53 protein-coding genes and 2 tRNA genes (2 of these 55 only partly in view) are annotated in these 56,897 nt (G+C 61.0%); 27 read left to right on the top strand and 28 right to left on the bottom strand.

The window, feature by feature from the left end; translation table 11 throughout:
* The 3 genes from pstC to phoR all read right to left on the bottom strand — a co-directional run.
* Positions 1-1,201, bottom strand: partial view of a phosphate ABC transporter permease subunit PstC gene (pstC, locus tag AC1DNK_RS02005; protein WP_477939075.1) — the 5' portion only. It extends 281 nt beyond the left edge of the window; only the first 1,201 of its 1,482 coding nucleotides appear in the window; its start codon is at positions 1,199-1,201; its stop codon lies beyond the left edge, outside the window.
* A gap of 160 nt (positions 1,202-1,361) precedes the next feature.
* Positions 1,362-2,396, bottom strand: coding sequence for a substrate-binding domain-containing protein (locus tag AC1DNK_RS02000; protein ID WP_112385348.1), 1,035 nt, complete (start codon positions 2,394-2,396; stop codon positions 1,362-1,364).
* Between the two features lie 198 nt (positions 2,397-2,594).
* Positions 2,595-3,815 (bottom strand): phosphate regulon sensor histidine kinase PhoR, encoded by a 1,221-nt coding sequence (phoR, locus tag AC1DNK_RS01995; protein WP_477939857.1) that lies wholly within the window; start codon positions 3,813-3,815, stop codon positions 2,595-2,597.
* A 236-nt stretch (positions 3,816-4,051) separates the two neighbouring features.
* Here phoR and ppk2 point away from each other — a divergent pair, with 236 nt between their 5' ends.
* A complete protein-coding gene (ppk2, locus tag AC1DNK_RS01990; protein WP_112514029.1) occupies positions 4,052-4,933 on the top strand; it encodes a polyphosphate kinase 2 in 882 nt (293 codons plus the stop codon).
* A gap of 9 nt (positions 4,934-4,942) precedes the next feature.
* The gene (locus AC1DNK_RS01985; protein WP_477939074.1) at positions 4,943-5,368 is read left to right on the top strand and encodes a hypothetical protein; all 426 of its coding nucleotides are present in this window, start codon (positions 4,943-4,945) and stop codon (positions 5,366-5,368) included.
* Positions 5,369-5,378: 10 nt separating this feature from the next.
* On the opposite strand, the gene AC1DNK_RS01980 is transcribed toward AC1DNK_RS01985, so the two are convergent.
* The gene (locus AC1DNK_RS01980; RefSeq protein WP_477939073.1) at positions 5,379-6,590 is read right to left on the bottom strand and encodes a regulator; all 1,212 of its coding nucleotides are present in this window, start codon (positions 6,588-6,590) and stop codon (positions 5,379-5,381) included.
* Positions 6,591-6,844: 254 nt separating this feature from the next.
* On the opposite strand from AC1DNK_RS01980, the gene AC1DNK_RS01975 reads away from it, so the two are divergent.
* The 4 genes from AC1DNK_RS01975 to AC1DNK_RS01960 all read left to right on the top strand — a co-directional run bounded on the left by AC1DNK_RS01975 (position 6,845) and on the right by AC1DNK_RS01960 (position 10,703).
* Complete coding sequence (locus AC1DNK_RS01975; RefSeq protein WP_477939071.1) at positions 6,845-7,804, top strand: NAD(P)H-dependent flavin oxidoreductase; 960 nt, start codon at positions 6,845-6,847, stop codon at positions 7,802-7,804.
* Between the two features lie 120 nt (positions 7,805-7,924).
* A tRNA-Thr gene (locus AC1DNK_RS01970) sits at positions 7,925-8,000 on the top strand.
* A 145-nt stretch (positions 8,001-8,145) separates the two neighbouring features.
* Positions 8,146-9,012 (top strand): hypothetical protein, encoded by an 867-nt coding sequence (locus AC1DNK_RS01965; protein WP_477939070.1) that lies wholly within the window; start codon positions 8,146-8,148, stop codon positions 9,010-9,012.
* Positions 9,013-9,212: 200 nt separating this feature from the next.
* Positions 9,213-10,703: an MDR family MFS transporter gene (locus tag AC1DNK_RS01960; protein WP_477939069.1), complete on the top strand. Its 1,491-nt coding sequence runs from the start codon at positions 9,213-9,215 to the stop codon at positions 10,701-10,703.
* A gap of 3 nt (positions 10,704-10,706) precedes the next feature.
* Here AC1DNK_RS01960 and AC1DNK_RS01955 read toward each other — a convergent pair whose 3' ends face one another.
* Complete coding sequence (locus AC1DNK_RS01955; RefSeq protein ID WP_477939068.1) at positions 10,707-11,603, bottom strand: GntR family transcriptional regulator; 897 nt, start codon at positions 11,601-11,603, stop codon at positions 10,707-10,709.
* Between the two features lie 231 nt (positions 11,604-11,834).
* On the opposite strand from AC1DNK_RS01955, the gene AC1DNK_RS01950 reads away from it, so the two are divergent.
* The 7 genes from AC1DNK_RS01950 (at position 11,835) to AC1DNK_RS01920 (ending at position 19,803) form a co-directional block, all read left to right on the top strand.
* Positions 11,835-13,337: a UxaA family hydrolase gene (locus AC1DNK_RS01950; RefSeq protein WP_477939067.1), complete on the top strand. Its 1,503-nt coding sequence runs from the start codon at positions 11,835-11,837 to the stop codon at positions 13,335-13,337.
* Positions 13,338-13,370: 33 nt separating this feature from the next.
* Complete coding sequence (locus tag AC1DNK_RS01945; RefSeq protein WP_477939855.1) at positions 13,371-14,390, top strand: aldo/keto reductase; 1,020 nt, start codon at positions 13,371-13,373, stop codon at positions 14,388-14,390.
* A gap of 9 nt (positions 14,391-14,399) precedes the next feature.
* Positions 14,400-14,849, top strand: coding sequence for an RbsD/FucU family protein (locus tag AC1DNK_RS01940; RefSeq protein WP_477939066.1), 450 nt, complete (start codon positions 14,400-14,402; stop codon positions 14,847-14,849).
* 210 nt (positions 14,850-15,059) lie between these two features.
* Entirely contained in the window at positions 15,060-16,046 is a 987-nt protein-coding gene (locus tag AC1DNK_RS01935; RefSeq protein WP_112385335.1) for an ABC transporter substrate-binding protein, read from the top strand.
* A gap of 122 nt (positions 16,047-16,168) precedes the next feature.
* A complete protein-coding gene (locus AC1DNK_RS01930; RefSeq protein ID WP_477939065.1) occupies positions 16,169-17,722 on the top strand; it encodes a sugar ABC transporter ATP-binding protein in 1,554 nt (517 codons plus the stop codon).
* Between the two features lie 28 nt (positions 17,723-17,750).
* On the top strand, positions 17,751-18,725 hold the full coding sequence (locus AC1DNK_RS01925; protein WP_112385333.1) for an ABC transporter permease: 975 nt from the start codon (positions 17,751-17,753) through the stop codon (positions 18,723-18,725).
* A gap of 58 nt (positions 18,726-18,783) precedes the next feature.
* Positions 18,784-19,803 (top strand): zinc-binding alcohol dehydrogenase family protein, encoded by a 1,020-nt coding sequence (locus AC1DNK_RS01920; RefSeq protein ID WP_477939063.1) that lies wholly within the window; start codon positions 18,784-18,786, stop codon positions 19,801-19,803.
* Here the strand turns inward: AC1DNK_RS01920 and AC1DNK_RS01915 are convergent, their stop codons facing one another.
* Positions 19,804-20,526: a copper homeostasis protein CutC gene (locus AC1DNK_RS01915; RefSeq protein WP_477939062.1), complete on the bottom strand. Its 723-nt coding sequence runs from the start codon at positions 20,524-20,526 to the stop codon at positions 19,804-19,806.
* Positions 20,527-20,558: 32 nt separating this feature from the next.
* Positions 20,559-21,770 (bottom strand): LysR family transcriptional regulator, encoded by a 1,212-nt coding sequence (locus AC1DNK_RS01910; protein ID WP_477939061.1) that lies wholly within the window; start codon positions 21,768-21,770, stop codon positions 20,559-20,561.
* Positions 21,771-22,187: 417 nt separating this feature from the next.
* Between AC1DNK_RS01910 and osmF the strand changes: the two genes are divergently transcribed.
* The 6 genes from osmF to AC1DNK_RS01880 are packed head-to-tail and all read left to right on the top strand — an operon-like array spanning position 22,188 to position 28,901.
* The gene (osmF, locus tag AC1DNK_RS01905; RefSeq protein ID WP_112385329.1) at positions 22,188-23,096 is read left to right on the top strand and encodes a glycine betaine ABC transporter substrate-binding protein OsmF; all 909 of its coding nucleotides are present in this window, start codon (positions 22,188-22,190) and stop codon (positions 23,094-23,096) included.
* A 58-nt stretch (positions 23,097-23,154) separates the two neighbouring features.
* The gene (locus AC1DNK_RS01900; RefSeq protein ID WP_112538482.1) at positions 23,155-24,321 is read left to right on the top strand and encodes an ABC transporter permease; all 1,167 of its coding nucleotides are present in this window, start codon (positions 23,155-23,157) and stop codon (positions 24,319-24,321) included.
* Positions 24,318-25,262 (top strand): ABC transporter ATP-binding protein, encoded by a 945-nt coding sequence (locus AC1DNK_RS01895; protein WP_477939060.1) that lies wholly within the window; start codon positions 24,318-24,320, stop codon positions 25,260-25,262. The genes AC1DNK_RS01900 and AC1DNK_RS01895 overlap by 4 nt, the downstream gene beginning before the upstream one ends.
* Entirely contained in the window at positions 25,259-26,008 is a 750-nt protein-coding gene (locus tag AC1DNK_RS01890) for an ABC transporter permease (protein ID WP_477939058.1), read from the top strand. Before AC1DNK_RS01895 ends, AC1DNK_RS01890 begins: the two co-directional genes overlap by 4 nt.
* A gap of 46 nt (positions 26,009-26,054) precedes the next feature.
* On the top strand, positions 26,055-26,450 hold the full coding sequence (locus AC1DNK_RS01885) for a VOC family protein (RefSeq protein ID WP_477939057.1): 396 nt from the start codon (positions 26,055-26,057) through the stop codon (positions 26,448-26,450).
* Between the two features lie 9 nt (positions 26,451-26,459).
* Positions 26,460-28,901: a glycoside hydrolase family 2 protein gene (locus tag AC1DNK_RS01880; protein ID WP_477939056.1), complete on the top strand. Its 2,442-nt coding sequence runs from the start codon at positions 26,460-26,462 to the stop codon at positions 28,899-28,901.
* Between the two features lie 56 nt (positions 28,902-28,957).
* Here AC1DNK_RS01880 and AC1DNK_RS01875 read toward each other — a convergent pair whose 3' ends face one another.
* The gene (locus tag AC1DNK_RS01875) at positions 28,958-29,350 is read right to left on the bottom strand and encodes a PRC-barrel domain-containing protein (protein ID WP_112385323.1); all 393 of its coding nucleotides are present in this window, start codon (positions 29,348-29,350) and stop codon (positions 28,958-28,960) included.
* A gap of 2 nt (positions 29,351-29,352) precedes the next feature.
* On the bottom strand, positions 29,353-29,595 hold the full coding sequence (locus tag AC1DNK_RS01870) for a hypothetical protein (protein ID WP_477939055.1): 243 nt from the start codon (positions 29,593-29,595) through the stop codon (positions 29,353-29,355).
* On the opposite strand from AC1DNK_RS01870, the gene AC1DNK_RS01865 reads away from it, so the two are divergent.
* The 3 genes from AC1DNK_RS01865 (at position 29,585) to AC1DNK_RS01855 (ending at position 34,137) form a co-directional block, all read left to right on the top strand.
* The gene (locus tag AC1DNK_RS01865) at positions 29,585-31,285 is read left to right on the top strand and encodes a long-chain-fatty-acid--CoA ligase (protein WP_477939054.1); all 1,701 of its coding nucleotides are present in this window, start codon (positions 29,585-29,587) and stop codon (positions 31,283-31,285) included. The two genes, AC1DNK_RS01870 and AC1DNK_RS01865, sit on opposite strands and share 11 nt — an antisense overlap.
* 311 nt (positions 31,286-31,596) lie before the next feature.
* Positions 31,597-33,222 (top strand): glucose-6-phosphate isomerase, encoded by a 1,626-nt coding sequence (gene pgi / locus AC1DNK_RS01860; RefSeq protein ID WP_477939053.1) that lies wholly within the window; start codon positions 31,597-31,599, stop codon positions 33,220-33,222.
* A 111-nt stretch (positions 33,223-33,333) separates the two neighbouring features.
* Positions 33,334-34,137 carry an alpha/beta fold hydrolase gene (locus tag AC1DNK_RS01855; RefSeq protein ID WP_477939052.1) on the top strand — a complete coding sequence of 268 codons (804 nt, stop codon included), beginning with the start codon at positions 33,334-33,336 and terminating at the stop codon, positions 34,135-34,137.
* Positions 34,138-34,139: 2 nt separating this feature from the next.
* On the opposite strand, the gene AC1DNK_RS01850 is transcribed toward AC1DNK_RS01855, so the two are convergent.
* Positions 34,140-35,066 carry a carbohydrate kinase family protein gene (locus AC1DNK_RS01850; protein ID WP_477939051.1) on the bottom strand — a complete coding sequence of 309 codons (927 nt, stop codon included), beginning with the start codon at positions 35,064-35,066 and terminating at the stop codon, positions 34,140-34,142.
* Positions 35,067-35,127: 61 nt separating this feature from the next.
* A complete protein-coding gene (locus tag AC1DNK_RS01845) occupies positions 35,128-35,823 on the bottom strand; it encodes an orotate phosphoribosyltransferase (RefSeq protein WP_477939049.1) in 696 nt (231 codons plus the stop codon).
* A gap of 330 nt (positions 35,824-36,153) precedes the next feature.
* On the opposite strand from AC1DNK_RS01845, the gene AC1DNK_RS01840 reads away from it, so the two are divergent.
* Positions 36,154-37,056: a GGDEF domain-containing protein gene (locus AC1DNK_RS01840; RefSeq protein ID WP_477939047.1), complete on the top strand. Its 903-nt coding sequence runs from the start codon at positions 36,154-36,156 to the stop codon at positions 37,054-37,056.
* An 11-nt stretch (positions 37,057-37,067) separates the two neighbouring features.
* Here the strand turns inward: AC1DNK_RS01840 and AC1DNK_RS01835 are convergent, their stop codons facing one another.
* Positions 37,068-37,730, bottom strand: a complete 663-nt coding sequence (locus tag AC1DNK_RS01835) for a TetR/AcrR family transcriptional regulator (protein WP_477939045.1) — start codon at positions 37,728-37,730, stop codon at positions 37,068-37,070.
* 93 nt (positions 37,731-37,823) lie between these two features.
* Between AC1DNK_RS01835 and AC1DNK_RS01830 the strand changes: the two genes are divergently transcribed.
* Positions 37,824-38,306: an anthrone oxygenase family protein gene (locus AC1DNK_RS01830; RefSeq protein WP_477939043.1), complete on the top strand. Its 483-nt coding sequence runs from the start codon at positions 37,824-37,826 to the stop codon at positions 38,304-38,306.
* A 40-nt stretch (positions 38,307-38,346) separates the two neighbouring features.
* Here the strand turns inward: AC1DNK_RS01830 and AC1DNK_RS01825 are convergent, their stop codons facing one another.
* From AC1DNK_RS01825 to AC1DNK_RS01790, 8 genes are all read right to left on the bottom strand, one after another.
* Positions 38,347-38,883 (bottom strand): glyoxalase superfamily protein, encoded by a 537-nt coding sequence (locus AC1DNK_RS01825; protein ID WP_477939041.1) that lies wholly within the window; start codon positions 38,881-38,883, stop codon positions 38,347-38,349.
* 186 nt (positions 38,884-39,069) lie between these two features.
* Positions 39,070-40,251 (bottom strand): GGDEF domain-containing protein, encoded by a 1,182-nt coding sequence (locus AC1DNK_RS01820; protein ID WP_477939039.1) that lies wholly within the window; start codon positions 40,249-40,251, stop codon positions 39,070-39,072.
* 189 nt (positions 40,252-40,440) lie between these two features.
* Positions 40,441-41,481 (bottom strand): dihydroorotase, encoded by a 1,041-nt coding sequence (gene pyrC / locus AC1DNK_RS01815; RefSeq protein WP_477939037.1) that lies wholly within the window; start codon positions 41,479-41,481, stop codon positions 40,441-40,443.
* An 80-nt stretch (positions 41,482-41,561) separates the two neighbouring features.
* Positions 41,562-42,704, bottom strand: a complete 1,143-nt coding sequence (locus AC1DNK_RS01810) for an MFS transporter (RefSeq protein ID WP_477939035.1) — start codon at positions 42,702-42,704, stop codon at positions 41,562-41,564.
* A 211-nt stretch (positions 42,705-42,915) separates the two neighbouring features.
* Positions 42,916-43,545 carry a nucleoside triphosphate hydrolase gene (locus tag AC1DNK_RS01805; RefSeq protein ID WP_477939033.1) on the bottom strand — a complete coding sequence of 210 codons (630 nt, stop codon included), beginning with the start codon at positions 43,543-43,545 and terminating at the stop codon, positions 42,916-42,918.
* Positions 43,542-44,324 carry an ATP-binding cassette domain-containing protein gene (locus AC1DNK_RS01800; protein WP_112385310.1) on the bottom strand — a complete coding sequence of 261 codons (783 nt, stop codon included), beginning with the start codon at positions 44,322-44,324 and terminating at the stop codon, positions 43,542-43,544. The genes AC1DNK_RS01805 and AC1DNK_RS01800 overlap by 4 nt, the downstream gene beginning before the upstream one ends.
* The gene (locus AC1DNK_RS01795; protein ID WP_112385309.1) at positions 44,324-45,403 is read right to left on the bottom strand and encodes an ABC transporter permease; all 1,080 of its coding nucleotides are present in this window, start codon (positions 45,401-45,403) and stop codon (positions 44,324-44,326) included. Before AC1DNK_RS01795 ends, AC1DNK_RS01800 begins: the two co-directional genes overlap by 1 nt.
* A 157-nt stretch (positions 45,404-45,560) precedes the next feature.
* Positions 45,561-46,580, bottom strand: coding sequence for a sugar ABC transporter substrate-binding protein (locus AC1DNK_RS01790; RefSeq protein ID WP_112385308.1), 1,020 nt, complete (start codon positions 46,578-46,580; stop codon positions 45,561-45,563).
* Positions 46,581-46,819: 239 nt separating this feature from the next.
* Here AC1DNK_RS01790 and AC1DNK_RS01785 point away from each other — a divergent pair, with 239 nt between their 5' ends.
* Together AC1DNK_RS01785 and AC1DNK_RS01780 are read left to right on the top strand one after the other, a co-directional pair.
* A complete protein-coding gene (locus AC1DNK_RS01785) occupies positions 46,820-48,067 on the top strand; it encodes an ROK family transcriptional regulator (RefSeq protein ID WP_477939032.1) in 1,248 nt (415 codons plus the stop codon).
* Entirely contained in the window at positions 48,051-48,527 is a 477-nt protein-coding gene (locus tag AC1DNK_RS01780; RefSeq protein ID WP_477939030.1) for an RbsD/FucU family protein, read from the top strand. The genes AC1DNK_RS01785 and AC1DNK_RS01780 overlap by 17 nt, the downstream gene beginning before the upstream one ends.
* 2 nt (positions 48,528-48,529) lie before the next feature.
* On the opposite strand, the gene AC1DNK_RS01775 is transcribed toward AC1DNK_RS01780, so the two are convergent.
* From AC1DNK_RS01775 to AC1DNK_RS01765, 3 genes are all read right to left on the bottom strand, one after another.
* The gene (locus AC1DNK_RS01775; protein ID WP_477939028.1) at positions 48,530-49,567 is read right to left on the bottom strand and encodes a proline racemase family protein; all 1,038 of its coding nucleotides are present in this window, start codon (positions 49,565-49,567) and stop codon (positions 48,530-48,532) included.
* Positions 49,568-49,612: 45 nt separating this feature from the next.
* Positions 49,613-50,863 (bottom strand): NAD(P)/FAD-dependent oxidoreductase, encoded by a 1,251-nt coding sequence (locus tag AC1DNK_RS01770; RefSeq protein ID WP_477939026.1) that lies wholly within the window; start codon positions 50,861-50,863, stop codon positions 49,613-49,615.
* An 85-nt stretch (positions 50,864-50,948) separates the two neighbouring features.
* Positions 50,949-52,202 carry an alpha/beta hydrolase gene (locus tag AC1DNK_RS01765; protein ID WP_477939853.1) on the bottom strand — a complete coding sequence of 418 codons (1,254 nt, stop codon included), beginning with the start codon at positions 52,200-52,202 and terminating at the stop codon, positions 50,949-50,951.
* 177 nt (positions 52,203-52,379) lie between these two features.
* Here AC1DNK_RS01765 and AC1DNK_RS01760 point away from each other — a divergent pair, with 177 nt between their 5' ends.
* A complete protein-coding gene (locus AC1DNK_RS01760; RefSeq protein WP_112514347.1) occupies positions 52,380-52,763 on the top strand; it encodes a hypothetical protein in 384 nt (127 codons plus the stop codon).
* A 338-nt stretch (positions 52,764-53,101) separates the two neighbouring features.
* On the opposite strand, the gene AC1DNK_RS01755 is transcribed toward AC1DNK_RS01760, so the two are convergent.
* The 5 genes from AC1DNK_RS01755 to AC1DNK_RS01735 all read right to left on the bottom strand — a co-directional run.
* Complete coding sequence (locus AC1DNK_RS01755) at positions 53,102-53,983, bottom strand: aldo/keto reductase (protein WP_477939024.1); 882 nt, start codon at positions 53,981-53,983, stop codon at positions 53,102-53,104.
* A gap of 255 nt (positions 53,984-54,238) precedes the next feature.
* Positions 54,239-54,553 (bottom strand): hypothetical protein, encoded by a 315-nt coding sequence (locus AC1DNK_RS01750; RefSeq protein ID WP_112514067.1) that lies wholly within the window; start codon positions 54,551-54,553, stop codon positions 54,239-54,241.
* Positions 54,554-54,660: 107 nt separating this feature from the next.
* Positions 54,661-54,737, bottom strand: a tRNA-Arg gene (locus tag AC1DNK_RS01745).
* 120 nt (positions 54,738-54,857) lie between these two features.
* Positions 54,858-56,360, bottom strand: coding sequence for a sensor histidine kinase (locus tag AC1DNK_RS01740; protein ID WP_112385301.1), 1,503 nt, complete (start codon positions 56,358-56,360; stop codon positions 54,858-54,860).
* A gap of 156 nt (positions 56,361-56,516) precedes the next feature.
* A protein-coding gene (locus AC1DNK_RS01735; RefSeq protein ID WP_477939021.1) for a methyl-accepting chemotaxis protein crosses the window boundary here: on the bottom strand, positions 56,517-56,897 show its 3' end. Its footprint extends 1,617 nt past the window's final position; the window shows 381 of its 1,998 coding nt (coding positions 1,618-1,998); the start codon falls outside the window, past its right edge; its stop codon occupies positions 56,517-56,519.

Here is a 56,897-nt window from a genome sequence, read left to right as displayed (position 1 = left end):
CCGGAAGAGCGGCGGGAAGCACGACCTTCTTGATGGTTTCGGAGCGCGTTGCGCCGAGGCCAAGCGAACCGTCACGCAGCGCACGCGGCACGGCGGTGATGATATCGTCGGACAGCGAGGACACGTAAGGGATCAGCATGATGCCCATGACGATACCGGCGGTCAGAACGCTCTGTGCCTGGATGAAGTTCGTGTAGTCGCCGGTCAGGAGACCGCTGACCTGCGAGGAGAGATCGCGCAGGAACGGGCCGACGGTGACGAGCGCGAAGAAGCCGTAGACGATGGTCGGGATACCGGCCAGAACTTCGAGCAGCGGCTTGGCAAGCGAACGAATTTTCGGCGAAGCGTATTCGGCCATGTAGATGGCGGCGAAGAGGCCGACCGGTACGGCGACCAGCATGGCGACGGCGCCGATATAGAGCGTGCCGAGCAACAGCGGGATCAGGCCGAACTGACCGAAGGACGAGCTGCCGGCACCCGCGAAGCGCGGATCCCAGACGGTGCCTAAGAAGAAGTCCGCGGCGGGAACGCTGGCGAAGAAGCGAATGGCTTCCGACAGCATCGACAGAACGATGCCGATGGTCGTCAGAATGGCGATCGACGAAGACAGCAACAGGCCCCAGAGCATGACGCGCTCGACGCGGTTGCGGGCCCTGAAGCGTGGCTTGACGCCGCGCAGGGCGTAAAGCGCGCCGCCGACAGCAAGTACGAGGACGATCGCGCTCATGATCAGACGGCTGGAAGCGCTTTCGGCATTCAGCAGCTTGGCGGCATCGAGCATGTAGGGCTGCGGCTCACCGGCGAGCGGAACGCCCTTCTCGTTGAGCTTGGCCTGAACTGCCTTGGTGTCGGAACCGACTGCCGTGACTTCTTCGGATGTGAGCAGGTTCAGGCCACGACCGACGGTCGCGACCATGCTGTAGCTCAGATCCTGCTCGGCAGTGGTCTTCGCCTTCACATCGTCAGGAAAGGATTTGCGGACGGTGGATTCGATGATGCCTGGGCTGGCAGCAAGCCAGACACAGAGAACGATCAGGGCCGGAAGGATGGCCCAGATGGCGGCATAAGCGCCGTAATAACCCGGCCGCGAATGCAGCACGGAAGACTTGCCCCCGGCAAGTGCCGTGGCCCGGCTGCGGGCGGCCACATAGGCCAGCGCGCCAAGCACCACGAGACACAAGAGTATAATGGATGTGCTCATTCTTTACGCCCCCAGGCGCTCGGCCCCAAAAGCACAGGCTGCGATATCGCCGCCGGCTTCCCAATCATGGAGAAACTCGAAACCTTGCGCCTGACCGGGCAAGGGTACCTCAGTCGAAAACCGGCGCGGCACCCCCCAAGGCACCGCGCCGGCTCATTGGTTACATCGTCTTTTCGGCTTCTACGGCCTTGCGGATCTCTTCGCGCTCGGCGTCCGGAGCAGCAACGAGGCCGTATTCGACGAGCGGGCTGTCAGGGCCGATCATCTGGTCGGATACGAAGAAGTTGACGTATTCCTTCAGGCCCGGAACGGCGCCGAGATGTGCCTTCTTGACGTAGAAGAACAGCGGGCGGGAAACCGGGTAGGTGCCGTCAGCGATGGTCTCGGTCGACGGAACGATACCGCTCATCGAAGCAACCTTGAGCTTGTCAGCGTTGTTTTCGTAGAAGGAGAGGCCGAAGACGCCAACGCCGGTCTTGTTGGCAGCGATGCGTGCCAGCGTTTCCGGATAGTCGCCGTCGATATCGACTGCAGCGCCGTCCTTACGGACTGCGACGCAAGCCTTCTGCTGAGCGGCCTTGTCGGTGATTTCCTTGGCGATGACGTCGAGTGCGCCCGAAGCCTTGCAGCCGGCGGCCAGAACGTTCAGTTCGAAGACTTCGCGGGTGCCGTGCTTTTCGCCCGGGATGTAGGCAGCGATATCAACAGCCGGGAGCTTCGGATTGACTTCCGACCACTTCTTGTAAGGGTTGGCAACGAGCTTGCCGTCAACGACGACCTGCGCAGCGAGAGCCTTGTAGAGGTCCTCAGGAACGTAGGCGACGTCGGGGTTGGACGAGTCGGTTGCGAAGACGATACCGTCGTAGCCGATCTTCACTTCCTGGATGTCGGTGACGCCAGCGGTCTTGCAGGCTTCCAGTTCGTTCTTGTTGATCGGACGCGAAGCGTTTGCAACGTCGATGGTGTCTTCGCCAACGCCCTTGCAGAATTCCTTGAGGCCAGCGCCCGTGCCGCCGGATTCAACGACCGGCGTCTTGAAGTTGGTGAAGGTTTCGCCGAAGGATTCAGCGACGATCTTTGCGTAAGGCAGAACGGTGGACGAGCCGGCAACCTGGATCTGGTCGCGAGCGGCTGCAGCGCCTGCAAAAGCAACGGTTGCGGCAAGAGCGGCAACGGTAAGTTTAAGCGTGTTCATCAAAAAATCTCCCGGCATTGGGCTTTGTGTGGGCAGGCCCCCCAGGGCCCTCGCATTGCCTTTTTTCATCGGCAGCCACTCTTTAGCCCCTGATGCACAGAGCTTTTATGTCACTTTGGTGAAACATTTGTGACAGGTTAAATTATTGAAATGAAATAATAAAAATTTTGGATGTTATGGATGTGTTGCGGCTTTATGTCAAAATCGCACCGTAAAGGCCGTTCCCTTGCCAACCTCGGACTTGACGATCAGCCGTGCACGATGGCGCGTGAGGATGTGCTTGACGATGGCAAGCCCCAGGCCGGTGCCCTTTTTCGACCGGCTGTCCTCGATGCTGACGCGGTAAAAGCGCTCCGTCAGACGCGGAACATGCTCGGCCGGGATGCCCGGCCCCTTGTCGGCGACGGTGACTTCGACCGGCTGCCCAGCCCCGTTCTTGACCGTCACGTCGACGGCCTTGCCTTCCTGGCCATATTTGCAGGCGTTTTCGATTAGATTCTCGAACACCTGCACCAGTTCGTCGCGATCGCCGAGCACCTCGGCCCGACCTTCCGGCAGATGAAGGTTGATCTCGACGCCGACATCCTTCGCCAAAGGGGCGAGCGAATCCCGGACATGACCGAGCAACGGAACGAGATCGACCTTTTCATCCGGCGCGATATGCGACTTCAGCTCGAGGCGCGATAGAGACAGCAGATCATCGACCAGCCGGCTCATGCGCGTCGTCTGATCGAACATGATGCCGAGGAAGCGCTCCTGCGCCTTTGCGTCGTTCTTCGCCGGGCCCTGAATGGTCTCGATGAAGCCGCGCAGGGAGGCGAGCGGCGTGCGCAGCTCATGGCTGGCATTGGCCACGAAATCCGAGCGCATGCGGTCGATACGACGCACCTCGGAAATATCGCGGAAGGACAGGATGAAGAAATGCTCGGCATTTTCGCCACCGCCAAGATCGATCGGCGCGCTGCGGACGATATAGACCCGCTCGGAGGGAAGCCTCTCGGAATGCTCAATCTGGTTCGGTGCGTTTGTGACGATGGTTTCGCGCACCATGTCGAGAATGCCGGGCGAACGGAGACGAGCTGAAATATGGGCGCCGATGATCATCTCGCCGAAGGCCTTCTCGGCCGCCCGGTTCTGGAAGAGCACCGAGGCATCGCCCGAGAGCACCATGACGGGAATATCAAGTCCGGCAAGCGTTGCCGAAACCTCCGGCAGACGGCTTTTCGGCGCTTCCGGTTCAGGAACGGGCAGTTCGGCGAGCTTTGCCTGCACGGCTGGCTCGGCATTCATGATGACGACAAGCAGCATGAGGGCAACAAGGGCCAGGACGCCCCATTTGTTCATGCCTGCCGCCAGCGCCACCATTCCGATGACGAGTGCGGCCAGAAGCACTGGCCGTTCCTGCCTGATGCGGGCCATCAGCCCCGATGTCCACGGCGTTTCCTCTTCCACGTGCCCCTCGCCCGCATCGGGTCCTGTTTATCGCTTCAAACTTTGCCTGATAGCGCTGATTCATGACAGAAGTTTTCGGCTGCGGCCACCAGCCACGAAACAAGCCGTGGAAACACACAGCTTTTTCTGAATTCCCCGAGAGATTTGATTTTTCACACGAAATATGATCGCCTGCTCAAAAGCCGACGTTGCTGGAGGAAATCATGGGCGAGGATGTCGAAAGCCGCGCAGTCGAACTGGAGATCAGGGGCAAGAAGCGTGTCTTCGATGTTGACGATCCGGTCCTGCCCGATTGGATCAGCGACAACGCGCTCGAATCCGGCGACTTTCCCTACAAGAAGAAGCTGAAGGAAGAAGACTATCTCGAAGACCTCGAGAAGCTGCAAATCGAACTGGTCAAGGTGCAGTTCTGGCTGCAGGCAACCGGCAAGCGGGTGATGGCGCTCTTCGAGGGCCGGGATGCCGCCGGCAAGGGCGGCGCGATTTCCGCTTCGTCTGCCCGCATGAACCCACGCCTCGCCCGCGTCGTCGCGCTGGCGAAGCCGACCGAACGCGAAGCCGGACAATGGTATTTCCAGCGCTATATCAGCCAGTTCCCCACCGCCGGCGAATTCGTGCTCTTCGACCGCTCCTGGTATAACCGCGCCGGTGTCGAACCGGTCATGGGTTTCTGCACACCAAAGCAATACGAGGATTTCCTGGAGCAGGCGCCGCAACTTGAGAAGGTAATTGCCCACGAAGGCATTCATTTCTTTAAGTTCTATCTTGATATCGGCCGCGAGATGCAGCTGAAGCGCTTTCACGACCGCCGACACGACCCGCTCAAGGTTTGGAAGCTATCGTCCATGGATATCGCAGCACTGACGAAATGGGGCGACTACAGCGACAAGCGCGACCGGATGCTGAAAGCGACGCATACCGAATTCGCGCCCTGGACCGTCATCCGCGCCAACGACAAGCGGAGAGCACGGATCAACCTGCTTCGCCACATGCTGAAGACGATGGACTACGACGGCAAGGACAAAAGCGCGCTCGGTGAACTCGACGAGAAGATCATCGGCTCGGGTCCCGGCTTTCTGAAATAGGATGGGTTAATGCGGCCTGCAGCGGCGATCGGCGGATTTTTGACAGTATTTGGGCTCGCCGCACAGGCACATGCCTGCGTGCTGCTGCAGGACGTCGATTACAGCGTGCTCTATCGCTCAGATACGATCGTCAGGGCGAAAGTTGTCGGCTACCAGAGCCGTCCGGAGCAGAAGGACGCGCTCTTCCGTCTTGAGATCGAGCAGGTGCTCACCGGCAAGAGCGTCGAGCCTCATATCATCGAGGCGCGCTGGGAGCGGAAATACAAACCGGCGCCGCAGATCTGGGACGGCTATACCAACGTGATCGTTGGCCTGCGGCTTTCCGGCGGGGCACCGGCGCAGATCGTTCGTGAAAGCTGCGGCTTCGACGGTATCGTCGAGGATACGCCGCGGGACCTCTCGATCCTGCTCAGCCAGGCACCCGCCGGCAGCTGATCGAGCCCGCTTATTGCCCGGGCAGGATACGCACCGCGTAGAGATTGATCCCGCGGGCCCTGCCATCGACATCGCTGTTGATCAGCAGCTTGCCATCCGAACTCGGCGCCAGAGAGCGGTCGAATCTGACCTGCAGCAGCGCATCCGACTTTTCCCGCGTGACGCTGAAACGGTGACGGGCGCAGTTCCCAAGCGTCTGGAAATCGCACTCGACGGTGATCTGCGTCGGCTCGTCGGTGGTCGATTGCAAGGTGATGGCGATGGTCGACGACTTTCCGGCGAGCTGCTGCAGCACGGCGGCAGGCACGGTGATGCCGATATTGCCATCGGCGCCGTTGCTCTGCGAAATCAGCCGGACGGCAGCCGCGTCGTTCTCCGTCACGTTTTCCGTATGCGCCTGCGCACCATTGGCGATCTTGTTGGCATCGGATGGCTTGAAGACCTCGATCCATTCGGCCGAGAAGCTGTTCTGCGGGTCGATGGTTACAGGCTCGTCGGTGTGGCTGCCGGAATTATCTGCCGTCTCGTTCTGGCTGCCGTCGAAATCCTCAGGCTGGGTGCTGGCGGGCGGATTGGCAACGCTGCTGTCGCGCTCCGCGGCCGTCAGCAGCAGGCCTGACTTATGCGCCCACCAAGCCCCCATCCCGATAAAGGCGATCAGCACGCACCAGACCAGAAGCCTGGAGAAAAACTTGCGCGGCTTTCGGCGCTTGGCCGCCCCTTCCGGGCGGAAATCCATATTGCCGGGAGCCGCAGCCTTGGCCGCCGGACGCGGTTCGGCGGCAAAGGCTTCCTCCGCAGCGGGTGCAGCACCCAAGTGATCGGCAGCACCAGCATGCACGCCGTCGAGGCTCGCATCGTCATAGGCGCTGCGCGGCTCTTCGGCATGGCGCGTCTCGCCTGCCAATTCCGGCGCGGCCGCCTCGGGCGACGGGGCTTCATGATAATAGGGTTCGGGCACTTCGACAACAGGCGGCACCGGCACCTCCGGCGGCCCCTGGCGCGGATGCATGCGCTCACGCTCCTCGGCCTCGATCATGTGGATCGTGGCTTCCAGCCGGTGACGGTGATGGGCGATGGCCTCGCGATCCGTGACGTCCTGCTTGCGCAGCCCTGCCTCCAGCGCCTGGCGCGCGGACTGATAGATTCTGGCGCGGATCTCCGGATTGTCGCGATCGGAATTGCCAAGCGCCGTTCTGATGGCCGTTTCTAATCCGCTCACGTGCGATCCTTCACTCTTGAAACCGGCATTCCGCTCAAATCTTTACAAATGCCTAACAAAATCCGGTAGCGGCAACAGCGCCAAACCGCAAGCCTCCGGCACGCTGCCCGGCCGATCGGCAGGGGAAAACGCCGCCTTTCAGAATATCCGAAAATCGCAAAATCGGTAGCCTGCCCAGTTGGGTGGCCTTTTCGGCGCAATGGAACTCTGTTATCAAATTGACGCTTCCGTAAACGTCAATTGATGGTGACCTCATGGCCCTGCCCGAAATCCTGACGAAGAACCTGCGACTGCCGGTGGTGGCCTCGCCGCTGTTCATCATCTCGCATCCGGCCCTGACACTGGCGCAATGCAAGGCAGGCGTCATCGGCGCGTTTCCGGCGCTCAACGCCCGGCCGGAAAGCCAGCTCGACGAATGGCTGGCGATGATCACCGAGGATCTTGCCGCCCACAATGCCGCCAATCCGGACCGGCCGGCCGCGCCGTTTGCGGTCAACCAGATCGTCCATATGTCGAACAAGCGGCTGGAGCACGACCTGATGCTCTGCGTGAAATACAAGGTACCCGTCGTCATTTCCTCGCTCGGCGCCGTGCCGGAGGTGAATGCCGCCGTGCATTCCTATGGCGGCATCGTGCTGCATGACGTGATCAACAACCGCCACGCCAACTCGGCGATCCGCAAGGGCGCCGACGGGCTGATTGCGGTCGCTGCCGGCGCCGGCGGCCATGCGGGCACGCTTTCGCCCTTCGCCCTCATCCAGGAAATCCGTGAATGGTTCGACGGGCCGCTGCTGCTGGCCGGTGCCATCGCCAATGGCGGAGCGATCCTCGCGGCCCAGGCGATGGGCGCCGACATGGCTTATATCGGCACCCCCTTCATCGCCACCGAGGAGGCCCGGGCGACGGAGGCCTACAAGCAGGCAATCGTCGACGGGGCGGCCAACGATATCGTCTATTCGAACTATTTCACCGGCGTGCATGGCAATTATCTGAAGCCATCGGTGAAATCCGCAGGCCTCGACCCCGACAACCTGCCCGTCGCCGATCCCTCGAAGATGGATTTCGAACAGGCGGTGGGCGGCGCCAAGGCCTGGAAGGATATCTGGGGCAGCGGCCAGGGCATCGGCGCCATCAAGGCTGTCGAGCCGGTTGCCAAGCTCGTCGATCGCCTCGACAGCGAATACCGTGCCGCCCGCGCCCGCCTCAGCCTCTAGGACGATTTCCACAGCGCCGGTCTTTTTTGCCAAAGCCGCCAGACGGCGCTTGAAATCTTCAAACAATGGCTGTATCAGCGCCATGCAAATCGCGGGCCGCCTGGTTCGGCCGCACGGATTGCCGCTTTAGCTCAGGTGGTAGAGCACATCATTCGTAATGATGGGGTCGCAGGTTCGAGTCCTGCAAGCGGCACCATTTGCTTTTCCCAACCGTTTCGATACCGCTAAAAACACAGCCTATGGCTTTGTTAAGCTTTTTCATAGTTACGCAATGATTGAAATACATGGTTAACCCTTGATTGATATCCTTTCCTCCAGTTGTGATTTGGGGGATAGTTTCCATGAAAGGTTTGGCTGCCGCGGTTTTGGCGTCGGCGTTTTCGGTCGTTGGTGTTCACGGGGCGATGGCTGCCGATCTGGCGCCTAACGATCTGATGATCCCGAAGTTTCTGCTCGACGAACCGGAAAAAGTACCGGCAACGGCGGGCCGGTTTACCGGATATATCGAAGGGGGCTTCGAGACAGGCACATCGCGCGACACCGAGCTCGACAGCCGCTCGTGGCGGTTGCGCGGATCGATGAATGCGAGTTCCGACACCGGGCTCAACCTGCAGGCGGATGCCGATTATGCGCATTCATATCTCCAGGAATACGGCTGGAACGACAATATCGGCGGCACGCTACATGTCTATTACCGGCCTGACGGCAACTATGCGTTCGGCGTCTTCGGCCAGACCGGACGGTTTGAATCGCGCTTCCTGCCGGATACGACCGCGCGTGATTATCTGGGCGGCCTGGAAGCCGCATGGCTCGGCACCGACATGACCATCTATGGTCAGGCTGGCCTCGGCACGACCGATATCGGCGGCTTCGACTATGATCACTATGCCGGCCGTGCCGGGATGCGCTATTTCTTCACCGACAATATCCGCGCCGATTTCGAAGCTGCATTCGACCGCTACCAGGATGACGTCGAGACGGCCGATATCTGGAAGATCTCTGCGATCGGCAACTACCGGCCAGATGGCACGCCGGTCTCCTTCTATGCGGGCTACCGCTTCGAGCATGCCAAGCTCACTGTCGACGACTTCGGCAGCGACAGCGACATCTCCAACAACTTCCTCGTCGGCATGCGCTATCACTTCGGCTCGACCAGTCTTAAGGACGAAGAGAGCAACGGCCCGATCTGGCGCGGAGCGTCGTTCTAGGCAGTAACGGGATTGACCATGGCCGCCGCAGCGAAACCATCGCTGCGGCGGTTTTGCGTTGTGTAACCGGAAGGATAATTGGCTTTACAGAGCCCGCAGCAAGGGCCTAAAAACCAAAGCAGCACTTCGCGCCGGCGCTTGCCCCTTTCTGCCGAGCCGCCTTCGATGACGGCATAGCGAAGCATCCTGAAAGGTAAGTCATGTCTGATACGGCCCAGCGCTCGAACCGCGTTCTCGTTGTCGCGACCATCATGTTTGCCACCTTCATGGTGGCGATCGAAGCCACGATCGTGGCGACCGCAATGCCGCGCATCGTCGGCCAGCTTGGCGGTTTCAGCTATTACAGCTGGGTATTTTCGGCCTTCCTGCTGGCGCAATCGACGACCACCGTCATCTACGGCAAGCTCTCCGACATCTTTGGCCGCAAGCCGGTGCTGATCGGCGGCATCGTTGTGTTCCTGATCGGCTCGCTGCTTTGCGGCTTTGCCTGGTCGATGACCTCGCTGATCGTGTTCCGCCTGCTGCAAGGGCTTGGCGCGGGCGCCATCCAGCCGGTAACGATGACGATCATCGGCGACCTCTTCAAGCTTGAGGAACGCGGCCGTGTCCAAGGCATCATGGCAACGGTGTGGGCAACTTCGGCGGTGGTCGGGCCTCTCGCCGGCGGCGTGATCGTCGACAATATCTCCTGGGCGTGGATCTTCTGGATCAATCTGCCGATCGGCGTCTTCTCGATCATCGCCTTCTCGCTGTTCCTGAAGGAAACCGTGGCGCACAAGGAGGCCAGCATCGACTATCTCGGCGCGATCCTGTTTTCGATTGCCATCATCGCCGTGCTGGTGATCCTGACCGAGACGGATGCCAGCGCCTGGATCCTGCTCTCGCTCGCCGCCGTCTTCGTCATTTCGGGCGCCCTGTTCTTCTGGCAGGAGAAACGCGCGCCCGAGCCGATCATCTCGATCGCGCTGTGGAGCCGGCGTCTCGTCGCGACGAGCAATATCTGCATGCTGCTTGCCGGGATGGCGCTGATCGGGCTTTCCACCATTCTCCCTGTCTATATTCAGGGCGTGCTTGGCCGCTCGCCGATCGTGGCCGGTTTCACGCTGACCATGCTGGTTGTCGGGTGGCCGCTGTCGGTGATGATGTCGAGCAAGCTGTTCAAGGCCTTCGGCATTCGCAACACACTGCGCTTCGGCAGCCTACTGTTTCCGTTCGGTGCGCTTTTCCTGCTGTTCCTGACGCCGGACAGCTCACCGATCGTTGCCGGTGCCGGCTCGTTCTTCATGGGCTTCGGCATGGGCCTCATCAACCTCACCAGCATTGCGCTGGTTCAGGACAGCGTCGAATGGTCGATGCGCGGCAGCGCCACGGCCTCGATCATCTTCGCCCGCAGCCTCGGCAACACGCTGGGCGCCACCGTGCTCGGGGCGATCCTCAATGCCGGTATCAATCATTATGCCAGCGGCGATACCGCCGAGAACCTGCACAACGTGCTGAACCAGCCGACCGGGCTGACCGAGCTCGCAGGCGATCCCGTTGTGCGTGGCATCTTCGATGCGTCGCTGCACTGGAGCTTCTGGGGCATTGTCGTGGTGGCGGTGATGACGCTGGTTTCGACCTGGCTCATCCCGGTCGGCGATCATCGCCGCAAGACGACGACGGTTTCCGCCAGCGAGGCAGCATCGCACTAAGGATCAGACTTCCGCCGGATTCTGCGGCAGCGATTGCAGCAGGGTCTGGCGGGCCGAGCGCAGGTGCAGGCGGGCCGAGAAATCAATCTGCGCCTGATCGCCGGATTCTAGCGCGGCGATGTAATCGAGATGTTCGTGAATGGCGCGCTCGTTGCGCTGGCGGGCGGCCGCCTTGTTCCACTGGTAGTGATAGTGGAAGACGATGGCGATGGCATCGTAGAAATCGGCGATGAAACGGTTCTTCGAAGCGCGGTGGATCAGGAGGTGGAAGCGCTCGTCGAGTGCCGAGAACTCCTTATAGCGGCGATCCATGTCGGCGAGCACATCGAGATGGTCCTGCTTGATGACGGCCAGATGCTGCCAGGCGGCATGATCCTTCGGAAGACGGCCGAAATCGGCAGCCGAGTGCAGCTCGAACATCTCGCGCACATCGGCGAGCTCCAGCGCGAATTCGCGGGTGAAGCCCTTCAATATCCAATGGCTGTTCGGACGCTTCTCGATCAGCCCGAAACGGGAGAAGCGGATCAGGAATTCCCGAACGCTTGTCGTCCCGGTACCGATCTCGCGGGCGAGCTCCAGCTCGTTGATCTGCATGCCGGGTGCGGCGTCATCCGAGAGAATACGCTGCATGAAGCTGCGCTCGATGATGTCGTGCAGCGAGTCCGTTTCCTCGGAGGGGAAGAGATCCGTGGCGGTCGGCGCCCTGAGCACGATCTTCTGACGCTTGTTCCAGCGAATGATCCCCTCGTCGCTCAGGCGTGTCAGGATCGCCCGCGCGGTGCTGCGGCTGATGCCCAGCTGGGCGGCAATTTCGGGTTCCGACGGCAGCGCGGCATCCGGACGCAGTGCGGCCGCATACCTGTTGTACGCTTCCTTGAAGACGGTATTCTGTCTTGCCATGCCACCCCGCTCCTTCCCGTGCGCCGAGACCCCGCACGCGATCGTGCGGCCAGTGCGCCGGGGGCTTATCCATTGCAATCCTTATATTATTCTGGATTGCTTGCGGCTGTTTGCCTCCCTCGTCCACAGGAACAATATTCCCGTTGACTTCAAAATGTTTATTGTAGATAAAAAACAAAATCAATGCGCATTTCGCCAATGCAGCGAGCGTTTTCCTCAGGGAGAAGACAATTGGACAAACTTCCTTGGCTCATCCTTTCGGCCGGAGATAATGTCGCCGTCGCCACGTCGGCCATCGAGCCCGGAGCCATTGTTGCCGGCGTTGCCGCACGGCAGAAAATCGACCCGGGCCACAAGGTCGCGATCGCCGACATCCCGCTCGGCACGCCCGTTGTCAAGTATGGCCAGGCGATCGGGCGCACCACCTCAGAGGTGAAGGCGGGCGACCACGTCCACAGCCACAATCTGCATTTCGAAAACGACCGCCTGGCGGCGACCGCCAATTCCGCGCCGGAAGCGGCGACAGCGGAAGACAAGGCCCGCACCTTCATGGGCTACAAGCGCGCCGACGGCCGCTCGGCGACCCGCAACTATATCGGCATCATCGCCAGCGTGAACTGTTCCACCACCGTCTGCCGCGCCATTGCAGACGAGGCAAACCGGACGATCCTGCCGCATTATGAAGGCATCGACGGCTTCGTGCCGATCGTTCACGACCAGGGCTGCGGCATGAGTTCGACCGGCGACGGCATGGCCGTTTTGCACCGCACGCTTGCCGGCTATACGCGCCACGTCAATTTCGGCGGCGTACTGATGATCGGCCTCGGCTGCGAGGTCAATCAGCTGACGCTTTACGGCCAGAGCGGTGCCGGCGACACCAAACGTCATTTCAACATTCAGGATGCCGGCGGCTCGCGCCGTGCCGTCGAGCGGGCCATGGGTATGCTGCGCGAAATCGCCGCTGATGTCGGCAAGGAACGCCGCGTGGCGCTGCCGATCAGCGACATCATCATCGGCCTGCAGTGCGGCGGCTCGGACGGCTTCTCCGGGATCACCGCCAATCCGGCGCTCGGCGTCGCAGCCGATCTGCTGGCGGCAGCCGGCGGCACGTCTATTCTCTCGGAAACCTCGGAAATCTACGGTGCCGAACATCTGCTGCGCAGCCGTGCCGTCAGCGACGATGTGGCAAGGAAGCTCGACGAGAAAATCGTCTGGTGGGAAAAATATGTCGGCCTGCATGGCGCATCGCTCGACAACAATCCCTCGCCCGGCAACAAGCGCGGCGGCCTGACAACTATTCTCGAAAAGTCGCTTGGCGCCGTTGCCAAGGGCGGGCGCTCGCCTCTGACAGCCGTCTATGGCTATGCCGAGCGCGTCACGGCGCCGGGTCTCGTCTTCATGGATACGCCCGGCTACGACCCGGTTTCGGCAACCGGCCAGGTCGCTGGCGGCGCCAACATGATCGCCTTCACGACGGGACGCGGCAGCTGCTTCGGCTGTCGTCCCGCTCCATCGCTGAAGCTGTCGAGCAACTCGGCGCTCTATGCGGCGATGGAAGAGGACATGGACATCGACTGCGGCACGATCGCATCAGGTGACGCGACGATCTCGGGCAAGGGCCGCGAGATCTTCGAGCTCATCATCAACACCGCATCGGGCAAGAAGACCAAGAGCGAAGAGTTCGGCTACGGCGATAACGAATTCGTGCCGTGGCATCTTGGAGCAACGCTCTAAGATACAGACAGACAAGTCTTCAGAGGAGGAATGATGAAGACGAGGAGGATCGGCAAGACGGATCTGCAGGTGACCGAAATCAGCTTCGGTGCTGCAGCTCTCGGCGGCCTCTACCGCGCCTGCCCGCGCGAGCAGGCAATGGGCACGCTGGATGCGGCCTGGGATGCCGGTATCCGCTATTTTGACGTGGCGCCCTGGTATGGCCTCGGCCTCGCCGAGCGCACTGTCGGCGACTTCCTGCGGGCCAAGCCGGAAGCCGAGTACGTGCTGTCGACAAAGGTCGGCCGTCTGCTGCGGCCGGTGCCGACGGGCACCGTTCCCGACTACAGTTATGTCGATCCGCTCTCCTTCGATGCGGACTATGACTATTCCTATGACGGCATCATGCGCTCGGTCGATTTCAGCTATGCGCGGCTTGGCCTCAATCGCATCGACATTCTCTATGTGCACGATATCGGCGGTTATACGCATGGCGCCGCGAAGAATGCCGTCCATCTGAAGCAGTTTCTCGACAGCGGCATCAAGGCGCTGGAGCAGCTGAAATCGAGCGGTGCGATCAAGGCCTTCGGCCTTGGTGTCAACGAAGTGCCGGTTTGCCTCGACGTGATGCGCAATGCCGATATCGACGTGATCCTGATGGCCGGGCGCTATACGCTGCTCGACCGTTCCGCGGTGGCCGAGCTCATTCCGCTCTGCCAGCAGAAGGGCACGAGCCTTGTGGTCGGCGGCGTCTTCAATTCGGGGATCCTGGCGACCGGGCCAGTGCCCGGCGCACATTTCGACTATATGGCGCCGACGCCTGATGTCGTTGCCAAGGTGACCGCGATGGAAGAGATCGCCAAGCGCCACGGCGTTCCGCTTGCCGCGCCTGCGCTGCAATTCCCGCTTCGCGATTCATTCGTCTCATCGGTTCTGATCGGTACGGCCAGGGCATCCAGCCTGGAGCGCAACATGCAGCTCTTCGAGCCCCGCCTGCCCGACAGCATCTTCCCGGAATTCGAAAGCCAAACGCTCGTTGCCAAGCCATTGGGCAGCGATGCCGTTCGTATGTAGGAGCCACGCATGCTTAAGGGTATCCACTCCGTCCTCAGCCCCGACCTGCTTCTGGCGATCGCCAGAATGGGACATGGCGACGAGATCGTCATTGCCGACGCCAACTTCCCGTCCGCCAGCATGGGCCCGGAGATGATCCGCGCCGACGGCGTGAGCGCCACCGATATGGCCGAAGCGATCCTGACCCACTTCCCGCTCGACACTTTCGTGCCGGAAAGTGCATGGCGTATGGAAGTCGTCGGTGACCCGGCAGCTGTGCCCGAAGTCTGCGCCGAGTTCCAGGCGATCGTCGATCGCAAGGCGGGTGACAGCTTCCGCATCGCCACGCTGGAGCGCTTCGCCTTCTACGAACGGTCGCGCAAGGCCGCCTATATTGTCGCGACCACCGAATTCCGGCTCTACGGCAATCTGATCCTGAAGAAGGGCGTCGTTCTTCCCGAAGAGGTCTATCGCGGCTGACGACAATTTTAGAGTATCTTTGAATTGATGGAAAAACATCAGCTTAAGGAGGATTGAAGGAAGCGAAAAAGGCGAAATTGCCCCACTTGCAATTTCAAAAAGCCTCAGCTAGCTTCATCCGGCAAATGTTTTTTATCGATAAAAATCGTCCGCCGGCGTTCAGCGGTCTGGTTTTCTGGAGGAGAACGCAACTTGGGAGGAGAACCCACAATGAGCATGAAGTCCATCCTTTCCCGCCGGGCGTTTAGCGCTCTCGCAGGTGCAGCCTTTATCGCAACGGCGATGCCGATGCCGTCCTTCGCTGCCGAAGTGACGATCCCGATCATCGTCAAGGACACCACGTCCTTCTACTGGCAGATCGTTCTGGCCGGCGCCCGCAAGGCCGGTACCGATCTCGGCGTCAAGGTGCCGGAACTCGGCGCGCAGTCTGAATCCGACGTCAACGGCCAGATCAGCATTCTCGAAAACGCTGTTGCCGGCAAGCCGGCCGCTGTCGTCATCTCGCCGACCGAATTCAAGGCGCTCGGCAAGCCGATCGACGAAGCTGCCAAGTCCGTTCCGATCATCGGTATCGACTCCGGCGCTGACTCGAAGGCCTTCAAGTCGTTCCTGACAACCGACAATACCCAGGGCGGCCGCATCGCTGCCGACGGTCTTGCCGCTGCCATCAAGGGCGCCACCGGCAAGGAAGAAGGCGAAATCGCCATCATCACCAGCATTGCAGGTGCAGGTTCGCTCGAACAGCGCCGCGAAGGCTTCCTCGATCAGGTCAAGACCAAGTATCCGGGCCTGAAGGTGATCGCCGACAAGTATGCTGACGGCCAGGCAACCACCGGCCTCAACATGATGACCGACCTCATCACTGCCAACCCGAACATCGTTGGCGTTTTCGCGTCCAACCTGATCATGGCGCAGGGCGTTGGCCAGGCGATTGCTGAAAACAAGCTCGGCGACAAGGTCAAGGTCATCGGCTTCGACAGCGACGACAAGACGGTCGGCTTCCTGAAGGATGGCGCACTGGCCGGTCTCGTGGTGCAGGACCCGTATCGTATGGGCTACGACGGCATCAAGACCGCGCTCGCCGTCTCCAAGGGTGAGAAGGTCGAACAGAACGTCGACACCGGCGCCAACCTGGTCACCAAGGCCAACATGGCAGAGCCGAAGATCGACGCTCTTCTGAACCCGAAGATCAAGTAATCTTCAGTCGAGGCCGCGCGTAAGAAATTCCGCGCGGCCTTTTCTTCACCTGTGTTATCGTCCGCGTGGGAGCGCGGAACCTGGGTGGAGAAACAGGAATTCGCATATGGGAGGAGAGGTCCATGGACGGACTGGAAGAGGTCAGTCATCGCCACGATGACAGTGCCACGCTGAAAGAGGCAAGCCGTATTCCGGCAGGTTCGCCCATCCTGGAACTCAAGGGATTGCAGAAGAATTACGGCTACGTCCAGGCGCTGAAACCAGCGACGGTGACATTTCTGGCCGGTGAAATTCATGCGATCGTCGGCGAAAACGGTGCCGGAAAATCCACCCTCATCAAGCTTCTGACTGGGGTCATCACCCGCACGGCCGGTGAAATTCTCTGGTGCGGCCACCCCGTCGGCCTGTCGTCGCCGAACGAGGCGATCGCCCGCGGCATCAACGCCGTCCATCAGGAAGTGGTCCTCTGCCCACACCTGACCGTGGCCGCCAACCTTTTCCTCGGCGACGAGGTCAATCAGTTCGGCCTGATGCGCAAGAAGCAGATGGTCAACATGGCGCAGACCGTGCTCGACGATCTTGGCTTCGGGCTGCCCGCCAGTGCGCTGCTCAGTGATCTGACCATTGGCCAGCAGCAGCTTGTCGCCACCGCGCGGGCCGCAATGCGCGGCACGCAGTTCCTGATCTTCGACGAACCGACGGCCTATCTAACGCGCCAGGAATCGGCCCAGCTCTTCAAGCTGATCCGAAGGCTGCAGGGCGAAGGTGTGACGATCGTCTATATCAGCCACCGCATGGAAGAAGTGTTCGAGCTCGCAGACCGCGTTTCGGTGCTGCGCGACGGAACCCATGTTGGCACACGCCTGATCGGCGAGACCAACGAGAACGAGTTGATCGCCTTGATGATCAATCGCTCGATCGAGCAGATCTACCACAAGGAAGAAATTGCGATCGGCGAGACGATCGTCGAAGTCCGGGGCCTCTCCGGACCGGGTTTCGAGGACGTATCGCTGAGCGTCAAGGCGGGACAGATCGTCGGCCTTTACGGCCTCATCGGCGCCGGCCGCAGCGAATTCGCACTCGGGCTCTACGGCCGGGAAAAGGCCACATCAGGTGAAATTCACTGGATGGGCAAGAAGGTCGACATCAAGAACGAGCGCGCGGCCATGGATCTCGGCATCGCACTGGCGCCGGAAAGCCGCCGCGACCAGGGGCTCTGCCTCAACCTGCCGATCGGCCTCAATATCAACTTGCCTGTCTTCAAGCGGCTGAGCAGCGGGCCCGTCATCAATCATACCGTCGAGACCGCGAACGCCGACAAGCAGATCCGCGATCTCAGCATCAAGACGCCGAGCCGCCGCGTGAATGCATCCAGCATGTCTGGCGGCAACCAGCAGAAGATCGTCATCGGCAAGTGGCTGAGCCACGGCGCGCGGCTATTCATCTTCGACGAGCCGACTGTCGGTGTCGATGTCGGCACCAAGGCGGAAATCTACCGGCTCTTTGCCAAGCTATTGAAGGAAGGCGCGGGTATCATCCTGATCTCCTCCTACCTGCCTGAAGTCTATGAGCTTGCCGACCGGCTGCATGTGTTCCGCGGCGGCAAGCTTGTTGCCAGCCATGATTTCCACGCAGCGTCGCATGAAGAAGTCCTTGGCGAAGCGATCGGCGTCTGAGCAAGAAGAATAAGAGGGAGAGAGAACAGTGACTGCAACCCCCACCGAAATTGCGCCTCCGCCGCCACGCCGCAAAGTCAACATTCTGTTCGGCCTGACGCTGATCGGCTTGCTGCTCTTCCTCTGGCTGATGCTCGGAATTTTCACCGCCAGCTTCTGGACGCCCCTGAACATCAGCAACTTGCTGCGGCAGGGATCGATGACGGCAATCCTGGCTCTCGGGCAGACCTTCGTGATCATCACGGCGGGTATCGACCTGTCGGTCGGCGCCATCGTCGGCTTTGCCGGGGTCATTATCGCCTGGCTTTTGCAGGCAGGCGTCCCGGTCTGGGCGGCTATCCTGCTCACCCTGCTGTTCGGCGTGCTGATCGGCACCTTTCACGGCTTCGGCATCGTCAAGATGGGCCTGCCGCCCTTCATCATCACGCTGGCAACGCTGACATCGCTGCGTGGTATCGGCCTTTTGATCACCAATGGCTCGTCGATCAATATCGTCAACGAGGACTTTTCGAACTTTGCCCGCGCCGACTTCCTCGGCATTCCGAGCCTGTTCTGGATGGTGATCCTCGTCGCGGTGCCGAGCTTCGTGTTCCTGCATCTCAGCCGCTGGGGCCGCTATCTCTTCGCGGTCGGCTCGAATGCAGAAGCCGCGCGCCTTTCCGGCGTCAATGTCAACCGGATGATCTTCCTCGCCTATATTCTCTCGGCCACCTTCGCCGCCTTCGTCGGCGTGCTGCTGGCCTCGCGTATCGCCATCGGCAACGCGACACAGGCGGACGGCTGGGAGCTGCAGGCGATTGCCTCCTCGGTCATCGGCGGCACGTCGCTCTTCGGTGCGGTCGGCTCGGTTCACGGCCCACTGATCGGCGCCTTCATCCTGGCGACCATCAACAACGGCGCGAACCTGCTCAACGTCAACTCCTTCTGGCAGCGCATCATCACCGGTCTTCTGATCATCGTGATCGTCTACTTCGACCAGTTGCGCCGCCGCCGGAGCGTCTGAGACGAAAAGCGAAGCCGGTCATCGACCGGCTTCTCCACTTCTGAATGCGAGAAACAAGATGAAAGCAGTGCTTTGCCAGAAGCCCGGTGTGCTCGAAATCGTCGAGCGCCCTTCCCCCGGCACGCCGGCGCCCAGCTGGGTGCGGCTGGCGGTCAGCCATGTCGGCATCTGCGGCACGGACTATCACATTTTCGAAGGCAAGCATCCGTTTCTCGAATATCCGCGCGTCATGGGGCATGAGATCTCGGCCACCGTCGTCGAGACCGGCGACGGTGTGGCGATGGCGGTCGGAACGCCTGTGATCGTCAATCCCTACCTTTCCTGCGGCACCTGCGTTGCCTGCCGGAAGGACAAGCCGAACTGCTGCACCAACATCAAGGTTCTCGGCGTCCATACCGATGGTGCCTTCTGCGAAGAGATCACGGTGCCCGCCGGCAATCTCTATGCCGCAAAGGGTCTCAGCCTCGAAGCCGCGGCGACCGTCGAGTTCCTGGCGATCGGCGCGCATGCCGTTCGCCGGTCGATGGCAGCCGCCGGTTCGCGCTCGCTCGTCATCGGTGCCGGCCCGATCGGGCTCGGGGCGGCCATCTTCTCCCGTATCGCCGGTCATGAGGTTACGCTGCTCGATACCAGCGCCGAGCGTCTGCAGATGGCCGCCGATCGTTTCGGCTTCCAGTCGGGTATCGTCGCGAACGAGGCAACCGCCGATGCAGTGAAGGCTGCAACAGATGGCGATTGTTTCGATGTGGTTTTCGATGCCACCGGCTACGGCCCGTCGATGGAAAAGGCCTTCTCCTTCGTTGCCCATGGCGGCGCACTGGTGCTGGTCAGCGTCGTCAAGGACGATATCCGCTTCTCCGATCCTGAGTTCCACAAGCGCGAAATGATGGTGATCGGCAGCCGTAACGCGACACGGATCGATTTCGAACATGTGGCGGATTCGATCGCCAAAGGCCTCGTGCCAGTCGACAAGCTGATCACCCACCGCACGACACTCGCGGACGCGCCGCGCGATCTCGCCCGCTGGGCGCATGAGAAGAGCGGTCTGATCAAGGCCGTGATCAAGGTCGCCGGTTGATCAGACCGCGTCGATGACCTGACGCATCTGACGGACGATGCCTGTATCCGTCTGGTTCGAGCTGGGCGCTTCGAAACCGAAGGCAACCGCGCGCGGGTCCATGCTGGCCACCGCCGAGCTGCAGGAGCCGTGAATTTCCCGGGCGCCGGTAGCACGCAGGATTTCGGCTGCATTGGACGGGCGCACGCCGCTGCCCGGCATGATCGAGATGCGGCCAGCGGCCTTGGCCGAAAGCAGCTTCAGCGTTTCGAGGCCGTCCATTGCCTTCGGCACACAGCCCGAGGTCAGGATGCGCTCGCAGCCGAGTTCGATGGCCTGTTCAAGCGCCTCATCGGCATCCGGAACCAGATCGAAGGCGCGGTGCAGCGTGGAGCCAAGACCTGCCGCATGGGCCTTGAGGCGATGGATGAGCGGCATGTCAAGCGTGCCATCCGGCCGGTTGGCGCCGATGACGACACCTGCGAGGCCGAAAGCCCTGACGGCATCGATATCCGCCATCATCGACGCCTCGTCTGCCGCATCGAAGATGAACGGGCCGGCATGCGGGCGGATCATCGCGTAAACAGGGATCGGCGCTGCGGCTGCGGCTTTCATCATGCCTGCAACCGGCGTCAACCCGCCGAGTTCAAGCGCAGAGCAGAGCTCGATGCGGTTGGCGCCGCCTTCGATCGCCGCGGCAAGCCCCTTGGCGCTATCCACGCATACTTCTAGCAAAACCGGCATTTCTCATCTCCCGAATTGGCGCGCCGAACGCTCTACGCCATGACCGGCGATTTTGCGATGGGTTGGCCGACGATTTTGCGTACGGCGTCGATGATCATCGTGCAGGCATCGGCGGAGGCTTTCCGGTGATTGAAGGCGACATGATAGGAAATCGGGATATGCTCGGCCAGATCGACGATCCGCACGCGATCGGCAATCGGCAGCGCGCTGACGCGGCCGAGGAACGAGACATAGCCGTGATTGGCGACGAGATCGACGATCACGGGCAGCGAATCCGCCGCACGGATATCCTGATTGCGGAAGCGGCGGCTCACCATGCCGGCGCGGCTGAGCGCCGTCGCAGCATCGCCGAGACCCGTGCGCTCACTTGGGGTGCAGATCGGATGGGCGGCGACCAGTGCGGCGACATCTGTCTCCGTGCTCTCCGGCGGGGCGATGGCGACAAGATCGGTGCGCAGCAGTTCGCGGTTCTGGAAGCTCTCGAGACCGAAGACGGAATCGAGAATGGCGACATCGATACGGCCGGATTTCAGCGCCTCGCGCAGATCATCGGCGGTCATCGAGATCAGCGAGATGGCATTCTTGTTACGGCCGGTATTCCAGTCTGCCACCAATGCGCCGAGGCAGCGAGCCACCCAGCTTTCGGCGCCGGTCGGGATGATCGAGCCGATCCTCAGCGACCGGGCTGTGCGCTGATAGCGCTCGTCGGCGGCCGATTTCAGGTCGTTCCACGCCTGGCTGATCGCCGAGAAGATGGCGTAGGCGCGTCGGCCCTCCTCGGTCAGCGCCGAGCCCTGCGCCTGCCGTTCGAACAGTTTGTGGCCGGTGAATTTCTCCAGATTGGCGATCTGCAGCGAAAGCTGCGGCTGACCGAGGCCAAGACGGCGGGCAGCACGGTTGATGCTGCCCTGATCGGCGACCTCGAGAAAACGCTCCATGGTCGCGACCTTCACCGGAATGCGGGCAGCCCAGCCTTCGACGTCTTCCGGTGCCTCACCCGAGAGATCGGCGAGTTGGCCGATCGCCTCCAGAACAGGCACCAATCCCTCGCCCACCTTGCTGCTGGCGATCAGCGTCACCAGTTCGCCGGAACTGCGTTCCGTCAGTTTCAGCGCCAATTCGCTTTCGAGATTGGAGACAGCCGCCGATACCGTCGAGGCAGCCAACGTGAAGCGCCGCGCGGTCTCTCTGACGGACCCCGATGACAGGACGTGGCTGGCGATGAAAAGGGCACCCAGATGCAATGCGCGGGTCTCCGGAAGTCACTGAAAATCAGACACTATTGTGTGTTCACGAAAAAAGATATCCCATTTCGGAATTCGCAGGCTATCGTCACCGGACAAGAAAAGCGGGGCGATGGCTGATGAAGCCGTTGAGCACTCGATGATCGTGGAAACACGCAAGGGAACAAAAACAAATCCCGCCAGCATTGCATAAAGGAATGCAATTGCGCGCGCGGGACTGCTTTCACGGCGATAATCGCGCCGCGATCGCAAATACTGGAGAGGGGTTGCATCGATTTTTCGAGAACGCACACTATTTCCATGATGCTCGCAGGTCCGGCATGACGGCGGTTTTCGCTCGAGCCGGGGGACTTAACACGTGAAGGGCTCCGCCAGGGCCCTAGCGCTTGAAAACGGTGCAAACCAAGGGGACACTCCATGCTGAAGAAACTCGCACTTGCCGTTTCTATTTCCGCCTTTGCGGCGGGTGCGGCCCATGCTGCAGACGTCGTCGTTTCGTCGAAGATCGATACCGAAGGCACGCTACTCGGCAACGTCATCGCGCTCGCTCTGGAAGCCAACGGCATCAAGACCAAGGACCGCATCGCGCTTGGCGCAACGCCTGTCGTGCGCAAGGCGATCACCGCCGGCGAAATCGACATCTATCCCGAATACACCGGCAATGCCGGCTTCTTCTTCAACAAGGCCGATGACGCCGCCTGGAAGAATATCGACCAGGGTTATGCGCTGGCCAAGAAGCTCGACTATGACGCCAACAAGATCGTCTGGCTGACACCCTCGCCTGCCAACAACACCTGGGCGCTCGCCGTTCGCAGCGATGTCGCCGGTCCCAACAACCTCAAGACCATGTCGGACTTCGGCAAATGGGTTGCCGGCGGCGGCGCTGCGAAGCTTGCGGCTTCTGCTGAATTCGTCAACTCGGCTGGCGCCCTGCCCGCCTTCCAGACGACCTACGGCTTCAAGCTGACGGCCGATCAGGAAGTGGTGCTCTCTGGCGGCGACACGGCTGCGACCATCAAGGCCGCTGCCGACCAGACCAACGGCGTCAACACTGCCATGGTTTATGGCACGGACGGCGCGATCCAGGCTGCCGAGCTCGTCGTTCTCGAAGACGACAAGAGCGTGCAGCAGGTCTATGCACCGACGCCGATCATCCGCGAAGACGTGCTGAAGGCCAATCCGAAGATCGAGGAAGTGCTTGCCCCGATCTTCAAGAGCCTGACCGCCGACGAACTGCGCAAGCTCAACGCCAAGATCCAGGTCGATGGCGAGCCTGCAAAGTCGGTTGCCGAAGGCTACCTGAAGGAGAAAGGCTTCCTGAAGTAATTCACATGGCTCCGCCCTTCGGGGCGGAGCTACCTTCTTTGCGGACAGGGATGGATCGATGGAAGAAACCTTAGCGGTCCGCAAACTGGACCGGCTCGGCGTGGTGTTGGTGATCGCGGGCGTTGTTGCCGCTGCCCTTCTGCCCTTCATCTATGTGAAGGCGAACCGCATTGCCTCCGGCAAGCCGATGCTTCTCACGCAGCTTCTCGACCAGCCCGCCACCATCATTCTCACCCTCCTGCTCATCGCCACCGCCTTTGCCGCGCTCTTCCTGCAAAATGCCGTGCTGCGGCTTGCCATCAGCACGCTGGCGCTGGCGGCACTGATCGCCGCAATCGGCTTTGCCGCGACAACCTTCACCCCCGCCAACAGCAATGCGGCGCGCATGACGCCCGGCGGCAGCTTCTGGATCCTGCTCGGCGTCGTCGGCCTGATCGTCTCGGATGCGCTGGTGAAAATCCGGCTGACACCCTGGATGCGGGTGGCAGCACTTGCCGCCTACAGCGCGTTGCTGGCGGTCTGCCTCACGTCCGGTCTGCTCGACAGCCTGTCGATCATGAAGGAATTCTCGACACGTTCGGCGCAGTTCTGGTCCGAGGCTTGGTCGCATCTGCTGCTCGCCTTCGGGTCGCTGGCGATCGCCATCGTCATCGGTTTGCCGCTCGGTATCTTCTGTTTCTGGGTGCCTAAACTGCGCGCCGCCGTGCTGCAGGGGCTCAGCCTCATCCAGACCATTCCGAGCCTGGCGCTGTTCGGCATCCTGATGCTGCCGCTCGGCTATATCGCAACACACGTGCCGCTGGCTGCCGAGCTCGGCATCCGCGGTATCGGCACAGCGCCAGCGCTGATCGCACTGGTGCTCTATTCGCTGCTGCCGATCGTCGCCAATACCGTGGTCGGCCTTGAGGGCGTCGATCCCTCGGTGCGTGATGCGGCGGCGGGCATGGGCCTGACGCGCCGCCAGATCCTGACCGGGATCGATCTGCCACTGGCGCTGCCCGTCATCGTCACCGGCATCCGCATCGTGCTGGTGCAGGCAATCGGCCTCGTCACCATCGCTGCGCTGATTGGCGGCGGCGGCTTCGGCATCTTCATCTTCCAGGGCATCGGCCAGACGGCGATGGACCTCGTCATGCTTGGCGCCGTGCCAACCGTCTTCTTCGCCTTCTCATCGGCCGTCATCCTGGATGCGGTCATCGACAGCATACGGGGATCTGCCGCATGACCATGATCGAGATCAGGAACGTCACCAAGCGCTATGGCGCCGCCACCGTCGTCGACAATGTTTCGATGAGTGTCGAGAAGGGATCGGTCACGGTGATCGTCGGCACTTCTGGCTCCGGAAAATCGACGCTGATGCGGATGATCAACCGGCTGGTGCCGATCACCGAGGGCCAAATCTTCGTCGCCGGGCAGAACGTCATGGACGTGCCAGTGACCGAACTGCGCCGCAAGATCGGCTATGCAATCCAGGGACACGGCCTGTTCCCTCACCGCACTGTGGCGCAGAACATCGCGACGGTTCCGCAGCTTCTCGGCTGGGATGCGGCGCGCATCGCCAAGCGGGTGGATGAACTGCTCGGCCTCTTCAATCTCGACCCGGCGACCTTTGCGGAGAAATATCCGCACCAGCTATCCGGCGGCCAGCAGCAGCGCGTCGGCGTTGCGCGAGCGCTCGCAGCTGAGCCGGAGGTGCTGTTGATGGACGAGCCGTTCGGCGCGCTCGACCCCGTCATCCGAGGCAAGGCGCAGGACGACCTGCTGGCGATCCAGAAACAATTCGGCACCACCGTTATCCTTGTCACCCACGACATGGACGAGGCTTTTCATCTCGGAAACCAGATCGCCGTGATGAGCGGCGGCAAGCTGCTGCAGTGCTCGACGCCGGAAAAGATCCTGACCGAGCCCGCCGATCCTTTCGTGCAGCAACTGACCGGCACCTCCGACCGGGCGCTCAAGCTGATGTCGCTCTCGCCGCTGAAGGAAAGCATGGCGCCAGCCAAGAGCGGCCTCGGCTTCTCGCTGCCACAGTCGCTCAGCCTGCGGGACGCGCTGGCCGAGATGATCTGGCAGGGCTCAGACGAAGCTGCGGTCACGGATGGCGCAAAGAAACCGGTCGGATCGATATCGATGACCAAGCTGCTCGAGCTGGGCCGCAAGGCATGAAGTTCATCGTCGCCAATATCTTCCGTGTGGCGGCCTTCCTGCTGCTTCTGATCCTGCTGTTCAGGACGGAGTGGCTTTCCTTCATGCTCGTGCCGCTGACCAATAACAATGCGCCGCCCGTTTACACGCAAAACAGCCTGCCCTCCCTGGCGTTGGCGCATCTGGAGCTTGTGATCGGCTCGATCGTCTTCACTGCCATTCTGGCGATCCTTGCAGGCGTGTTCGTGACCCGCAAGAGTGGGGAGGATTTCCTGCCGCTATCGCGTGCAATCGCCAATGCCGGGCAGACCTTTCCGCCTGTCGCGGTTCTGGCACTTGCGGTTCCCGCCACCGGCTTCGGCGCCGCGCCGACGCTGATTGCGCTCTTCCTCTACGGGCTGCTGCCGATCTTCGAAAATACCGTTTCCGGCATCCGTCAGGTCAATCCCACCATTCTCGATGCCGCAGATGGCATGGGGATGAACCCGACGCAGCGGCTGTTCAAGGTGGAACTGCCGCTCGCCTTGCCCTTGATCCTCGAGGGTTTGAAGGTCGCGACCGTCATCAATATCGGCACGGCGACGATCGGCTCGACGGTCGCTGCCAAGGGGCTCGGCGAGGTCATTATCGCCGGTCTGATCTCCGACAATACCGCGTTCATCTTGCAGGGCGGCCTGATCGTCGGCCTGATGGCGGTGCTGATTTATGATGCCATGGGTCTCGTCGAAAGCGCGATAACCCGCAGAATTGGCTTGCGCCCGGCCTGATCCGGCGGCTACCAAGACTGCCGTGATACGGCATGAGGAGGCTGCCTTGGCAAAGATGATTCACTCCATGATCCGCGTTGTCGATGAGGCGCGATCCGTCGAGTTCTACGGCAAGGTGTTCGGCCTCACGGTTGCCGATCGCGTCGATTTCGAGACCTTCACGCTTGTTTACATGAGCAATCCGGAGACCGGCTTCGAGCTGGAGCTGACCGTCAACAAGGGCCGCACCGCGCCCTACAATCTCGGCGATGGCTACGGCCATCTTGCTGTTTCCGTCGATGAAGTCGCCGTCGAGCACGCGCGGCTGGAGAAGGCCGGGCTCAATCCCGGCAAGCTGGTCGAGCTCAATCGCGACGGCAAGCTTTTCGCCTTGTTCTTCTTCATCACCGATCCTGATGGCTACAAGATCGAAGTCCTGCAGCGCCACGGCCGTTTTCAGTAAGAGCATCCGATGATCGAGAAGACAGAACTGCATACCGGCTGGACCCTTTCCTGCAACGATACAGGTCGGCCAGGACTGCCCGAGAACATTCCGGCCACCGTGCCCGGCTGCGTCCATACCGACCTGCTTGCCGCCCGCCTGATCCCCGACCCCTATCTCGATGTCAACGAGATCACCAACGACTGGATCGGCCGCTGCGAATGGGTTTACCGGCTGAATTTCGGCGCGGTGCCCGACGAGGCCAAGGTCCAGGAACTGGTCTTCGATGGACTGGATACGATCGCGACGGTCCGGTTGAACGGCGAAGAGATCGGCCGGACGTTCAACCAGCACAGGACCTACCGCTTCGATGTTTCTGGCCACCTGAAGGCAGGCTCGAACGAGCTCTCGGTTACCTTCCACTCCGCCTATGCCTATGGCGCGGAGATGGAGAAGCAATACGGCTACCGGCCGAACAATTATCCCGGCCCCGGCAACCTGATGCGCAAGATGGCCTGCAATTTCGGCTGGGACTGGGGTCCGACGCTGGTGACGGCGGGCATCTGGAAACCGGTGCGTCTGGAGAGCTGGGACCGGGCGCGGCTGGCGGAGACACGTGTTTCAGCGACGCTTGCTGGCGGTGATGGTCGCGTGACGATCAGGGCGCAGGTTGCTGCGCTCGATGGCGTGAGCGGCGCCACCGTCGTTGCCGAGATCGCCGGCGTCACGCGGAGTGTTCCGGTCGATGGTTCCGGTACCGCGAGCTTCGAGGTGACGGTCGCCTCCCCGCAGATCTGGTGGCCGCACCATCTCGGCGCACAGCCTCTCTATCCGCTGTCGATCCAATTGCGCGATGTCGATGGCGGTGTGCTCGACTGCTACTCGAAAGAGATCGGATTCCGCTCCGTCCGTCTCGACACTGCGCCGGACGAGCACGGCTCGGCTTTCACCTTCATCGTCAATGACGTGCCGCTGTTTGCCTGCGGTGCCAACTGGATCCCCGACGATTGTTTTCCGTCGCGTGTGACTGCCGAACGCTACGCCGCGCGGATCGATGAGGCGAAGGCGGCGAATATCAACATGCTGCGCGTCTGGGGCGGCGGCATCTTCGAGCGGGACGAATTCTACGAGGCCTGTGACCGCGCCGGCATGATGGTCTGGCAGGATTTTCTGTTTGCCTGTGCGTCCTATCCGGAAGAGGAGCCGCTGCGTGGCGAGGTGGAAGCCGAGGTTCGCGACAACGTCGTCAGGCTGATGCCACATGCCTCGCTGATGATTTGGAACGGCAATAACGAGAATATCTGGGGCTTCGACGAGTGGGGCTGGCGGCCGATCATCAAGGAGGGCGTCAGCTGGGGGCTCGGCTACTATCTTGATGTTCTGCCGAAGCTCTGCGCCGCGCTTGATCCTGATAGGCCGTACTATCCCGGCAGCCCCTATTCCGGCAGCATGGATATCGAGCCGAACGATGACCGGCACGGCTGCAAGCACATCTGGGACGTCTGGAACGATGTTGGCTGGGAAGTCTACAGGAATTACATTCCGCGTTTCTGTTCCGAATTCGGCTGGCAGGCGCCGCCGAACTGGGCAACTCTGGAAGAGAGCGTCCATGATGCGCCGCTGACGCCGCAGTCACATGGTGTCTTCCACCACCAGAAGGCAACGCAGGGCAATGAGAAGCTGATCCGCGGCCTCTCGGGCCACTTGCCGGTGCCTGAGACGATGAATGACTGGCATTTCGCGACACAGCTCAATCAGGCAAGGGCGATCCGCTTCGCAGTCGAGCACATGCGCTCGCACCGGACGATCTGCAAGGGCGCCATCGTCTGGCAGTTCAACGATTGCTGGCCGGTAACCTCCTGGGCAGCGCTCGATTCCGCCGGCCGCCGCAAGCCGCTCTGGTATGCGATGCAGCAAGCCTTCGATCCGCGCCTGCTGACCATTCAGCCGCGCGGCGGCAAGCTGGCGGCAGTCGCCGTCAATGAACGGACGCTGTTCTGGCGATCGAAGATATCGGGCAGGCGCATGCGCCTCGACGGCACTGTGCTGGCGGAGTTCGAGTTCTGGCGGCTGCTCTGCGACCGGTTCGAGGCGAAGGAATTCGAACTTGCTGATGACATTGCGACGCCGGACAAAGCGGCGGATGAGGTCGTGGTGGTGCAGATGCTCGACAAGCGCGCCTTCCATTATTTTGTCGAAGATATCGATCTGAAATTACCGAAGCCCGAGATGACGGTTTCGATCAATGCGACCGCCGATGGTCTCGATGTCATCGTCACGGCGGGTACTTTTCTCAAGGATCTCTGCCTGATGGCGGATCGGCTGGATCCAGCTGCTGTCGTCGATAGCATGCTGATCACGCTGTTGCCGGGCGAAAGCCATACCTTCGCGATCAAGACCAGCAAGACATTAAAGGCTCAGGATATCACTCCGGGCATCGTTCTTCGCTGCGCCAACGATCTCCTCCACTAAAACACAAAAGGCCCCGCAAACAGCGGGGCCTCTTCCGGCTCGTCCCGAAGAAAGAGTTACATCCAGTAAGGCGGCACGCCATAGTAGTCATAAACACGGCGACCATTGTCGTTGTACCAGGTGTCGTCATCATCCGCGTAGCTCGGCGCTCCCTCGATCTGTTCCTTCGTCAGATCGATGCGATAGCCGTCCAACTGGGTATCGTAATTCAGCTTTTCCCACGGCAGCGGGTAATGATCGTGACCGATACCGAGGAAGCCGCCGAAGCTCAGCACGGCATATGCAACACGCCCATCGCGCTTGCCGATGATCAAGCGCTCGATCGAGCCGATATGCTTGCCATCTGCACCATAAACGCGGGTGCCTTCCACGCGGTCACTGGCAATCAGCGAATGCGTGTCCTTGACGTTGGGATCACGGCGGCTGGCGTCTGTATCCTGATTAAGCATTGTCAGCTCCTTTGCTGTTTTTCATGATGGGACAACGCCACGCCAGAGTCATTGTTCCCAGCCTTATCGCAAATGCGCGATTGCATATTATTGACGTTTACGTCAAAGTTAGTGTAACGCTGAATGCGGCTTGAACCATTCGGCCATTGGCATAAGCTGCCCGCAAGGATGATGGAGGATTGTCCGCCGGCAGCCGCAAACCGGCATTCGTGGCCGGATAGGGAGAGAGACACGATGAACAGCATTTCCGTCCATCCTGGCGGCGACAAGCGGGAAAGGCCCTGGCTTGCCACCTATCCGGATATCGTGCCCCCCGAGTTGCCGCCACTGGAATATGATTCGCTGGCCGAACTGCTGGAAAAGTCTTGCGAGCGCTATGCCAATCGTGTCGCCTTCTCTAGCATGGGCAAATCGCTGACCTATCGCGAGCTGGAAGTGCAGACCCGCAAGGTCGCCTCCTGGCTACAGGGGCTCGGACTGCAGAAGGGTGATCGCGTCGCCGTCATGATGCCGAACGTGCTGCAGAACCCTGTCGCGGTCTACGGCATCCTGCGCGCCGGCCTGACCGTCGTGAACGTCAATCCGCTCTATACCCCACGCGAACTCGAGCATCAGCTACGCGATGCCGGCGCGAAGGCGATCTTTGTGCTGGAGAATTTTGCCCGCACCGTGGAGCAGGTTCTTGTCAAGACAGACGTGCGCCACGTCGTCGTCACCTCGCTCGGCGAGATGCTCGGCGCCAAGGGCCTGATCGTCAATCTGGTGGTGCGCAAGGTCAAGAAACTTGTGCCCTCATGGTCCATCCCGCAGCACAAGACCTTCAAGCAGGTCTTGTCGGAAGGCGCAGGCCGGTCGCTGCAGCGTCCGGCGCTCAGCGGCGATGACATCGCCTTCCTGCAATATACCGGTGGCACGACCGGCGTTGCCAAGGGTGCAATGCTGACCCACCGCAATCTGCTTGCCAACAAGCTGCAGCTGCAGCTGTGGCTGAAATCGGCCTTCGACAAGAAGAAGCAGCCGGAGGTGCTGAACTTCCTCTGCGCCCTGCCACTCTACCATATCTTCGCGCTGACGGTGAATTCTCTGATGGGCATGTCGCTGGGCGCCCATAACATCCTGATCGCCAACCCGCGCGATATTCCGGGCTTCGTGAAAGAATTCAGCAAGGCGAATGTCCATATCTTCCCCGGGCTCAACACGCTGTTCAATGCACTGATGAACAATGCGGAGTTTGCCAAGCTAGACTTCTCGTCGCTCGTCATGTCGCTCGGCGGCGGCATGGCCGTGCAGCGGCCTGTGGCAGAGCGCTGGCTGAAGATGACCGGCTCGCACATCACCGAAGGCTATGGCCTCTCCGAGACCTCGCCGGTCGCGACTGCCAACCGCTTCGACTCTCCTGAATTCACTGGCTCGATCGGTCTGCCGATCCCCTCGACGGAACTCGATATCCGGGACGAAGACGGCAATTCGCTGCCGCTCGGCGAGATCGGCGAGATCTGCATCCGCGGGCCGCAGGTCATGGCCGGCTACTGGAACAAGCCGGAGGAAACGGCCCGGGTGATGACCCCGGACCGTTATTTCCGCACTGGCGACATGGGCTTTATGGCCGAGCGCGGCTATACGAAGATCGTCGACCGCAAGAAAGACATGATCCTCGTTTCGGGCTTCAACGTCTATCCGAACGAGATCGAGGAAGTGGCCGCAATGCACCCCGGCATTCTCGAGGCCGCCGCGATCGGCGTTCCGGATGGCCACTCAGGCGAGACGGTGAAGCTGTTCGTCGTTCGCAAGGATCCCAACCTGAGCGAAGCCGAGGTGAAGGCGCATTGCGCTGAAAACCTCACCAATTATAAGCGTCCGCGGATCATCGAATTCCGCACCGAGCTGCCGAAGAGCCCTGTTGGAAAGATCTTGCGCAAGGATCTTCGCGGGTAAACTCACGTATAATTGAAAGCAACCATAAGATGTGATTTCGTTCTGCCGTTTTGAGACAGAAGCAGCAGAAGCCGGAACCAGCCGGCTTATCGGTGAAGATAGACCGCACCGACTTCGGCAAGAGCCTTGTCTTTCAAAACGGAGGTGATGTGATGGGGTCTGCCACTCCCCAAATATAACCGCACTCCCCCTTTTCATCAAGCGCGGCACAACTCGTGTCATTTTTTGCAGGCAGCCTGTGGCTGAACTTGATTTGCGCCCTACAAAGCGAATAGTTTCCGCAACCTTCTCCGTCTCCAAAGGAGCCTCCCATGAATGCCATCGTCGAAAAGCTGAAGAGCACTGCGGCCGCCACCAAAGCAACCGATATCCGCGCTGCCTTCGCTGCCGATCCCAAGCGCTTCTCGCGCTTCACCGCCTCCCTCGACGATCTCCTGATGGATTACTCGAAGACTGCGGTGAACGACGAGATCCTGGCGCTTCTCGTAAAACTCGCCGAAGAAGGCGGCGTTGCCAAGAAGCGTGACGAGATGTTCTCCGGCGTAGCGATCAACTTCACTGAAGATCGTGCCGTGCTGCATACCGCGCTGCGCAACCGTTCCAACACACCTGTTCTCGTCGATGGCAAGGATGTCATGCCTGACGTCAACGGCGTGCTGGCGGCGATGGGCAAGTTTGCAGATGGCATCCGCTCCGGTACGCTTAAGGGAGCCACCGGCAAGAAGATCACCGACGTCGTCAATATCGGCATCGGCGGCTCGGATCTCGGTCCGGTCATGGCGACACTTGCGCTGGCGCCATTTCATGACGGCCCGCGGGCGCATTTCGTGTCCAACATCGATGGCGCGCATATTGCCGATACGCTGAAGCTGGTCCAGCCGGAAACGACGCTGTTCATCATCGCTTCGAAGACCTTCACCACTGTCGAGACGATGACCAACGCGCAGACGGCGCGCCAGTTCATCGCCAAGGCTCTCGGCGATGCCGCCGTTCAGCACCACTTCGCGGCCGTTTCCACGGCGCTCGACAAGGTCGCCGCATTCGGTATCGACAGCGCGCGCGTCTTCGGCTTCTGGGATTGGGTCGGCGGCCGCTACTCGCTGTGGTCGGCCATCGGCCTGCCGATCATGATCGCCATCGGCCCCGACAATTTCGGCAAGTTCCTCGATGGCGCCCATGCCGTCGACAACCATTTCCGTAAGGCGCCGGTCACCGAAAACCTGCCGATGCTGCTCGGCCTCATCGGCTTCTATCACCGCAACGTTCTCGGCTATCCGACCCGCGCCGTGCTGCCTTATGACCAGCGCCTGTCGCGCTTCCCGGCCTATCTGCAGCAGCTCGATATGGAATCGAACGGCAAGGGCGTGACGATCGACGGCACTCCGGTCGAGGGCAATTCCGGTCCTGTTGTCTGGGGTGAACCGGGCACCAACGGCCAGCACGCTTTCTATCAGCTGATCCATCAGGGCACGAGCATCATCCCGGCCGAATTCATGATTGCCGCCAACGCCTTCGAGCCCGAGCTGCGTCACCAGCACCAGCTGCTGATGGCCAATGTGCTTGCCCAGTCCGAAGCGCTGATGAAGGGCCGCACCTTCGACGAAGCCAAGAAGCAGCTCACCGACAAGGGCATGGAGGGCAAGAAGGCCGATTTCATCGCGCCTCACCGTGTCTTCGCCGGCAACCGCCCGTCGATCACCTTTGTCTATAACAAGCTGACGCCCTATGCGCTCGGCCGCTTGATCGCGCTCTATGAGCATCGCGTCTTCGTCGAAGGCGTGCTGTTCCGCATCAACTCCTTCGACCAGTGGGGCGTCGAGCTCGGCAAGGAACTGGCGACCGGCCTGCTGCCTGTCATCGAAGGCAAGGAAAGCGCCGCGAGCCACGACTCCTCGACGCAGGGTCTTGTCGCTGCACTGGCAAAGCTCGCCAAGTAAGGCGGCCCCTCAATCGACTATCAAGCCCATCCGCCAGCGCGGGTGGGCTTTTTTGTTTGATGCTGTCGAATGACGGGACATCTATTCGTCCTAAGGGAGATGCACGAGGAGATGCCTTTGATGGACGACGAGCTTTTCAAATTCGATGAGAGCGGCGCCGAGCCGCTGCCCGCCTCCAATGCGGAGGGCCGCGTTGCGAATGATGGCGCTGAGATCTGGTATGCCAGCTATGGCGATGGTCCGGCGGTGATCCTATTGCACGGCGGGCTCGGGAATGCCGGGAACTGGGGCTACCAGGTGCCGGCGCTGGTCGATGCCGGATATCGTGTCATCGCCATCGATAGCCGCGGCCATGGACGCAGCACGCGCGACGATCGGCCGTTCAGCTATGTCCTGATGTCCGATGACGTGCTTGCCGTCATGGATCATCTGGAGATCGGGAAAGCCGCGGTGATCGGCTGGAGCGATGGCGCCTGTACAGCGCTGATCCTTGCCGACCGGCATCCAGAGCGCGTATCGGGCGTTTTCTTCTTTGCCTGCAACATGGATGCAACGGGCACGCTCGAATTCCGGCCGACGCCGGTCATCGACCGCTGCTTCAGCCGCCATCGGAAGGATTATCAGGCGCTCTCCGCAACGCCCGACGGTTTCGAAGCTTTCGTTGCCGATGTCGGGAAGATGATGCAGAGCGAGCCGAACTATACCGCGGCCGAGCTACAAGCGATCAAGGTGCCGGTCGCGGTTGCGATCGGCGAGAGCGACGAATTCATCCGGCGCGAGCACATGGATTATCTTGCCAAGACCATTCCTGACGCCGAGTTCATTCTCATCCCCGGCGTCAGCCATTTTGCGCCGCTGCAGCGGCCCGCGCTCTTCAATGAAGAGGTCCTGAGCTTTCTCAAGCGCAGGACCTGATCTCAGAGGCCGATTTCGCGCGCCCATGGCGGGTTTGCGCCGGCACGGGAGACGGTGACAGCCGCAGCCTTGGCGCCGAGCGCCAGAGCGTTGCCGAGCGCCTTTTCGTCGAGCGAGGCGACCTGCGCCTTGGTCAGCAGGTTGTCCATCTTCAGCGACGCGAGAACGCCGGCATCGAACGTGTCACCGGCACCGACGGTATCGACCACGGTCACGCGCTCGCTCGGCACCGTGACCTTGCGCGCGTTCGTATAGCCCGACGCACCTTCTGCACCCTTGGTGATGATGACGAGCTTGGCGCCGTGCTTCAGCCAGTAGGCGGCGAGATCGTCATGGCTGCCTTCGAGACCGAACCACTCCAGATCCTCATCGGAGAATTTCAGGATGTCCGACTTGGCCGCCATGCGCTTGATGCGCGCCATGTGGGCTTCCTTGTTCTTGATGAAGCCTGGACGAATATTGGGATCGAGCGAGATGACGCGCTTGCCGGCTTCGCGGTCCAACAGGGCCTCATAAGTCTCGCCGCAGGGGCCTGGAATAAGGCTGATGGCGCCAAAGTGCAGCGCTTCGCAATCGTCGCCAAGAACAGGAAGGTCGTCAGTGGTGATCATGCGCCCAGCCGTGCCCTCGTCATAGAAGGCATAGGTCGCCTGGCCGTTGACGAGCTTGACGAAAGCGATGGTCGAGGGCCTCGGTGTGATGGCGCAAGGGCTGTAATCGACATTGCTGGCCTTCAGCGTGCCAAGCAGGACTTCGCCCATCATGTCATCGGCAATGCCGGTGAAGAAGGCGGTCGGCACGCCAAGGCGGCCGAGCGCGATTGCGGTGTTGAAGATCGCGCCACCGGCATAGGGCGCAAAACCCTTTTCGCCCTGCGTCGTCTCACGCGGCAGCATATCGATCAGCGCTTCGCCGCAGCACAAAATCATCGGATTTCCTCCCAAAAAGGCCGTGTTGCCTCAATCCATTAAGTGAGCTTTTGTCAAAAGGCTAGAGCGAAAGCTCACTGACGCCACCGTTCCGGCCGGACCAGGCGAGCGGCGCATCCAGGAAGGCTTCCACTTCGCTCAGCGTCTTCTCGTCGAAAAGCTTCTGTTCCTTGGCGACAGCCAGAACGTTGCGCCAAGTCGCGATATGATGCAGCTTCACCCTACCGTCAGCAAAGCGCAAGGCGCCTTCGTTGAAGATCCCGTAGTAGAACAACGCCATGCCATGATCGACGATGCCGCCGGCGGCGCGGATCGCATCGATGAAAGTGAACATGCTGCCACCGGCCGTCGTCAGATCCTCGATGACCAGAACGCGCGAACCTTCCGGCATATGGCCCTCGATCTGCGCGTTGCGGCCATGACCCTTCGGCTTCTTGCGCACGTAGATCATCGGCAGGCTGAGACGATCCGCCAGGAGTGCCGCGAAAGGGATGCCCGCGGTCTCGCCACCGGCAATGCAATCGAAGCGCTCGAAGCCGGCTTCGCGTGTGATGACGCTAGCTGCAAAATCCATCACGGCCGAACGGACGCGCGGATAGGAGAGCAGCTTGCGGCAATCGATATAGACCGGGCTCGCCATGCCGGAGGCCAGCTTGTAGGGCTGCTCGGCGTTGAAATGGACCGCCTTGATTTCCCAGAGCATCTTCGCAAGGAGTTCTGCCATAATGGCGCGATCGGGAAATGTCGTGTGGGTCATTGCTCTCTCCTTGGCTCACGGTGTTACGCGGCAATAGCAGCAACCAAAAAATCTTTCCAGTGCCGGAACTTTTTGACCGTTCGACGCGGGCGCGAGACGGCTCGCTGACCACAAAACCATAGCGCGCCTAAACTGATACAGCCCGCGATTTTTCCACAATGCCGAGCATACTTCAGTAATTTATGATATTCATTGCATTCCAGAGCGTTCAGCCATTTCACCACACCAGATCCCTGAAATTACTCGAATTTTACCGATCCATTTAACATTTGGATGAGACCTGACGGGTCACCTTCGCCGCGGTTATGAGAACCGGGCAAGGAGTCCAGAATGAGTCTGACGGTATCCGAGATTACTCAGAAGGTCAGCGCTTCCCTGACGTTCAAGATTTTCTCTATCTGCTTTGCATCCACCCACATCCCGCTCTTGGCATTGGTCGTCTATCTGGTTACCGGCTTCCGCAGCGAAGCGATGCCCGTTCTCGGTACGGTGCTTGCCGCGACGCTGCTCGGAACGGGCTTTTGCCTCGCCTCGGTCTGGATGCTGATCAAGCCTCTGCATGAGATTTCGGTCGCCGTCGAAGCGTACCGTTCGACAGGCGCAGTCAAACCGATCCGCAGTAAAAGGACCGACGAGGTGGGCGTCGTCACGAACGGAATTTCGATGCTGATCACCGAGCTCGATGCCACGCTCTCCCAGCTTCGCCGTCAGGCAACAACCGACGTTCTCACCGGTCTCGGCAATCGCCGCTGGCTGAAAGAGATCGGATCCATGGAAATCACCCGGGCAATGCGCGAGCGCACGCCGGTATCGGTCGTCGTCTTCGACCTCGATCACTTCAAGTCGATCAACGACGAGTTCGGTCACGATGTCGGTGATCAGGTGCTGATGGCGACAGGCGCAACCATCCAGCACAATCTTCGGCCCTACGATATCGCCGCGCGCATCGGCGGCGAGGAATTCTGCCTGGTCCTGCCGAAGACCGGGACGGCCGCGGCCATCGCCATTGCCGAGCGGCTACGCAAGGAACTGGCATCGAGAGCGATCGGCGTCCTGCCGGCCGGGCGCGTGACCGCAAGCTTCGGCGTCTATCGCGGCGACCCTGCGAACGAAAGCTTGAAGGTCATGCTGACGGCGGCCGACCGGAAACTCTACTCGGCGAAGAACAGCGGCCGCAATACGGTTCACTGGGCGGTGGCGAAATCGATTACCGGAGAAAGCGTTGCAAGCTGAGTGTTCCCTGGTCAGGAAGCACTTGAGATCAGCCCTTCGATATCGGCGGGCAGCATCCTCTTGTAGAGCGTGATCGCCCTATCCCCCTCGTCCTCATCCAGCGAGATTGCATAGCGGACGGCGGCGGCGAGAAGCTGCATCAGCAACCGCGCTGGCGGCAGAAGCTCGCCCGCCGACCGCGCAGGCCAGAGTCTTGCGAGGACTGCAAACAGGGCCTGCGCGTGAAACTCCATGTCTTCGGCATCAACCGCGCGCAGCAGCCTGTCGGCTTGCGTCGCGTGCCAGATATCGCGCATGACCGGCTCGCGGCGGAAAAACTGGTAATATTCGTCGGTAATATTGGCGAGCGCCCGATGCAGCGATGCGGCATCCGAAACACGCGACAGTTCATCCTCCACGCAACGCCTGCCCTGCTCGTTGAAGCGTTCGGCCAGGGTTCGGATGATCGAACTCTTGTCGGGGAAATATTGATAAAGCGCTCCGAAAGACAGATCCGCCTTCTCGACGATCTCGCTCATTTTCAGTGCGTCACTGCCCTTCGACTCAATGAGTTCGGCGGCCACCGCCAGGATCTTTTCGAAGCGCTCGCGGCCGCGCTGCTGGCTTGGAATGCGGCGTGGCTGGCCGGTATTGTCAGCCGCGCGCCTGCGCCGGGGCGGCATTTTCTCATCCATGGAACGCCTCTCGAAAGTTGACAAGCAAAATAAGAGAGTTTATCTCATTTTGCAAATAAGAGATTTTCTCTTGTTTTAACCGGAGGGATTCGCATGGCCGCCACTCTTCCCATTCTTCTCGTCGCCGCCGCGATCGGTAGCGGTCTCATTGCAGGCATATTCTTCGCATTCTCGACCTTCATCATGAGCGCCTTTTCGAAAATTCCACCGGAACAAGGCATCGCGGCAATGAACTCGATCAACGTCACCATCGTTCGATCGCCCTTCATGCTGCTGTTCATCCCCGTTGCTGTCATCTGCGTGGGGATTGCGATCATCGCCTTTACGGACTGGCGCGGCAGCGCAAGCCTCTGGATGATTTTCGGTGCCGCCTGCTATCTGATTGCCTCGTTTGTCTCGACGATCATCTTCAACGTACCGATGAACGATGCGCTGGCGAAAGTCAGCGGCAATGGCAGCGCAGCGGCCGATCTGTGGAATGTCTATCTGAGGGATTGGACCTGGTGGAACCATGTCCGCACCGTGGCATCGCTGGCTTCGGCGATTGCTTTCGTGCGTGCGCTGGTGCTGCTCTGAAAGCGAGGCAGGAGATAAAGCTCCCGCCTCGTAGATCACTTTACGTCCGCTCGCAGAAGGCAATCTTGTTGCTGAACGGATCGATGACAGTCATCTCGGCGCCCCACGGCGCGTCTTCGACACCGGGTTTCATGTAGCGATAGTCCTTGACCGAAAGCTCGGCCTGAAAGGCGCGGACACCCTTCATCCAGACGAAGGCCTTGGCCCCGGGGCTGGCATCGCCGGAATGTTCGCTCAGATGCATGATCATGCCGCTGCGCGACACCTGGCAATAGAGCGGAAAGTTTTCGCCGAAGCGGTGTTCCCAATCGAGGGTGAAGCCCAGAAAGCCGCAATAGAATTCCATGGCCTTCGCCACGTCGAAAATGCGGAAGATCGGGATCGGCGGCTCGATCGCGATCGATGGTCCGCCGCCTTCCGCATCATCCAGCTTCGCGGCCAGAATATTCCATTGATCGAAGCCGAATTGCCTGGCAACGATCTCCAGCGTCTCGCTGTGCGTCAGGGAAATGTCGCGGCTGGCCAGCGCCTGCCGCAGTGCTTTTGCCATGGTCTTGGCATCGCGAAAATCGCGCATCGTTCATCCTTCCATCGGCGGCGAACAGGAAGATCAGTGCCCGCGTCTGCTGACCCGTTCGCCATCGTTCGCCATTGGCAAGGATGTGAAGGATTTCATCTGGATGCATTCACCTTAGCGCTTGCGCGCCGCGGGACGGCTGGCTGCATCCGGCCAATGCCGACATTAGCGATTAATGTTGGATGATCAAGAGGCGCTGCGAACCGAGGGGGCGTCGGGAACAGCCAGCAGATGGCTGGCAAGTTCAACGCGGTTGCGGCCGGCGCGCTTGGCGGCGTAGAGCGCCTTGTCGGCTTCGCTCAGCATGGTGTCGAAATCCATCGGTGTTGCGCGGCCCGGCGCCACGCCGATGCTGACGGTGCAGCGCAGCGTCTCGTCTTCGACATAGATCTCGCGCTCCTCAAAGGTGCGGCGGATGCGTTCGGCAATCATCTCCGCCCGGCCCGGCATAATCTCCTTGAGGACAAGGGCAAACTCCTCGCCGCCGAGACGGGCGACGGTATCTCCATCGCGGCAATGAGCGCCGAGCTCGCCGGCGAAAACCCGCAGCACGCGATCTCCGACAGCATGGCCATAACGGTCGTTGATCGACTTGAAATGGTCGAGATCGAAGATGATGACGGCCGTGGAGGCGCCCATCAGACGCTCGCCGTGACGATCGAACAGCGCGCGGCGGTTCATCAGGCCGGTCAGCGGGTCGGTAATCGCATCCTGCCTGTGGCGGGCCGCCAGACGCCATTGATGCAGCGCCAGCGACAGGGCGCCGATACCGGTCATGCTGGCGATGCAGACGGCAAGGCTCAGATCCTCGGCCCAGTTGTTGGGCGCAGCGCCAAGCACCATCTTGCCATCCCAGATCAGAACCGCAGCGCAGAGCGCAAAGGATATCCCCGTCAGCGTGTAAAGGACGGTGATGCCCATGATTGGCGCCGGCGCCTCGGCACGCGCGCGCCAGTATTGATAGGCGGTGGCGAGCAGCAGCAGGGTGATCGACGTGTTATCGGCGATGAAGCCGAGGCCGTCGTAACCGGCAATCATGCTGCCGACCGGCACCAGCATCGCAACCAGCGCATACGAGAGAATGCCCGCGAGCGGCAGACGGTTGGTGCGGAATTGATAGCCGGCACCCCATATGGCCGCGAAGCCCGCTTGAAAGAGGACAAAGCTGGCGGTGCCAGAGATCAGGCCGGGCGACGAAACATAGACACTGTAAACGAAAATGCCGCTGACGACGAGAACGAGGCCGCAGGTGCAGGTCAACAGAAAGGTTTCGGCACGCCGTGCAAACCAGCTGCCCATCAGGGTCACAGCCAGACACGTTGCTGAAACGCCGAGCGCCAGCAAAAGGGAATTATAATCCAGCATCATGCTTTCAAAACTCCGCGGCTTCTGCCGCGCCCTACAATTCGTCCAGAAACTAGCCTGTCACTGGTGACGAATGTCTTATGTATTCTGTTAAAAAATCATGGACCGCGAACGCGAATATTCGAACCGCGAGCCTGTCATAGTATCGGCAACACGGATACCCGCCGAAATTGACGGTAAAGCCGGTTTTCCTTAGCGTTTTACATCCCAATGCAGCGGGAACATCGGATCGAAGACTGTCACAGAGCCCGCGCCCGTCTCGATCTTTGACGGAAACGTGATCGCTTCATCACGCCTGACCAGCGTGACCTTCTCGTCATTCGGCTGCAGGCCATACCAGGCCGGGCCATTCAGCGAGGTGAAAGCCTCGAGCTTGTCGAGCGCATTCTCCTGTTCGAAGACATGCGCCAGGCAGCTCATCGTATTGATCGAGGTATAGATACCGGCGCAGCCGCAGGCGCATTCCTTCAGCGGATCGACGTGGGGAGCCGAATCCGTGCCGAGGAAGAAGCGCGGATCGCCGCTGACGGCGGCGGCCCGTAGCGCCAAGCGATGGTTCTCGCGCTTGGCGACCGGCAGGCAGTAATAATGCGGACGGATACCGCCGACGAGGATGGCGTTGCGGTTGATGATCAGGTGATGCGTGGTGATCGAGCCCGCCAGATTGGCTTTCGACGACTTGATGTAGTCGATGCCATCGGCCGTCGTCACATGCTCCATCGTCACCTTCAGTTCCGGCAGACGCTTGCGGAGCGGCTCGAGCACGGTTTCGATGAACACGGCTTCACGGTCGAAGATATCGATCTCCTGCGTCGTCACTTCGCCATGAACGCAGAGCGGCAGGCCGATCTTCGCCATGCGCTCCAGAACAGGCATCGCCTTGTCCATATTGCGCACGCCGCCGTGAGAATTGGTGGTGGCGCCGGCCGGATAGAGCTTCACCGCGGTGATCAGGCCGCTCTTCTTGCCCTCTTCGACATCGTCGGCGCTCGTACGCTCCGTGAGATAAAGTGTCATCAGCGGCTCGAAGCGATCGCCCTGCGGCAGCGCCTTCATGATCCGCTCACGATAGGCGCGCGCATCCGCTGTCGTCACCACAGGCGGCACAAGGTTCGGCATGATGATGGCGCGTGCGAAATCGCGGCTGGTGTCACCGATCACCCCCTCCAGCATGGCGCCATCGCGCAGATGCAGGTGCCAGTCATCGGGACGGCGGATGGTGATCGATTGCATGGGAGCCTCCGGAGCGCTGCGGGTGGCGCTTCGATAGCATCAACAGGCCGATGGAAACAACCGTTTAGACAACGCCGAAATCACTTGTGAGCCTTGCGCACGAACCGGCCGGCGACAACTGCCAAAGCGGAGGCACCGATTGCGTAGCATGCATATGCGGCGGCCTGGTTCGCGAGCGGAATGCCGGCATCCAGCAGCTTACCGGCGATCAAGGGAGCGCTGCCAGTGATGACGATCCGGATCGCTTCGAAGCGCGAGCGGACATAGCCGAATTGCCCGGTGCCGAACAGATCCGCCCACAGGATAGTCCCGAGCTTGAGATCGACCGCCGCGGATATTCCGAGAAGACCCATATAGAGGGGCGCGGCCCAAAGGCCGTCAAAGAGTGCGATGATACCCAGCCCTATTGCCAGCGGCAGAAGAAAGACAGGCAGAATACGGATGACGCGGATTCTGTCGATGAGGGGCGCCACGAGAACCGATGTCACAGCCTGCGCAACGGCGAAGGCGGAAAAGCAGCCCGCCAGCCATTCAAGCGGCCAGCCTTTTTCCGTGGCGAGGACGGCCTGATGGAAGATCATGGCCGTCAAAATGAAGGAGACAGCCAGCATGGTGGGGCACAGAAGCAGCATCAATCCGAGCTTTGGCCGGGCTATTTCCGGCTGAGCCGATGGGCCACTGATCTTCGCCGCACGGCTGGCCGCATCATCGCGCGGCAGCAAGTGACATGCTGCGCAGACGCCGAAAACGACGGCTGCGCCCGTAAGCAGCCACGTCCCCCGCCACCCGGCAAAACCTATGACGGCAACCGCTCCGGCCGGTATGAAAACCAGGGCCGCCGAATAGACGAGGCTGACGACAGCCATCGCTTTTCCGCTATCTGCCGGGAAGAACCGGATCATCGCCGTCATTGCCGTGTGGACCATCAATCCCTGACCGGCCAGCCGAAGCAGAAAGAGGCAGATGCCGAAGACGATGACCGATGCAGGCGACAGGGCGATCATTGCGCAGGCAAGTCCGAGCAAAAGGCCGGCGCCCAGCGTGAATTTGCGAAGGCTTACCGCATCGACCTTCTGACCGAGATAAGGCAGCGCGAGCGCCGACGCGAAAGTCGCAATGGCAAACACTGCTCCCAGACTTCCGTCACCGATCGCGTAGTGGGTGCGGAACGCATCCGAGAACAGCGAAATGAAGAAGGTCTGTCCCGCGCTCGACAGGATCATCAGAATGATCGCGGAACTGAGGAGCCGGGGGTTCCGGCGTGTGAAGGGAATATAGGATCGGAGCATGTGGCAAAGGCAGACTTAAAAACGCGCGTGAGGCCTAAAAAACAAATGCCTGCAGCTGAAAATGAAAAACCTCCGGCTAGAGAAGCCAGAGGCTGAATGGATGTCGCGATTCTTGCCGATCAGCAAGAGCCGTTGATTGCCAGCCCTAGAGCGCAATCTCCAATGTCATGTCGGACGGGCGGCGGTTCTCCAGGATGAGGCGGCCGTTGGGGAGATCGTTGCCATAGACCTTGGCGCTTGCCTCTTCTTCCGTGAGCTTGTAGCCGCGCCAGCGCTCCCAGAGGCGCTCCTCGAGCACTTCCATCGGCGGTGCCAGCATGATCGTGTAGTCGAAGATGCCGTCGAGGGCGGCCCACTTGCCCTGCGTGAACAGCAGGTAGTTGCCTTCGACAATGATGAAACGGTCGTGTGGCGAGATGGGGCGGGCCGAGGCGATCGACAGTTCGCGGGAGCGGTCGAAGACCGGGACCAGAACTTCCTGATCGGCCGGACGCACGGCGCGGACGATATCGAGGAAGCCGCGGACGTCGAAGGTCTCCGGGATACCCTTACGGGCGAGCAGGCCGCGCTCGATGAGCACGGCATTGTCCATGTGGAAGCCATCCATCGGCAGGACGGCGGCGGTTTCGCCGCGCGCCTTCAGGCCGTTGGCGAGGTTGTCGGCCATGGTGGATTTGCCGGCGCCGGGCGGGCCGGCGATCGCCACGAGGAAGCGCTTCGCACCTCCGGCGCGGTCAAGAACCGCGCCGGTGATTTCATCTATCGCGACGTTCATGCGGCGACCGTCTCCTGCGGAGCGGCCTTTGCACCGGTCATGAAGGCAACGGCATCCGACATCGTGTATTCCTTTGGATTGATCACCGTCAGGCGGCGTCCGAGGCGGTGGATGTGGATGCGGTCGGCCACTTCGAAGACATGCGGCATGTTGTGCGAGATCAGCACGATCGGAATGCCGCGTGAGCGGACATCCAGAATGAGCTCCAGAACGCGGCGGCTTTCCTTGACGCCGAGCGCTGCCGTCGGCTCATCGAGGATGATGACCTTGGAGCCGAAGGCGGCAGCACGTGCCACGGCAACGCCCTGGCGCTGACCGCCGGAGAGCGTTTCCACCGCCTGATTGATGTTCTGGATGGTCATCAGGCCGAGTTCGGAGAGCTTGGCGCGCGCCTGCTTTTCCATCGCCGAGTGATCGAGCTTGCGGAAGAACTGACCCATGAAGCCCGGTTTGCGAAGCTCGCGTCCGAGGAACATGTTGTCGGCGATCGACAGCGCCGGCGACAAAGCGAGGTTCTGGTAGACCGTCTCGATGCCTGCCTTGCGGGCTTCGATCGGTGACGAGAAGTGGATCGGCTGGCCTTCCAGCCGGATCTCGCCTTCGTCGGGACGGATTGCGCCTGAGATCGCCTTGATGAGCGAAGACTTGCCCGCGCCGTTGTCGCCGATCACGGCGAGAATCTCGCCGGGATAGAGGTCGAAGTCGGCATGATCGAGGGCGGTGACGCGGCCATAGCGTTTGACCAGACCGCGCGCCGTGAGAAGGGGTTCGGTTGCCATCAGCCTGCTGCCTTTCTGATCCACTGATCGATACCAACGGCGGCGATGATGAGCACGCCGATCAAGAGATAGGTCCACTGGACATCGGTGCCGAGAAGACGCAGGCCGAGCGAGAAGACGCCGACGATGAGCGCCCCGAACATCATGCCGAGAATGGAGCCGCGGCCGCCGAAGAGCGAGATGCCGCCGATCACCACGGCCGTGATGGACTCGATGTTGGCAAACTGGCCCGCTGTCGGAGAGACGGAGCCGATACGGCCGATCAGAGCCCAGCCGGCAAGCGCACAGATCAGACCCGAGAGTACGTAGGTCGAGACCAGCATGCGCTTGACGTTGACACCGGAAAGGCCGGCGGCTTCAGGGTCGTCGCCGACGGCATAGAGATGCCGGCCCCAGGCGGTATGGTTCAAGACATACCAGAGGACGGCGACGAGCAGGACCATGGCGATGACGCCGTAAGTGAAGACTGCGCCGCCGATGCGGAATGTATTGCCGAAGAGCTGCAGCAGCGGCGCCTGGGTTTCAATGTCCTGGGCGCGGATCGTCTCATTGGCCGAATAGAGGAAGTTCGTGGCAAGCACGATCTGCCACATGCCAAGGGTAACGATGAACGGCGGCAGCTTCATGCGGGCAATCAGCAGGCCGTTGATGTAGCCGCAGAGAGCGCCGACTGCAAAGCCCGAGAGCACCGCGATCTCGACCGGAAGGCCGTAGCGGAACACGAATTGTCCCATGACCACCGACGACAGCACCATGATGGCGCCGACCGACAGATCGATACCGGCGGTCATGATCACAAGCGTCTGCGCGGCGCCGACGATGCCGGTAATCGCCACCTGCTGCAGGATCAAGGTCAGCGAGAATGCCGAGAAGAATTTCGTACCCAGGAGGGCGCCGAAGATGATCAGCGAAAGCACAAGAACGATCAGCGATACGGCCGAAGGCGACGAGTGCAGGAAATGCCTGAATTTCTGGAGGACCGAATTGTCATCCGTGTCGAAAGACGCGACGTCCTTCGAGCTGTCCTTGAGAACTTTTTCGTAGTCGTGATGCGGTGCGGCTGTTGTTGGCTCGCTCATGGAAATCCTCTGCGTGACCCCACTCCCTAAGGGGTGTCCGGCCGCTTTCAGGCCAGACGTGGGTTAAGCTGCACCCAATTCGGCGCGCTGTCAAAGATGAGCAGGGAGCGGAGATGCCGCTGGGCATCTCCGCGTTTTGGTTCAGGCTAGGCTGGGGTCAACCCCAGCACTTGCCGAGGCCTTCCTTGGTGTCGATCGACTTGACGCCGGAGACCGGCTTGTCGGTAACCAGGGTCACGCCGGTGTCGAAGAAGTTCTTGCCTTCGGTCGGCTTCGGCTTTTCGCCGGAGTCGGCGAACTTCTTGATCGCTTCGATGCCGAGAGCGGCCATCTGCAGCGGGTACTGCTGCGAGGTGGCGCCGATGACGCCATCGGCAACATTCTTGACGCCTGGGCAACCGCCGTCGACGGACACGATCAGCACGTCCTTCTCGCGGCCGACAGCCTTCAGCGCTTCATAGGCGCCGGCAGCAGCCGGTTCGTTGATGGTGTGGACGACGTTGATGGTCGGATCCTTCTGGAGAAGGTTTTCCATCGCGGTGCGGCCGCCTTCTTCGTTGCCGTTGGTGATGTCGTGGCCGACGATACGCTTGTCGTCTTCGTCACCGATCTTGTTCGGATCCTTCGGGTCGATACCGAAGCCCATCATGAAGCCCTGGTCGCGCAGAACGTCGACGGAAGGCTGGGACGGGGTCAGATCGAGGAAGGCAACCTTGGCGTCTGCAGCCTTGTCGCCCAGCGTTTCCTTGGCCCACTGGCCGATCAGCTTGCCGGCGAGCAGGTTGTCGGTCGCAAAGGTCATGTCGGCGGAATCGATCGGCTCAAGCGGGGTGTCGAGCGCGATGACGAGCAGGCCGGCATCGCGGGCCTTCTTGATGTTGGGAACGATGCCCTTGGTGTCGGAAGCAGCAATCAGGATACCCTTGGCGCCATCGGCGATGCAGGTTTCGATAGCGGCAACCTGGCTTTCGCTGTCACCGTCGATCTTGCCGGCGTAGGACTTCAGCGTGACGCCGAGTTCCTTGGCCTTTGCAGTCGCGCCTTCCTTCATCTTGACGAAGAAGGGGTTGGTATCGGTCTTGGTGATGAGGCAGGCCGAAACATCGGCGGCCATTGCCGGAGCCGAGAAGGCGACGCCGAGTGCGAGCGCGCCGAAAGCGAGAACTGATTTCTTCACGAGAACTCCTCCCAGAGAGTAAGCGGATCGCCGTCATGGCCAGACCCGTATTTTCAAGCACGAACGCCGCCTCGGATTTCGCCGGAAGCCTCCTCCAAGACCGTTCGATGCCGTTCACGATGGCGATTAAAAGCGAAAAGAAAATCGCTTGTCAATAAATAAATCCAATTGAATTATTAATTCGATGTGGCATGGTGGTTGAAAATAGGGCATAGGCCGATGATCGGGAGGAGTGCCCAATGTCGTCCCTGGAAGGCCCGGCGCATGCGCCGGCCGCACCGCCAATTCTGAACCCCGCCGGGGGCGCAAACCAGATCCGGGTGCGCGCCTATAACGAGCGGCTCGTGCTATCGCTGGTGCGCCTCTACGGCGCCCTGTCGAAGGCGGATATCGCGCGCCGCAGCGGCCTTTCGGCCCAGACCGTCTCGGTCATCATGCGGGAGCTGGAAAAGGACGGGCTGCTCTCACGCGGCGCTCCAGTGCGCGGGCGCGTCGGCCAGCCATCCATTCCCATGCATCTCAATCCGGATGCCGTCTATTCCTTCGGCGTGAAGATGGGCCGGCGAAGTGCCGATCTGGTGCTGATGGATTTCGTCGGCAATATCCGCATGCAGCTGCACAAGACCTATGCCTATCCACTGCCCGGCGACTTCCTCGATTTCATCGTTTCGGGGATTGCCGAACTTGAAAGCCGGCTGGATGCGAAAGAGCGCAGCCGCATCGCCGGCATCGGCATCGCCGCCCCCTTCGAGCTGTGGAACTGGGCGGAGGAGGTCGGCTCGCCGCCTGGCGCCATGGATGTCTGGCGCGGCCTCGACCTGCAGGCCGAAGTGACGAAACGGGTCTCCTATCCCGTTTTCCTGCAGAACGACGCCACCAGCGCCTGCGGCGCCGAACTGGTTTTCGGTGTCGGGCCGTCCTATCCGGATTTCGTCTATTTCTTCATCGGCTCGTTCATCGGTGGCGGCATCGTGCTGAATTCGGCGATCTTTTCCGGCCGTACCGGCACCGCCGGCGCGATCGGCCCCCTGCCCGTCCGCGGCAAGAATGGCGAGACGCTACAGCTGCTTGAAATCGCTTCGATCTTCGTGCTCGAAAACATGCTGCGCGACCGCGGCATCGATCCTGAACCGCTCTGGTATTCTGCCGATGACTGGGTGGATTTCGGCGAAGCGATGGAGCTCTGGATCCAGGACTCTGCCAAGGCGCTGGCACAGGGGATCGTCGCCGCAGCCTCGATCATCGATTTCAGCGCCGCGGTGATCGATGGCGGCTTCCCCGGCTGGGTGCGTGAACGGATCGTGCGCGCGACTATACACGAGGCGGAAAAGCTCGACCTTCAGGGCGTCGTCATGCCGGAGATCATCGAGGGCGCTGTCGGGTCGCAGGCGCGGGCGATCGGCGGGGCGAGCCTTCCGATCTTTGCGCGCTATCTCACCGACCAGAACGTGCTGTTCAAGGAGATTGAAAATGCTGAAGGGGCTTGATCCGCTCTTGAGTCCGGAACTGCTGTCGACGCTGCGCGCCATGGGCCACGGCGACGAAATCGCCATCGTCGACGGCAACTATCCAGGCGTAGAACACGCGCGCCGGCTGATCCGCCTCGATGGCCATGGCCTCATCCCGGTTCTCGATGCGGTGCTCAGCGTGCTGCCGATCGACGATTTCGTACCCGAAGCGATTTTCCGCTCTACGGTGAAGGCCGAGCGCGACAAGCTCGATCCGGTGCATGAGGAGATGATCGACTGCTGCGCCAGGCACGAGCCGCATCAGCCCGTCGTACCGCTCGTCGGCCAGGATTTCTACGGCCGCGTCCGCGCCGCCCACGCCCTCATCCAGACCAGCGAACCCCGGCTTTATGCCAACATCATCCTGCGCAAGGGCGTGATCTATCCGCTTGCCGCCGGTGAAGGCGGCAAGCCGAAGGTCGAGCCCTTCGACTACTAAGCCTAGATCTCACCTGCCTGCGGACCCCAGACATCCGTCAGGGCAAAACCGCCCGGATGCGGATCGAATGGGTCGAGGGCGACCTGGGAGAGGCCGAAGGTGAAGCCGCGGCCGGTGATGGTCGGGATGATTGCCGGGCGTCCGGCGACTTCGGTGACCGACTGCAGGCCGACTTCGAATTCCGAGCCGATGATCGAGCGCGACTTGAAGATGTCGCCAGGCTTTGCCTTGCCGCGGGCATGCAGCGTGGTGAGATTTGCCGAGCTGCCGGTGCCGCAGGGCGAGCGGTCGGCGCGGCCGGGCCACATGGTCGTACAGGTGCGCACAGCGCCATCCGGCTCGATATCGCGGAACATCACATAGGCAACGCCTGAGATCGCCGGGATTTCAGGGTGAACGACCTTGATGTCGCGGTTGATGATATCCTTGAGAACCATGCCGGCGCGCACCAGCTCGGCGGCATTGGACTTCTCGATCTTCGAGCCGATCTGGCCGACATCGACAAGCGCATAGAAAATGCCGCCATAGCAAAGATCGACCTTGATCGTGCCCCATTCCGGCGTCTCGACGTCGACATCAAGCTCGTGAACGAAGGCCGGGACCATGGTCAGGCGAACCTTCTCGCAGCGGCCGTCGCTGCAGGTTGCGACTGCCTTGACCAGACCGGCGGCGGTCTCGAGCGTCACCACCGTTTCCGGCTCCTTCATCTCGACGATGCCGGATTCCAGCAGGGCCGTCGTCACGCAGATCGAGTTCGAGCCCGAGCTCGCATGCGCCTGGTCGGGCTGCAGGATGATGAAGGCCGCATCGGCATCCGGATGCTTGGCGGGCAGCAGGAGATTGACCGAGCCGATCGGTGCGCCGCGCGGCTCAAGGCAGAGAAAGCGTCGCAGCTCGGTACCCTTCGGATCGGTGTTCAGCCAGTGCAGCTGGGCCGCCACGGTTTCGCCGGGGATCTTCGGCACGCCGCCGATCGCGACCTTGCCGATTTCACCTTCGCAATGAACATCCAGAAGCTGGATCGTGCGCTTCCATCTCATCCGTCTCGTCCTTCCAAAGCGAGCCAGAGCGGCTCGTCGTGCAAATCAGTATCTATCGATGCGGAACGGCGTCATGTCGATCGCCGGCTTCGTGCCCGAGACCATATCGCCAATCAGCTGCGCCGTCGTGGCGGCAAGTGTCAGGCCGAGATGGCCGTGTCCGGTGGCATAGAAAACACCCGGCACCTTCGACGAGGCCGATATGATCGGGATGGTATCAGGCAGTGCGGGGCGATGGCCCATCCACTCGCTGGTATCCTCGACTTTCAAGCCGGGCAGCACGCGCTGCGCATGGCGCACGAGAACCCGTGGACGGCGGAAATCAGGCGCGGCATCGAGGCCTGCGAGCTCGACATTCCCGCCGACGCGAATGCCGCCTGCCGTCGGCGTGACCATGAAGGCGCGATGCGGCCAGATCACCGAATAGCGCATGGCAATGCCCGGTTTCATGATCTGCGTGTGGTAGCCGCGCTCGGTTTCCAGCGGGATCGGCTCTCCGAGCTTTGCGGCAAGATCGCGGGTGTGAACACCGGCGGCAACGATAACGGAATCAACCTCGGTGCGGCCGCCGCTTTCCAGGATCACGGCCGAGGTTCCCTCGGGCTTTCGCTCGATGCTGCGCACGCTACCCGACAGGAACCGCGCACCGGCTGCCTCTGCGGCAGCCGCCAGCTTGACGACAAGCTGGTAGGGTTCGCGGATCGATTTATTGTCCGGCAGCAGCACCGCCTTGGCGACCTTGGACGACAGCGCCGGCTCATAATGCTGGATCGCGCCGCCGTTCAGCACTTCGAACTCGAAGCCGTAGCGCTGCATCATCTCGATATGGCCGCGATCACCGGCAAACTCGGACTCGGTCTCGTAGATCGCGAGGCAGCCTTCATCGGTCATCAGTTCGGGGGCGCCGATTGCCGAAAGCATGGCGCGGGTATCGGCGAGCGCGCGTCCGGTCAGCAGCATTCCGGCATCCTCGATCTGGCGCAGGCGCGAGGGCCGTCCGGCGGCGATGAAGCGCAGGAACCATGGCAGCATCTTCGGCGCGTAGGATGGACGGAGCCAGACCGGACCTTCAGGATCGAGAAGCCAGCGGGGGATCTTCTTCCAGGTGGCGGGGCCGGACCCGGCAGCAAAATCGAGCGCGATGCTCGCCATATTGCCGTAGGACGTGCCGCGGCCCGGTTCGCCCTTGTCGATCAGCGTGACCTGAAATCCGCGTCTCTGAAGCTCGAAGGCAATCGAGGCGCCGATCACGCCCGCGCCAATCACTGCAACTGTTCGCTTCACGTCTTCAGTCATCGCGTCATCCATCATAGCGGGGCCGCCTGCAGCCACCGTCAATCGACGTGATATATCAGATCGCGGACCTTGCCTATGGAAATTTTCACTGGCTCGGCAGCCCTGCCCCGACGCTGTCGCCGACGGAGCCTGCAGTGTTTTCCACCGACTGACCAAGACGTTTCAGCTGCGCATCGTAATTGCGCCGGGTGCGCGGATCGAAGATCGCAATCGGCGTGCTGACGGCAACGCTGGCAGCGCTGCCGACGGTCTGCGCGGCGCCGATAGCGACGGCTCCGACGGCCTCGCCGAGACCGACATTCGAGTCGGTGATGGCCTGACCTGCGATCAGGCGATCGCCAATCAGCTTCACGACTTCGGGACTTTCTGCAAACTTTCCGTGGTTCAGCCGGTCGCCGCCCTTGAGCTTGGTCAGGTCGAGCACGGTGATGCCGGCGGCTTCGAGCTTGCTGCGATAAGGCTCCACCGACGGGTCGATCTGGCCGAGGCGATCGACATTACCGGAGATCCGCCGCGACAGTGCCAGTGCCCGGTCGTCGCGCGACACGAAGATCGTGAAATGCGGCTTCTCCTTACCGAGGCTGGCGAACTGGCGGCCGAAGACGTCTACATCGAGATCGGGAGAAGCGAGGATGATGTTGTTGATCTTCGACGCGACTTTCCCGTCGCGGATCGCCATCTGCCGGAGCGCCTCGACGGTCAGCCAGGTTCCCATCGAGTGGGCCATGATGGTGACGTCGCTGACTGCGGGGTTATCGGCCGTGCGCCGCAGCAGCTCCTCCAGCGCATCGCGCGAATAATTGGTGCTTTCCTTGTCGTAGTTGTAGTCGAAGATCGAACCGCGGGACGGCCAGGTAAAGACGACGGGCGCCACATCCGCATGTGAATCGTGGACGATCTGGGCAAAGCGGTAGACGGCATCTTCGTAGAGGTTGTTGAAACCGTGCACGAAGATCAGCACACGCTTGCTTTTTGGCATATGCCCCTTCAGCCATCCCTCGCCTGCCTTCTCACCCTGCAGCGGATCGACGGAAACAGTCACGAAATTGCGCAGGGGATCGGCGGGCAGGCGCGTCGGCCATTGAACCTGGCCGACCTTGCGGTTGGCCTCCGGAGGGATCGAGACATCAACAGCATTGACCATCAGACCGGTGCCGCGCTCGCCGGAGAACAGCACGCCAGGATCGGTATCCGGCGCGCGCGTCGTGGCGACCAGCAGATTGACCTGCGATGTGCCGGGCTGAACGGATCCGACAGGCGTCATGACGCCAGTCGCGCGGCCACCGCATCCCGACAGGATAAAAGCCGAAAGCGTCACTGCCGCAAGCGTCCTGCGCATGGCTCCCGAGCCGCCCAGCATGCATTCTCCTCTTCGAATACCGGCAATGCGGCTACGGCCCAAATAAGACGCTGGCAGGAGCGGAGTCAAATAAGGCAGCAATCGTGGATATGGTGAAACTTTGCGCCCGGCCTTGCCGTTATTGCCTCTGACCCCGGGACAAATCGGATGGACGCCATGAAAGCCGTTCTCATCGCCCTTGCTTCGACGACCCTGCTGCTTCCGTCCCTCGCCCGCGCGGAACGCCTCGCAGAAGACGATATCCGCCGCGACATCATCGGCAGGACGATCTATCTCGCGACGCCGCTCGGCGGCGAACTGCCGCTCAACTACCACACATCCGGCGCAGTGGACGGCAGCGGCAAAGCGATCGGCCTCGGGCGCTATTTCAAGCCCAGCGATACCGGCAAATGGTGGATCCAATCGGACCAGCTCTGCCAGAAGTTCCAGACCTGGTACAAGGGCGCACCGATGTGCTTCCAGCTGGAGCGGGCAGGTGCCGGCAAGGTGAAGTGGACGCGCGACAACGGTGAGACCGGCGTGGCTCGGATCGGCGAATAATTTTCGAGAGCTGAAATAGAAAAGAGCTCGGTGCGGGAGGAGGTGCACCGAGCTCTTGATCTTGACTGGCAACTGGGAGGAGGAGTGTTACCAGTCGGCGTAAGAGCGCTGGGAGGAGGAGTGCGCTGCTTACGGAGATATAGATAGCCCATTCATTTGGTCAGGAATAGGGATAATACCGCAACGCAGCAATGCACAATACGCATGACTAACTGTATCAATCTTGAGAAGACGCCTCATTTTGCAGCAATTTTAATCAGACGGTCAAATATTTGCGCAGAGTTTGATGGTGAAGAAGGACACGGCAGCCTAATTGCCGCCGCGTCCCGATGATTTCGTCAAGCGGCCTTGAAGAGCTTCCTGCCTTCGGCGTCGAGAGCGGCGAATTCTTCTTCGGACAGCGTTATTCCGACAGCTGCGACGTTTTCTTCCAGATGCTTGACCTTGGAGGTACCAGGGATCGGGAGCATCACCGGGCTGCGCTTCAGCACCCAATCGAGCGCGATCTGGCTCGGCGCGGCATTGTGCTTCCTGGCGATCGTATCCAGCAGCGAGCCGGGTTTTGCCAGATCGCCTGCAGCCAGTGGATACCACGGGATGAAGCCGATATTGTGCTTTTCAGCATAATCGAGCACGTCCTCGCTGGTGCGATCGACGAGGTTATAGCGGTTCTGGACCGTTGCGACCTTGAAGTATTTCGATGCAGCCTGGATATCGGCCACCGAAACCTCGCTCAATCCCGCATGCCGGATCAGCCCGGCGGCCTGCAGCGACTTGATCGTATCGAATTGCTCGCCGGCCGGCACCTTCGGGTCGATGCGGTGCAGCTGCCAGAGATCGATTTGTTCGACCCCGAGATTGCGCAGGCTCTTGTGCACCTGCTGGATCAGATACTCTGGGCGGCCGAGCGGCAGCCAGATGTCGGGACCATGGCGGGTCAAGCCACCCTTCGTGGCGATGACCGAGCCGTGGCTATAGGGATGCAAGGCTTCCTTGATCAGCCATTCGGAAATGTCGGGCCCATAGGAATCGGCCGTATCGATGAAATTGACGCCAAGCTCTGGAAGACGCTTCAGCGTGCGGATGGATTCGGCGTGATCGGCAGGTTCACCCCAGATACCCCGGCCGGTGACGCGCATGGCGCCAAAGCCCAGACGGTTGACCTGGAGATCGCCGCCAATCTTGAAGGTGCCGGATTGCGCGGCATTCAAAGCGGACATGGTCTTTCCTCCCTTATGGATGCGTGAAAACAGGCGAAGTCGCTGAGCTGGCGACGTGCTCCCTGGCGCCTGATGACAGCGCCGGCGGCGTCAGCCTCGTGCAGGCGGAACGATCCCGTTCCGTGCCAGCTTTACATGGGCAGGCAGCTCGCCGGAGGCAATATGTCTGATGCCGCCGCAGCTGCCTTTTCAGCCACAGTGCGATCGGGTGCAGGTGAAGCCCGCTCCTAGTGTCGAGAGGAAGCGTGTAGCGCCTTACTGATCGTAGACCGCGCGATAGCCTTCGGACGAAGCACAGGCGGTATAGGCCCGCCGGGCAGCGCTACGCGACACGGCCTCGCCCTCGCCCTGGTCGTATTGGCCGCTGATCTGAGAGCGCTCCTTGTAGAGCCGCATGGATTCGTCATAGGCGGCATTGCCTTCACCCATGCACATCGTATGCGCGACGAAGGATGGATTGACCGGCGTACCGACGGGATAAAGAACCGGAGAGTTGGCCCGATCGACGCAACCGGAAAGCAAGGCTGCCGCTCCAGCAACCGACACCGCAACCAACATTCTTGCCTTCATCGCATTCACTCCTGCCTGCCTCCGGACAATCCGGCGCCAGACGCAGATAGCCGCGCAAGGTTGCGCGAAGCTAGGCTACTCGATGATTTTCAAGGAAAGAAAATGAGTGGCGCACCCGAAGAGATTCGAACTCCTGACCCCCAGATTCGTAGTCTGGTGCTCTATCCAGCTGAGCTACGGGTGCGTCTCGAAGCGGCTGAACCGCTTGCGTGGCGATCCTCTAAAGCCTCCTCCGGGGGAATGCAATAGGCTTTGTGAAAAAATCGCGACTTTCGATCTGCAGAGCTGATCTGCGAATTTTGCTTTACTTTTCAGCGTGGCTGCGGATGCGGTAATCTTCCAGCGAAACCGGGCGATCCGGCACTTCGATGCGGAACTGCGTGCCCGCTGAGGGCTTTTCCACAAGGGCAATGGTGCCGCCGTGGGCAAGCACAAGCTCACGAGCAATCGCCAGACCGAGGCCGGTGCCGCCGGAGCGGGCCGAACCGCGGAAGGCGGTGAAAAGGTTCTGACGAGCTTTCAGCGGCATGCCAGGACCGGTATCGTCGATGATGATGCTGACCACGCTGCCGACGCGTTGCGCGGAGACGGTGATGCGCTTGACGCCATCGGCACCGAGTTCGCCCGGCATCATCAACGCCTGCAGCGCATTGCGGCAGAGATTGTGGATCACCCGGAAGAGCTGTTCGTTGTCGCCGTCGATCTCGATGTCGGTGGGCATCTGCTCCAGAAATTCGATGCCGCTGGCCGGATCGATGGCCAGCATGTCACGAACGTCCTGGGTCAATTCCAGCAGCCGGATGCGGCGTCGGCGCGGCGCCGATTCGGTCGTCTGGCCGTAAGACAGCACTTCGGTCGTGTAGCCGACGGCGCGGTCGATCGTTCTGAGCAGCTTCGGCGCAAAACTCTTCACCATCGGATCGTCGACATCGACGAGACGGTCGGACATCAGCTGCGCCGAGGCCAGAATGTTGCGCATGTCATGATTGATCTTGGAAACGGCAAGGCCGAGCGCCGCGAGGTTCTTCTGCTGTTTCAAGGTCTTCTGCAATTCGATCTGCATCGCCGTCAGATGACGGCCGGCGACTGCCAGCTCGTCCCGTCCGCCATCGCCGACAAAGACGTTGTGAGGGTTTTCCGGATCCGTCGAAAACTGCTGCATGCTGCCGCTCAGATTGCGGATCGGGCGGATCAGGATGCGGTTGATGACGAAGAAAACCAGCGTTGCGGTAAACAGTGAGATCAGGACCGACAGAAGCAGAACGTTGCGTGCATAGACGAACATCGCGTTGCGCAAAGCCCTGTCCTTCATCACCACTTCGACGCCCGTCGCGGTATCGCCGACCGGGCCATAGACGCGAATCATCCGGTTGCCGCCGAAGATCAGCGTATCGAGCGCATCGCAAATGGCGTTTACGGGAGTGACTTTCGTCAGATCGTACTGCTCATCGACGGAGGTCGGCATCTCGGTCATGGCCAGAAGCCGCGAGGTGCCGTCCTTGCGAAGTACGATCGCCTTGGTGCCGGTTGCCTCCAGGGTTTCCTTCTGGAGCATGCGCGGCAGCTCGACGGGCTGAAGGCCATCGATGACGATGGCGGCAGCGGCAGCGGTGTTGAGCTTGTCGTCAAGCCAGCGGATACGCATGCTGGCGACCGACGGGAAGAAGATCAGAACTTCGGCCAGCATGATGAAAAGCACGGTCATCCAGAGCAGCTTGCCGGAGAGCCCACCAAACCACCCTGCAGGGCGTTCGCCGCCCGCAGCCGTCATATTCACTGGCATTTCGCTTTGGTCTTGCACCGGCATCGCTGTTTCCGTTCGGCGCAAGCGCCTGCGAGGCAGAGACTTATAATAGACGGTTTGCGATCTGCTTTCAAATCTTCGCGAGGCGCGGCAAGTCGTCACAAAAGAAAACGCCGCCCGAAGGCGGCGTTTCCGATTAGAAAGCTCTGGATTCGGAGATCAAAACTCTTCCCAGCTCTGCTCTGCGACCGCCGCATTGCCGTTGAAGGCGCGGGCGACGGTGTTCATGGCGCGGCGCGCGGGCGAGGCGACCGGGCGATGTTCTTCGCGGCGGGCAACGGCCACCTGCGGCGCAGGGCCGTTGGAGACCTTGAAGCGCGAGATGAGTCGGACGAGACCATCGGCTTCGGCAGACAGCTTGTGGGTCGCAGCCGAGGTTTCCTCGACCATTGCCGCATTCTGCTGGGTGACCTGGTCCATCTGGTTTACGGCGGTGTTGACTTCCTTGAGGCCGGTCGACTGTTCCTTCGCCGCGGTTGCGATCGAATGGATGTGGTCGTTGATGGCGATGACGCGGGTCTCGATTTCCGACAGCGCCTC

Source organism: Rhizobium sp. 01N424, from assembly GCF_056399485.1.
This window is presented reverse-complemented; position numbering and strand designations above follow the sequence as displayed.

Coding starts and splice junctions, on each gene's coding strand:
- AC1DNK_RS01840 (WP_477939047.1), top strand. CDS start 36,154: ATGAGTCTGACGGTATCCGAGATTACTCAGAAGGTCAGCGCTTCCCTG.
- ppk2 (WP_112514029.1), top strand. CDS start 4,052: ATGGGCGAGGATGTCGAAAGCCGCGCAGTCGAACTGGAGATCAGGGGC.
- AC1DNK_RS01965 (WP_477939070.1), top strand. CDS start 8,146: ATGAAAGGTTTGGCTGCCGCGGTTTTGGCGTCGGCGTTTTCGGTCGTT.
- AC1DNK_RS01915 (WP_477939062.1), bottom strand. CDS start 20,526: ATGCCGGTTTTGCTAGAAGTATGCGTGGATAGCGCCAAGGGGCTTGCC.
- AC1DNK_RS01770 (WP_477939026.1), bottom strand. CDS start 50,863: ATGACTGAAGACGTGAAGCGAACAGTTGCAGTGATTGGCGCGGGCGTG.
- AC1DNK_RS01845 (WP_477939049.1), bottom strand. CDS start 35,823: ATGACCCACACGACATTTCCCGATCGCGCCATTATGGCAGAACTCCTT.
- osmF (WP_112385329.1), top strand. CDS start 22,188: ATGCTGAAGAAACTCGCACTTGCCGTTTCTATTTCCGCCTTTGCGGCG.
- AC1DNK_RS01985 (WP_477939074.1), top strand. CDS start 4,943: ATGCGGCCTGCAGCGGCGATCGGCGGATTTTTGACAGTATTTGGGCTC.
- phoR (WP_477939857.1), bottom strand. CDS start 3,815: ATGGCCCGCATCAGGCAGGAACGGCCAGTGCTTCTGGCCGCACTCGTC.
- AC1DNK_RS01945 (WP_477939855.1), top strand. CDS start 13,371: ATGAAGACGAGGAGGATCGGCAAGACGGATCTGCAGGTGACCGAAATC.
- AC1DNK_RS01755 (WP_477939024.1), bottom strand. CDS start 53,983: ATGTCCGCTTTGAATGCCGCGCAATCCGGCACCTTCAAGATTGGCGGC.
- AC1DNK_RS01900 (WP_112538482.1), top strand. CDS start 23,155: ATGGAAGAAACCTTAGCGGTCCGCAAACTGGACCGGCTCGGCGTGGTG.
- AC1DNK_RS01805 (WP_477939033.1), bottom strand. CDS start 43,545: ATGAACGTCGCGATAGATGAAATCACCGGCGCGGTTCTTGACCGCGCC.
- AC1DNK_RS01825 (WP_477939041.1), bottom strand. CDS start 38,883: ATGCGCGATTTTCGCGATGCCAAGACCATGGCAAAAGCACTGCGGCAG.
- AC1DNK_RS01930 (WP_477939065.1), top strand. CDS start 16,169: ATGGACGGACTGGAAGAGGTCAGTCATCGCCACGATGACAGTGCCACG.
- AC1DNK_RS01780 (WP_477939030.1), top strand. CDS start 48,051: ATGCTGAAGGGGCTTGATCCGCTCTTGAGTCCGGAACTGCTGTCGACG.
- AC1DNK_RS01960 (WP_477939069.1), top strand. CDS start 9,213: ATGTCTGATACGGCCCAGCGCTCGAACCGCGTTCTCGTTGTCGCGACC.
- AC1DNK_RS01835 (WP_477939045.1), bottom strand. CDS start 37,730: ATGGATGAGAAAATGCCGCCCCGGCGCAGGCGCGCGGCTGACAATACC.
- AC1DNK_RS01940 (WP_477939066.1), top strand. CDS start 14,400: ATGCTTAAGGGTATCCACTCCGTCCTCAGCCCCGACCTGCTTCTGGCG.
- AC1DNK_RS01920 (WP_477939063.1), top strand. CDS start 18,784: ATGAAAGCAGTGCTTTGCCAGAAGCCCGGTGTGCTCGAAATCGTCGAG.
- AC1DNK_RS01955 (WP_477939068.1), bottom strand. CDS start 11,603: ATGGCAAGACAGAATACCGTCTTCAAGGAAGCGTACAACAGGTATGCG.
- AC1DNK_RS01820 (WP_477939039.1), bottom strand. CDS start 40,251: ATGATGCTGGATTATAATTCCCTTTTGCTGGCGCTCGGCGTTTCAGCA.
- AC1DNK_RS01880 (WP_477939056.1), top strand. CDS start 26,460: ATGATCGAGAAGACAGAACTGCATACCGGCTGGACCCTTTCCTGCAAC.
- AC1DNK_RS01865 (WP_477939054.1), top strand. CDS start 29,585: ATGAACAGCATTTCCGTCCATCCTGGCGGCGACAAGCGGGAAAGGCCC.
- AC1DNK_RS01875 (WP_112385323.1), bottom strand. CDS start 29,350: ATGCTTAATCAGGATACAGACGCCAGCCGCCGTGATCCCAACGTCAAG.
- AC1DNK_RS01765 (WP_477939853.1), bottom strand. CDS start 52,202: ATGCGCAGGACGCTTGCGGCAGTGACGCTTTCGGCTTTTATCCTGTCG.
- AC1DNK_RS01785 (WP_477939032.1), top strand. CDS start 46,820: ATGTCGTCCCTGGAAGGCCCGGCGCATGCGCCGGCCGCACCGCCAATT.
- AC1DNK_RS01750 (WP_112514067.1), bottom strand. CDS start 54,553: ATGAAGGCAAGAATGTTGGTTGCGGTGTCGGTTGCTGGAGCGGCAGCC.
- AC1DNK_RS01775 (WP_477939028.1), bottom strand. CDS start 49,567: ATGAGATGGAAGCGCACGATCCAGCTTCTGGATGTTCATTGCGAAGGT.
- AC1DNK_RS01935 (WP_112385335.1), top strand. CDS start 15,060: ATGAGCATGAAGTCCATCCTTTCCCGCCGGGCGTTTAGCGCTCTCGCA.
- AC1DNK_RS01855 (WP_477939052.1), top strand. CDS start 33,334: ATGCCTTTGATGGACGACGAGCTTTTCAAATTCGATGAGAGCGGCGCC.
- AC1DNK_RS01760 (WP_112514347.1), top strand. CDS start 52,380: ATGAAAGCCGTTCTCATCGCCCTTGCTTCGACGACCCTGCTGCTTCCG.
- AC1DNK_RS01740 (WP_112385301.1), bottom strand. CDS start 56,360: ATGCCGGTGCAAGACCAAAGCGAAATGCCAGTGAATATGACGGCTGCG.
- AC1DNK_RS01795 (WP_112385309.1), bottom strand. CDS start 45,403: ATGAGCGAGCCAACAACAGCCGCACCGCATCACGACTACGAAAAAGTT.
- pyrC (WP_477939037.1), bottom strand. CDS start 41,481: ATGCAATCGATCACCATCCGCCGTCCCGATGACTGGCACCTGCATCTG.
- AC1DNK_RS01830 (WP_477939043.1), top strand. CDS start 37,824: ATGGCCGCCACTCTTCCCATTCTTCTCGTCGCCGCCGCGATCGGTAGC.
- AC1DNK_RS02000 (WP_112385348.1), bottom strand. CDS start 2,396: ATGAACACGCTTAAACTTACCGTTGCCGCTCTTGCCGCAACCGTTGCT.
- AC1DNK_RS01870 (WP_477939055.1), bottom strand. CDS start 29,595: ATGCTGTTCATCGTGTCTCTCTCCCTATCCGGCCACGAATGCCGGTTT.
- pgi (WP_477939053.1), top strand. CDS start 31,597: ATGAATGCCATCGTCGAAAAGCTGAAGAGCACTGCGGCCGCCACCAAA.
- AC1DNK_RS01810 (WP_477939035.1), bottom strand. CDS start 42,704: ATGATCCTGTCGAGCGCGGGACAGACCTTCTTCATTTCGCTGTTCTCG.
- AC1DNK_RS01895 (WP_477939060.1), top strand. CDS start 24,318: ATGACCATGATCGAGATCAGGAACGTCACCAAGCGCTATGGCGCCGCC.
- AC1DNK_RS01800 (WP_112385310.1), bottom strand. CDS start 44,324: ATGGCAACCGAACCCCTTCTCACGGCGCGCGGTCTGGTCAAACGCTAT.
- AC1DNK_RS01850 (WP_477939051.1), bottom strand. CDS start 35,066: ATGATTTTGTGCTGCGGCGAAGCGCTGATCGATATGCTGCCGCGTGAG.
- AC1DNK_RS01975 (WP_477939071.1), top strand. CDS start 6,845: ATGGCCCTGCCCGAAATCCTGACGAAGAACCTGCGACTGCCGGTGGTG.
- AC1DNK_RS01890 (WP_477939058.1), top strand. CDS start 25,259: ATGAAGTTCATCGTCGCCAATATCTTCCGTGTGGCGGCCTTCCTGCTG.